Annotated in this window: 48 protein-coding genes (2 of these 48 cut by a window edge); 20 read left to right on the top strand and 28 right to left on the bottom strand. The window is 71.9% G+C overall.

Annotation, left to right across the window (positions count from 1 at the left end; all coding sequences use genetic code 11):
- The 3 genes in view from ACVHNB_RS28500 to ACVHNB_RS28510 are tightly spaced (at most 31 nt apart) and all read left to right on the top strand, a layout consistent with a single transcriptional unit that may run on beyond the window.
- Positions 1–381: the 3' portion of a hypothetical protein gene (locus ACVHNB_RS28500; protein ID WP_456226214.1), read on the top strand. The gene continues 927 nt to the left of window position 1, outside the view; 381 of the gene's 1,308 nt are visible here — the last part of the coding sequence; its start codon lies beyond the left edge, outside the window; its stop codon occupies positions 379–381.
- Positions 381–1,853 (top strand): nickel transporter, encoded by a 1,473-nt coding sequence (locus tag ACVHNB_RS28505; RefSeq protein ID WP_456226215.1) that lies wholly within the window; start codon positions 381–383, stop codon positions 1,851–1,853. The genes ACVHNB_RS28500 and ACVHNB_RS28505 overlap by 1 nt, the downstream gene beginning before the upstream one ends.
- Positions 1,854–1,884: 31 nt before the next feature.
- Positions 1,885–3,570 (top strand): serine/threonine-protein kinase, encoded by a 1,686-nt coding sequence (locus tag ACVHNB_RS28510; protein WP_456226216.1) that lies wholly within the window; start codon positions 1,885–1,887, stop codon positions 3,568–3,570.
- A 16-nt stretch (positions 3,571–3,586) separates the two neighbouring features.
- Here ACVHNB_RS28510 and ACVHNB_RS28515 read toward each other — a convergent pair whose 3' ends face one another.
- Positions 3,587–4,396 (bottom strand): SGNH/GDSL hydrolase family protein, encoded by an 810-nt coding sequence (locus ACVHNB_RS28515; RefSeq protein WP_428955680.1) that lies wholly within the window; start codon positions 4,394–4,396, stop codon positions 3,587–3,589.
- 288 nt (positions 4,397–4,684) lie between these two features.
- Here ACVHNB_RS28515 and ACVHNB_RS28520 point away from each other — a divergent pair, with 288 nt between their 5' ends.
- The 6 genes from ACVHNB_RS28520 to ACVHNB_RS28545 all read left to right on the top strand — a co-directional run bounded on the left by ACVHNB_RS28520 (position 4,685) and on the right by ACVHNB_RS28545 (position 13,535).
- On the top strand, positions 4,685–5,902 hold the full coding sequence (locus ACVHNB_RS28520) for a S8 family peptidase (RefSeq protein WP_428955679.1): 1,218 nt from the start codon (positions 4,685–4,687) through the stop codon (positions 5,900–5,902).
- 164 nt (positions 5,903–6,066) lie between these two features.
- Entirely contained in the window at positions 6,067–6,480 is a 414-nt protein-coding gene (locus ACVHNB_RS28525; protein ID WP_456226217.1) for a hypothetical protein, read from the top strand.
- A gap of 393 nt (positions 6,481–6,873) precedes the next feature.
- Positions 6,874–7,707: a glycosyltransferase family 2 protein gene (locus ACVHNB_RS28530; protein ID WP_456226218.1), complete on the top strand. Its 834-nt coding sequence runs from the start codon at positions 6,874–6,876 to the stop codon at positions 7,705–7,707.
- Positions 7,708–7,805: 98 nt separating this feature from the next.
- Entirely contained in the window at positions 7,806–8,786 is a 981-nt protein-coding gene (locus ACVHNB_RS28535) for a glycosyltransferase (RefSeq protein WP_456226219.1), read from the top strand.
- Positions 8,783–9,604, top strand: a complete 822-nt coding sequence (locus ACVHNB_RS28540) for a polysaccharide deacetylase family protein (RefSeq protein WP_456226220.1) — start codon at positions 8,783–8,785, stop codon at positions 9,602–9,604. Before ACVHNB_RS28535 ends, ACVHNB_RS28540 begins: the two co-directional genes overlap by 4 nt.
- Positions 9,597–13,535 carry a lipopolysaccharide biosynthesis protein gene (locus tag ACVHNB_RS28545; RefSeq protein WP_456226221.1) on the top strand — a complete coding sequence of 1,313 codons (3,939 nt, stop codon included), beginning with the start codon at positions 9,597–9,599 and terminating at the stop codon, positions 13,533–13,535. The genes ACVHNB_RS28540 and ACVHNB_RS28545 overlap by 8 nt, the downstream gene beginning before the upstream one ends.
- 59 nt (positions 13,536–13,594) lie before the next feature.
- On the opposite strand, the gene ACVHNB_RS28550 is transcribed toward ACVHNB_RS28545, so the two are convergent.
- A complete protein-coding gene (locus tag ACVHNB_RS28550) occupies positions 13,595–15,013 on the bottom strand; it encodes a GH39 family glycosyl hydrolase (RefSeq protein ID WP_456226222.1) in 1,419 nt (472 codons plus the stop codon).
- Between the two features lie 189 nt (positions 15,014–15,202).
- On the opposite strand from ACVHNB_RS28550, the gene ACVHNB_RS28555 reads away from it, so the two are divergent.
- The gene (locus tag ACVHNB_RS28555) at positions 15,203–16,312 is read left to right on the top strand and encodes a DUF5925 domain-containing protein (RefSeq protein WP_428955672.1); all 1,110 of its coding nucleotides are present in this window, start codon (positions 15,203–15,205) and stop codon (positions 16,310–16,312) included.
- Positions 16,313–16,326: 14 nt separating this feature from the next.
- Here ACVHNB_RS28555 and ACVHNB_RS28560 read toward each other — a convergent pair whose 3' ends face one another.
- Positions 16,327–16,692, bottom strand: a complete 366-nt coding sequence (locus ACVHNB_RS28560; RefSeq protein WP_428955671.1) for a GntR family transcriptional regulator — start codon at positions 16,690–16,692, stop codon at positions 16,327–16,329.
- A gap of 71 nt (positions 16,693–16,763) precedes the next feature.
- Here ACVHNB_RS28560 and ACVHNB_RS28565 point away from each other — a divergent pair, with 71 nt between their 5' ends.
- On the top strand, positions 16,764–17,699 hold the full coding sequence (locus tag ACVHNB_RS28565) for a GNAT family N-acetyltransferase (RefSeq protein WP_428955670.1): 936 nt from the start codon (positions 16,764–16,766) through the stop codon (positions 17,697–17,699).
- Positions 17,677–18,186, top strand: a complete 510-nt coding sequence (locus ACVHNB_RS28570) for a DUF402 domain-containing protein (RefSeq protein ID WP_456226223.1) — start codon at positions 17,677–17,679, stop codon at positions 18,184–18,186. Before ACVHNB_RS28565 ends, ACVHNB_RS28570 begins: the two co-directional genes overlap by 23 nt.
- Positions 18,187–18,201: 15 nt before the next feature.
- Here ACVHNB_RS28570 and ACVHNB_RS28575 read toward each other — a convergent pair whose 3' ends face one another.
- Positions 18,202–18,804, bottom strand: a complete 603-nt coding sequence (locus ACVHNB_RS28575; RefSeq protein ID WP_456226224.1) for a class I SAM-dependent methyltransferase — start codon at positions 18,802–18,804, stop codon at positions 18,202–18,204.
- Positions 18,805–18,912: 108 nt separating this feature from the next.
- On the opposite strand from ACVHNB_RS28575, the gene ACVHNB_RS28580 reads away from it, so the two are divergent.
- Entirely contained in the window at positions 18,913–19,053 is a 141-nt protein-coding gene (locus tag ACVHNB_RS28580; protein ID WP_428955667.1) for a hypothetical protein, read from the top strand.
- A 100-nt stretch (positions 19,054–19,153) separates the two neighbouring features.
- Here ACVHNB_RS28580 and cimA read toward each other — a convergent pair whose 3' ends face one another.
- The 5 genes from cimA to ACVHNB_RS28605 form a co-directional block, all read right to left on the bottom strand.
- Positions 19,154–20,797 carry a citramalate synthase gene (gene cimA, locus ACVHNB_RS28585; protein WP_428955666.1) on the bottom strand — a complete coding sequence of 548 codons (1,644 nt, stop codon included), beginning with the start codon at positions 20,795–20,797 and terminating at the stop codon, positions 19,154–19,156.
- A 104-nt stretch (positions 20,798–20,901) separates the two neighbouring features.
- Positions 20,902–21,564 (bottom strand): hypothetical protein, encoded by a 663-nt coding sequence (locus ACVHNB_RS28590; protein ID WP_428955665.1) that lies wholly within the window; start codon positions 21,562–21,564, stop codon positions 20,902–20,904.
- Between the two features lie 123 nt (positions 21,565–21,687).
- Positions 21,688–23,196 carry a tripartite tricarboxylate transporter permease gene (locus tag ACVHNB_RS28595; protein WP_428955664.1) on the bottom strand — a complete coding sequence of 503 codons (1,509 nt, stop codon included), beginning with the start codon at positions 23,194–23,196 and terminating at the stop codon, positions 21,688–21,690.
- 4 nt (positions 23,197–23,200) lie between these two features.
- Positions 23,201–23,731: a tripartite tricarboxylate transporter TctB family protein gene (locus ACVHNB_RS28600; RefSeq protein WP_428955663.1), complete on the bottom strand. Its 531-nt coding sequence runs from the start codon at positions 23,729–23,731 to the stop codon at positions 23,201–23,203.
- Positions 23,728–24,711, bottom strand: coding sequence for a Bug family tripartite tricarboxylate transporter substrate binding protein (locus ACVHNB_RS28605; protein ID WP_456226225.1), 984 nt, complete (start codon positions 24,709–24,711; stop codon positions 23,728–23,730). The genes ACVHNB_RS28600 and ACVHNB_RS28605 overlap by 4 nt, the downstream gene beginning before the upstream one ends.
- Before the next feature lie 139 nt (positions 24,712–24,850).
- Here ACVHNB_RS28605 and ACVHNB_RS28610 point away from each other — a divergent pair, with 139 nt between their 5' ends.
- The 3 genes from ACVHNB_RS28610 (at position 24,851) to ACVHNB_RS28620 (ending at position 28,219) form a co-directional block, all read left to right on the top strand.
- Entirely contained in the window at positions 24,851–25,540 is a 690-nt protein-coding gene (locus ACVHNB_RS28610; RefSeq protein WP_428955661.1) for a response regulator, read from the top strand.
- Positions 25,541–25,675: 135 nt separating this feature from the next.
- Entirely contained in the window at positions 25,676–27,049 is a 1,374-nt protein-coding gene (locus tag ACVHNB_RS28615) for an FG-GAP and VCBS repeat-containing protein (protein ID WP_456226226.1), read from the top strand.
- A gap of 165 nt (positions 27,050–27,214) precedes the next feature.
- Positions 27,215–28,219: a lytic polysaccharide monooxygenase auxiliary activity family 9 protein gene (locus ACVHNB_RS28620; RefSeq protein WP_428955659.1), complete on the top strand. Its 1,005-nt coding sequence runs from the start codon at positions 27,215–27,217 to the stop codon at positions 28,217–28,219.
- A 75-nt stretch (positions 28,220–28,294) separates the two neighbouring features.
- On the opposite strand, the gene ACVHNB_RS28625 is transcribed toward ACVHNB_RS28620, so the two are convergent.
- The 3 genes from ACVHNB_RS28625 to ACVHNB_RS28635 form a co-directional block, all read right to left on the bottom strand.
- Positions 28,295–29,158, bottom strand: a complete 864-nt coding sequence (locus ACVHNB_RS28625) for an esterase/lipase family protein (protein WP_428955658.1) — start codon at positions 29,156–29,158, stop codon at positions 28,295–28,297.
- A 235-nt stretch (positions 29,159–29,393) separates the two neighbouring features.
- A complete protein-coding gene (locus ACVHNB_RS28630; RefSeq protein WP_428955657.1) occupies positions 29,394–30,380 on the bottom strand; it encodes a DNA polymerase Y family protein in 987 nt (328 codons plus the stop codon).
- A gap of 5 nt (positions 30,381–30,385) precedes the next feature.
- On the bottom strand, positions 30,386–33,817 hold the full coding sequence (locus ACVHNB_RS28635; protein WP_428957713.1) for a DNA polymerase III subunit alpha: 3,432 nt from the start codon (positions 33,815–33,817) through the stop codon (positions 30,386–30,388).
- A 152-nt stretch (positions 33,818–33,969) separates the two neighbouring features.
- Between ACVHNB_RS28635 and ACVHNB_RS28640 the strand changes: the two genes are divergently transcribed.
- From ACVHNB_RS28640 to ACVHNB_RS28650, 3 genes are all read left to right on the top strand, one after another.
- Positions 33,970–34,992, top strand: coding sequence for a DUF3533 domain-containing protein (locus ACVHNB_RS28640; RefSeq protein ID WP_428955656.1), 1,023 nt, complete (start codon positions 33,970–33,972; stop codon positions 34,990–34,992).
- 83 nt (positions 34,993–35,075) lie between these two features.
- Complete coding sequence (locus tag ACVHNB_RS28645; RefSeq protein WP_428955655.1) at positions 35,076–35,729, top strand: acetate uptake transporter; 654 nt, start codon at positions 35,076–35,078, stop codon at positions 35,727–35,729.
- A complete protein-coding gene (locus ACVHNB_RS28650) occupies positions 35,726–36,877 on the top strand; it encodes an AAA family ATPase (protein WP_456226227.1) in 1,152 nt (383 codons plus the stop codon). Before ACVHNB_RS28645 ends, ACVHNB_RS28650 begins: the two co-directional genes overlap by 4 nt.
- Here the strand turns inward: ACVHNB_RS28650 and adhE are convergent, their stop codons facing one another.
- The 12 genes from adhE to ACVHNB_RS28710 all read right to left on the bottom strand — a co-directional run bounded on the left by adhE (position 36,878) and on the right by ACVHNB_RS28710 (position 51,938).
- Positions 36,878–39,493, bottom strand: coding sequence for a bifunctional acetaldehyde-CoA/alcohol dehydrogenase (gene adhE, locus ACVHNB_RS28655; protein WP_428955653.1), 2,616 nt, complete (start codon positions 39,491–39,493; stop codon positions 36,878–36,880).
- 251 nt (positions 39,494–39,744) lie between these two features.
- Entirely contained in the window at positions 39,745–40,827 is a 1,083-nt protein-coding gene (locus tag ACVHNB_RS28660) for a S1 family peptidase (RefSeq protein WP_428955652.1), read from the bottom strand.
- A 337-nt stretch (positions 40,828–41,164) separates the two neighbouring features.
- A complete protein-coding gene (locus ACVHNB_RS28665) occupies positions 41,165–42,019 on the bottom strand; it encodes a slipin family protein (RefSeq protein ID WP_428955651.1) in 855 nt (284 codons plus the stop codon).
- A gap of 183 nt (positions 42,020–42,202) precedes the next feature.
- Entirely contained in the window at positions 42,203–43,108 is a 906-nt protein-coding gene (locus ACVHNB_RS28670; RefSeq protein ID WP_428955650.1) for a S1 family peptidase, read from the bottom strand.
- Between the two features lie 252 nt (positions 43,109–43,360).
- Entirely contained in the window at positions 43,361–44,101 is a 741-nt protein-coding gene (locus tag ACVHNB_RS28675) for a DUF1684 domain-containing protein (protein ID WP_428955649.1), read from the bottom strand.
- Positions 44,098–45,411: an LLM class flavin-dependent oxidoreductase gene (locus tag ACVHNB_RS28680; protein ID WP_456226228.1), complete on the bottom strand. Its 1,314-nt coding sequence runs from the start codon at positions 45,409–45,411 to the stop codon at positions 44,098–44,100. Before ACVHNB_RS28680 ends, ACVHNB_RS28675 begins: the two co-directional genes overlap by 4 nt.
- A complete protein-coding gene (locus tag ACVHNB_RS28685; RefSeq protein WP_428955647.1) occupies positions 45,408–46,487 on the bottom strand; it encodes an LLM class flavin-dependent oxidoreductase in 1,080 nt (359 codons plus the stop codon). Before ACVHNB_RS28685 ends, ACVHNB_RS28680 begins: the two co-directional genes overlap by 4 nt.
- Before the next feature lie 40 nt (positions 46,488–46,527).
- Entirely contained in the window at positions 46,528–47,499 is a 972-nt protein-coding gene (locus tag ACVHNB_RS28690) for an ABC transporter substrate-binding protein (RefSeq protein ID WP_428955646.1), read from the bottom strand.
- Positions 47,500–47,588: 89 nt separating this feature from the next.
- Positions 47,589–48,359 carry an amino acid ABC transporter ATP-binding protein gene (locus ACVHNB_RS28695; protein ID WP_428955645.1) on the bottom strand — a complete coding sequence of 257 codons (771 nt, stop codon included), beginning with the start codon at positions 48,357–48,359 and terminating at the stop codon, positions 47,589–47,591.
- Entirely contained in the window at positions 48,356–49,261 is a 906-nt protein-coding gene (locus tag ACVHNB_RS28700; RefSeq protein ID WP_428955644.1) for an amino acid ABC transporter permease, read from the bottom strand. Before ACVHNB_RS28700 ends, ACVHNB_RS28695 begins: the two co-directional genes overlap by 4 nt.
- Positions 49,262–49,299: 38 nt before the next feature.
- Complete coding sequence (locus ACVHNB_RS28705) at positions 49,300–51,090, bottom strand: FAD/NAD(P)-binding protein (protein WP_428955643.1); 1,791 nt, start codon at positions 51,088–51,090, stop codon at positions 49,300–49,302.
- Positions 51,087–51,938, bottom strand: coding sequence for an amino acid ABC transporter permease (locus ACVHNB_RS28710; RefSeq protein ID WP_456226229.1), 852 nt, complete (start codon positions 51,936–51,938; stop codon positions 51,087–51,089). The genes ACVHNB_RS28705 and ACVHNB_RS28710 overlap by 4 nt, the downstream gene beginning before the upstream one ends.
- 515 nt (positions 51,939–52,453) lie before the next feature.
- Between ACVHNB_RS28710 and ACVHNB_RS28715 the strand changes: the two genes are divergently transcribed.
- Positions 52,454–53,395: an ABC transporter substrate-binding protein gene (locus ACVHNB_RS28715; protein WP_428955641.1), complete on the top strand. Its 942-nt coding sequence runs from the start codon at positions 52,454–52,456 to the stop codon at positions 53,393–53,395.
- Between the two features lie 155 nt (positions 53,396–53,550).
- On the opposite strand, the gene ACVHNB_RS28720 is transcribed toward ACVHNB_RS28715, so the two are convergent.
- The 4 genes in view from ACVHNB_RS28720 to ACVHNB_RS28735 are tightly spaced (each overlapping or abutting the next) and all read right to left on the bottom strand, a layout consistent with a single transcriptional unit that may run on beyond the window.
- Positions 53,551–54,144, bottom strand: a complete 594-nt coding sequence (locus ACVHNB_RS28720; protein ID WP_428955640.1) for a GTP-binding protein — start codon at positions 54,142–54,144, stop codon at positions 53,551–53,553.
- Entirely contained in the window at positions 54,128–54,484 is a 357-nt protein-coding gene (locus ACVHNB_RS28725) for a DUF742 domain-containing protein (RefSeq protein ID WP_456226230.1), read from the bottom strand. Before ACVHNB_RS28725 ends, ACVHNB_RS28720 begins: the two co-directional genes overlap by 17 nt.
- Positions 54,481–54,909: a roadblock/LC7 domain-containing protein gene (locus ACVHNB_RS28730; protein ID WP_428955638.1), complete on the bottom strand. Its 429-nt coding sequence runs from the start codon at positions 54,907–54,909 to the stop codon at positions 54,481–54,483. The genes ACVHNB_RS28725 and ACVHNB_RS28730 overlap by 4 nt, the downstream gene beginning before the upstream one ends.
- On the bottom strand, positions 54,906–56,661 hold the 3' portion of the coding sequence (locus ACVHNB_RS28735) for a nitrate- and nitrite sensing domain-containing protein (protein ID WP_456226231.1). It continues 527 nt past the right edge of the window; the window shows 1,756 of its 2,283 coding nt (coding positions 528–2,283); its start codon lies beyond the right edge, outside the window; it ends in the stop codon at positions 54,906–54,908. Before ACVHNB_RS28735 ends, ACVHNB_RS28730 begins: the two co-directional genes overlap by 4 nt.

The raw sequence follows: 56,661 nt of genomic DNA on the forward strand, positions 1-56,661 counted from the left end.
CTGGTGTCGGCGTGGACCGGGCTGGCCCGGGCCAACGGCGTGGACGTCGACCTCGACACGGCGCTCGCCGCGGCGGACCACGGGGACCGGGCCGCCGCGCTGCGGGCCGCGCGGGCCGAGTGGGACCGGCGGCACACCGTGCACACGGCGGACGCGCTGGCGTGGGCGCTGCATGTGAACGGGCGGGACGGCGAGGCCCTGCGCTACGCCCGCATCGCCACGCGGACCGGGTTCCGCGAGGCGTCCTTCTTCTACCACCGCGGCGTGGTCGCGCGCGGTGCGGAGCGGCGGGAGTGGCTGGGCCGTGCGGTGCGGCTGAACCCCGGGTTCTCGCCGGTGGGGGCCGTCGAGGCGCGTCGTCTGCTGCGGGGTGCGTCGTGATGTCGTCGCTCCCGCCTGGGGGCCGAAGGAGGCGTCCGCCGGGGTGGGCCGCCCTCACCCTCGTCGCCGCCCTCACCCTCCTCCTGCTGCTCCCCGCCGCCCCCGAGGCGCACGCCCACCCCCTCGGGAACTTCACCACCAATACGTACGACGGCCTCGTCACGGCCCCCGGCCGGCTCCGCGTCAGCCACGTCGAGGACCTCGCCGAGATCCCCGCGACGCAGACCGGACCGGCCATCGAGCGCTCGGGAACGGCGAGTTGGGCCCGGGAGCGGTGTCTGGCCGCGGTCCGGGACACCCGCCTCCGCGTCGACGGCAGCGGCACGCCCGTCGCGCTGCGCTCCAGCCGCGCCACGTACCGCCCCGGCCAGGCCGGCCTGCGCACCCTCCGCGTGGAGTGCGAGGCGACCGCCCCGCTGCCCCGGGACCGGGACGCCACGGCCGTCTCCTTCCGGGCGCCGCCGCGGCCGGGTCCCGGCTGGCACGAGATCACCGCCCGCGGCGACCGCACCACCCTCAGCCGCAGCGACGTCCCCCGCGTCTCCGTCTCGCAGCGCCTCACCCGCTACCCGCGGGACCTGCTGAACTCGCCGCCGCGGACCACCGCGGCCGCGCTGCGCGTCACCCCCGGTGGACCGGCACTGCGCGACGGCGGACCGGACGGGCCCGCGGCGACGAGCGTGCTGCCGCGCGGCGCCGACCGGTGGACGAGCGCGCTGACCGGGCTCGTCGCCCGGCACGACCTCACTCCGGGGTTCGCCGCGCTCGCGCTGGCCGCCGCCCTCGTGCTGGGCGCCCTGCACGCGCTGGCACCGGGCCACGGCAAGACCCTGATGGCGGCGACGGCGGCCGCCCGCGGCCGGGCCCGGCCGCGCGACGTCCTCCCGCTGGCCGCCTCGGTCACGGTGACGCACACCCTCGGCGTGGTCGCCCTCGGCGCCCTGGTCGTCGGCGGCTCGGCGGCGGCGCCGTCCGTCGTGGCCTGGCTCGGTGTGGCCAGCGGCGTCCTGGTGTCGGCGGCGGGCGTGACGCTCGTCCGCAGGGCCTGGCGCAACAGGAGCCGTCCGCACGGCCCTTCACACCCGCACGGTCACCACCATGACCATGATCACGGCCATGCGCACCACCACCCCTCGGGGCCCGGCCTGCGCGGCGCGCTCTTCCTCGGCTTCGCCGGTGGCCTCGTCCCCAGCCCGTCCGCCGTCGTCGTACTGGTCGGCGCCGCCGCGCTGGGGCAGGCCTGGTTCGGGCTGCTGCTCGTGGTCGCGTACGGGGCCGGGCTCGCGGTCACGCTGACCGCGGCCGGGTTCGTCGTCGTGCGGGCGGGGGCGTTCGCGGCCCGCAGGATCGCCGGGACCCGCACACGCACCCGTCGGGCGGCGCAGCGCCTCGTGCCCTTCGGCTCGGCGTGTGTCGTCCTCGCCCTCGGGTGCGGATTGGTCTTCAAGGGGGCTGCAACGGCGCTCGGTTGAGCTACTTTTGTTCAGACTTGTCTTGCCGCGAATGGGGGCACCCGTGGGTGAGCGTGTGGTCGCGGGGCGGTACCGGCTGTTCGACCCGCTCGGCGAGGGCGGGATGGGCACCGTGTGGCGGGCCCGCGACGAGGTGCTCGGGCGCGAGGTCGCCGTGAAGGAGGTGCGGGCCCCGCACGGGCTGCCGACGGCCGATGTCGAGCGGATGTACGCGCGGCTGGAACGGGAGGCGTGGGCCGCCGCCCGTGTCGCGCACCGGAACGTGGTGACGCTGTACGACGTCGCCACCGAGGACGGCCGGCCGTGGATCGTCATGGAGCTGGTGCGCGGGGTCTCGCTCGCCGACCAGCTCGACGCCGAGGGTCCCGTGTCCCCGCAGCGCGCCGCGCACATCGGCGCCGAGGTCCTGGCCGCGCTGCGCGCCGCGCACGACGCGGGCGTGCTGCACCGCGACGTGAAGCCCGGGAACGTCCTGCTGTCGAACGACGGCCGGATCGTGCTCACCGACTTCGGCATCGCCATGGTCGAGGGCACCCAGGCCCTGACCATGACCGGGGAGGTCATCGGATCGCCCGAGTTCCTCGCTCCGGAGCGGGCGTTGGGGCGTACCCCGGGCCCCGAGTCCGACCTGTGGTCCCTGGGGGTGCTGCTGTACGCGGCCGTGGAGGGGCATTCGCCGTTCCGGCAGGACACACCGCTGAGCACACTGCGGGCGGTCGTCGACGAGGAACTGCCGCCGCCGCGCCGGGCGGGGGCGCTCACGCCGGTCATCGAGGGCCTGCTGCGCAAGGATCCGGCCGAGCGGACCTCCGCGGCGGACGCGGAGCGCGACCTGCGGGTCATCGGCGCGGGCGGGACCCTGCGCGGGGGCCCGGTGCAGGCGTCGCCCACGGCGGGCATGCCGACGGTGACCTCGCTGCGGCGGCCGACGCTCCCGCCGCCCGGGCCGGTCGCGGCACCGCTCGGCGCCGGGGCGGCGACCACCGCGACGACGGACACCGCCGACACGGCTCAGCGCTCCGCGCGGCGCGCCTCGCTCGCCCTCATGTCCGGCATCGTGGTCCTGCTGCTCGCCATCGGCGGCCTCACGTACGCGCTGGTCAACCGGGACGACGGCGGCGGAGGGACCGGCGGGGGCACGTCGGACGGGGGCGGCAGCGGCGGCTCCGGCGGGGGCGGTTCGAGCGGCGGCGGGAGCTCCGGCGGCGGCTCGGGCGGCGGCAGCTCCGGTTCCGCCGACGGCAGCGGCGGCTCGGGTGGCGGCACCAGCGGTTCCGGCGGGAGCAGTTCGAGCGGGAGCGGCGCGAGCGGGGGCGGGCACACCACGACCCCGGCCCAGTCCGTGCGGGTCAGCGTCAGCGCGGTGCGGGACAGCTACTCCGGGGCGTGTCCGCCACCGGCGGCGCAGGCACCGGCGTTCGCGGCGACGATCACGGTGGGGCGCACTCCGGCCGTGGTCGAGTACCGGTGGGTCACGAAGAGCGGGGAGCCGTCGGAGCCGGGCTGGAAGACCTTGCGTCTCGGCTCGGGCGACGCGCGGAGCCGTACGGTCGACACCACGGAGACGGCGTACGAGGTGGGCGGGACGCTGCGCAACCAGATCGGCGTCGAGGTACGCAGCCCGGTCGCCGCCACCTCCAACTATGTTGCCTATTCCGTCACTTGTGAGGTGGTGACCCCGTCGACCGGAGCCACCACCGGTTCACCCGGTTACTAGGGCGCGCGCACGGATCTCAGGCAGCGGACGTGAGCACGGGCAGGTAGCCGCCCGACTGTCCCGCGGCGGTCGGGTGGTAGGACTCGCCGATGTTCGTCCAGTTCACGCTGTGCAGCCAGGAGCTGCCGGAGCAGATCTCGTGGCCGCTGAATTTGGCGGCCACGTCGCCGAAGGTGAAGCCGTGGTCGGCGGCGCGCTTGGCGGTGGTGGAGTTGAGCAGGTCGGCGGCCGAGTTGATCGCCGAGCGCTCCGCCTCGGACAGGCCCGCGATGCAGGACCCGCCGAGCTTGTAGAAGCGGGGGTAGCCGAGCACCACCACGTGGGCGGCCGGGGCCTTCGCGGTGATCGCCGAGTACACCTTGTCGAGGTTGCCGGGCAGGGTCGACGTGACGTACGAGCGCGCCTGGTTGACGCGGTTGATGCAGGTGGACTCGGACTGCAGGACACAGGTCGTCATGACGTCGGCGAAACCGGCGTCGTTGCCTCCGATGCTGATGGAGACGAGGCCGGTGCCGGAGCCGAGCGGGCCGAGCTGACCGGAGAGAACATCACCCGTACGAGCGCCCGAGCACGCGGTGAAGTTGAAGCTGGAGGGTGAGTGGGCCGCCGCCCACAGGGCCGGATACGCCTTGGTGGAGCGTTTGCAGTCGCCGCTGCCGCTGTCGTAACTGCCGGACCCGACCCCGGAGGAGTACGAGTCACCGAGGGCCACATAGCCGGTGGCGGCGGCACTTCCGGCCGCCTGCGCGGCCGTCGCCCCGGTGAGGGCGGCGGTCGCGGCGAAGAGGAACGAGGTCACGTATGCCGCAAGTCGGAAACGTCTCATGGAACCTCCCTTAGCAGGATTTCTGCCACAACTGTGGTAGCACGTCACACAGTTACCGGGAAGTACCTTTGACGGACATTCGTCGATCGTTCAATTGCAGGTACATGTCAGGGTTATGACATACCCTCAATTTCCTTGAGCTACGCCCGTAGACACCGGGAGTCTGCTGATCGGGCCGGGAACGGAACACCGCACTCCCACGGCCCGTGCGCGCCACCCAGCGCGCACCCCCCACTGACGTGCGCCGGTCGCCCGGCGCGCGCCGCCCATGAGGAGGACTCCCTCGTAATGGCACTCTCCAAAGCACTCGTGACTGCGGCCGCTTCCACCGCGGCGGCCGTCGGCCTGCTCGGCTCGCTGACCGCCCTGCCCGCCCAGGCCGCCGCCCCGGCCACGGGCAAGGTCCTCACGGCGGGCTCCGCCGAGGCGGTCAAGGGCAGCTACATCGTCACGCTTCGGAAGCCCGCGCAGAGCCCGGCCGGCGTCACGGCGGCCTCGGCCGACGGCAAGGACCTGATATCCGGGTACGGCGGCACGGTGAGGAAGACCTTCCGCACCGCCCTCAACGGCTACTCCGTCAGCGGTCTGTCGGCGGCCGAGGCCGGCAGACTCGCGGCCGACCCGGCCGTCGCCTCCGTCGAGCAGAACCAGCGCGTGCACGTGGACGCCACCCAGTCCGGCGCGCCCTGGGGCCTGGACCGCATCGACCAGAGCGCCCTGCCGCTGTCCGGCACGTACACCTACCCGGACTCGGCGGGCAGCGGCGTGACGGCGTACGTCATCGACACGGGCGTACGGATCACGCACTCCCAGATCAGCGGGCGCGCCTCGAACGGCTACGACGCCGTCGACGGGGACAACGTCGCCCAGGACGGCAACGGCCACGGCACCCATGTGGCCACCACCATCGCGGGCACCACCTACGGCGTCGCCAAGAAGGCGAAGATCGTGGCGGTGCGCGTGCTCGACAACAACGGATCGGGCACGACCGCGGGCGTCATCGCCGGCATCGACTGGGTCACCAAGAACCACAGCGGACCGTCCGTCGCCAATCTGTCGCTCGGCGGCGGCACCAGCACCACCCTCGACACGGCGGTGCGCAACTCCATCGCCAGTGGCGTCACGTACGCGATCGCGGCCGGCAACTCCGGTGCCAACGCGTCCACCTCGTCGCCCGCCCGCGTCACCGAGGCCATCACCGTCGGTGCCACGAGCAACACCGACGCGAAGGCCTCGTGGTCCAACTACGGCTCCGTGCTCGACCTGTTCGCGCCCGGCGTCTCGATCACCGCGGGCTGGAACACCAGCGACACCGCGACCAACACCATCTCCGGCACGTCGATGGCCACACCGCACGTCGCGGGCGCGGCCGCGGTCTATCTGGCGGGCCACACCAGTGCCACGCCCGCCCAGGTCGCCGCGGCGCTGGTGAACGGCGCCACCTCGGGCGTCGTCACCAGCCCGGGCTCCGGATCGCCGAACAAGCTGCTGAAGATCGTCCAGTAGTCGCGGCTGAGGATCCGTCAACTGAACTATGACGTAAGGGAGTTCCCCGGAGGCATCCGACGCCTTTGGGGAACTCCGCACATACCCGCCGCATCTTGACGCCGCCCCCGCCGCTGCGCGACATTGAAGCCCGGCATCCGGCGCGTCGGGGGGCAAAGTCGCCAATGCAGACCATAGGGATCAAGCAACCGTCGTCCGACGGTGCGGGGGAAGCACCGTCCGGCAGAGACGCGCTGCACCTGCTCGCGGGAGCGGGCGTCGTCGCGGGAGGCGCGGGCCTCGTCCTGGCGCTCTCGGGCGCGCAATCACCGCTGCGTGGACCGCTCGCGCTCTTCTTCCTGCTCGCCGCGCCCGGCGCCGCGTTCGCCGCGGCCCTGCGCGGCTTCGACCCATGGGCCCGATGTCTCGTTTCCGCCGCCGGCGCGATCGCCGTGGTGATGCTCGTGGCCCAGGGCATGCTCGCGACCCATCACTGGTCGGTCGACGGCGGGGTGATCGCCGTGGGGGCGTCGAGCGCCCTCGCCTTCCTCCTTCAATGGAGTTTCCGATTCCGTAAACGAATGGGCAAATTCCACTAGAGGGACAGCAGTTCAGGTAAAGGTCAAAACAACAAAAACGTGAGGCCTCGTTCCAGGTCTTGCCATACAGTCTCAATCATCAATACCGTCTTACATCCACCCGCATCGGTCCATCACGCAATGCGATCTAGGGGAGGGCTCAAGGTCGCGACGGTCCGGCGCGGGGCGCGGTAGGGGGGTGCCGTGCTCGGTGAGCCGCTCATCTCAGCTGTGTGGGTCGTCGAGTCGCGTGCCGCGCGACCGGTCCAACCAACCGGTGTGTTTTGCCAGCTCACCCGGCGTGCGCGGAGAGTCGTTCCGCCATGGCCGTAAGTGAGAACCCCCCTTTCGAACCGGACTTCCAGCCGGACCGCCCGGGGGCGGGCGGTCCACCGGACGAGAGGGACCAGACTCATGACCAGTTCCGTTGTGCGCCCGGAGATCCCTGACGGGACCGCTCCGTCGCCGTCGCGCATACCCGCCCAGTACCGGGCTATCTCCACGCACCTGGCCATCGCGCCACGGGTCAGCGTGGTCATTCCCGCCATGAACGAGGCGGAGAATCTTCCCTACGTTTTCAAGACACTGCCGGAATGGATCCACGAAGTCGTTCTCGTGGACGGGAATTCCACCGACGACACCGTCGAGGTCGCCCGCGATCTGTGGCCCGAGGTCGTCGTCGTGCCGCAGAGCGGGAAGGGCAAGGGGGATGCCCTGATCACCGGCTTCGAGGCCTGCTCCGGCGACATCATCGTGATGGTCGACGCGGACGGCTCCGCCGACGGCCAGGAGATCGTCTCCTATGTGTCGGCGCTGGTGTCCGGCGCCGACTTCGCCAAGGGCTCGCGGTTCGCCAACGGCGGCGGCACGGACGACATGACGCCGATCCGCAAGCTCGGCAACTGGGCGCTGTGCTCGGTCGTCAACGCCAAGTTCGGGGCGCGCTACACCGACCTGTGCTACGGGTACAACGCGTTCTGGCGGCACTGCCTCGACGAGATCGACCTCGACTGCACCGGGTTCGAGGTGGAGACCCTGATGAACATCCGGGTCGTCAAGGCGGGCCTGCGGGTCCAGGAGATCCCGAGCCACGAGTACCTCCGCATCCACGGCGCCAGCAATCTGCGCGCCGTGCGGGACGGGCTGCGCGTGCTGAAGGTGATCCTCAAGGAGCGGTCGAACCGCCGGGCCCTGCGCCGGCGCCCCGCTCCGGGTCAGCTCAACCTGGCCCGGGGGGAAGGGTCTTGACCGACAGTCATGGGACGAGGTCGCGGGGCGCCGCCCCGGACCCCGCTCCTCCCCCGCCGCGGAGGTCTGATCCGCCGACCGTCTCCGTCGTCATCTGTGTGTACACCGAGGACCGCTGGACCGACATCCTCGCCGCCGTCGACTCCGTCCGCGCCCAGTCGTACCCGGCGCTGGAGACCCTGCTCGTCGTCGATCACAACCAGGCGCTGCTCGACCGCCTCGTCAAGGAGTACAAGGAGACGGCAGGCGTCCGGGTGCTGGCGAACGCGGGGCCGCGCGGCCTGTCCGCCGGGCGCAACACCGGCATCGCCGTCTCGGCCGGGGAGATCGTCGCGTTCCTCGACGACGACGCGGTGGCCGAGCGGCACTGGCTGCGGCATTTCGCCGACGGGTACAGCGACCCGCGGGTCATGGCGGTCGGCGGGCGCACCGAGCCCATCTGGGCGTCGGGGCGCCGGCCGGTCTGGTTCCCCGAGGAGTTCGACTGGGTCGTGGGCTGCACCTACAAGGGGCTGCCGCGCGGCAAGGTCGAGGTGCGCAACGTGCTGGGCGGCAACGCGTCGTTCCGGCGCACCGCCTTCGACGCGGCGGGCGGCTTCGCCACGGGGATCGGCCGGGACGGCGACAAGCGCCCGCTGGGCTGCGAGGAGACGGAACTGTGCATCCGTCTCAGCCGGGCAAGACCGGACGCGGTGCTGCTGATCGACGACCGCGCCGTGATCCATCACCGGGTGCCGGCCGGGCGGGAGCGGTTCGCCTACTTCCGTACGCGGACCTACGCCGAGGGCCTGTCGAAGGCCCTGGTGGCCCGAAGTGTCGGCGCGGACAAGGGACTTGAGTCCGAGCGTGCGTACACCACACGGGTACTGCCGTCCGGTGTGGCCCGCGGGGTGCGCGACTTCGTGCTCGCCCGGCCGGGCGGCGCGGGACGGGCCGGGGCCATCGTGGCCGGAGTTGCGGCGGCGGCCGGTGGGTACGTTCTCGGGAGTTTTCGGGCGCGCAAGGGGGGCGCGAGCTTCTCCGTGGTGGAGATCGGCGGGGACGCCGAGGGGAGAGCGGAAGCGGAGGCGACGGCATGAGTGGGCGGCGGACGGCGGACGGGGCGCCCGTCCCGATCCTGATGTACCACGCGGTCGCCGACGAGCCGAGCCTCGCGACCCGCGGGCTCTCCGTCTCCCCCGGCCAGTTCGCCGAGCAGATGGAGATCCTGGCCGATCACCGGTGCACCCCGCTGACCACCGCCGACCTCGCCGCGATCTGGCGCGGCGGCGGCCGGGTGCTGCCCGACCGGCCCGTCCTGATCACTTTCGACGACGGGTACGAGGGCGTGCACCGCCACGCCCTGCCCGTCCTCGCCAAGCACGGCTTCGCGTCCACTCTGTTCGTCTCGACGGGATGGCTGCGCGGCACGTACGACACCGGCGGCGGGCTCGACACGATGCTCGACTGGGACCAGGTGCGGGCACTGGCCGCGCAGGGCACGGAGATCGGCGGCCACAGCCACACCCATCCGCAGCTTGACCAACTCGATGACGCGGAGCTGGAGTTCGAGCTACGGCGGTGCAAGGAGATCGTCGACGGGGAGCTGGGCGCGCCGCCCGTCTCCTTCGCGTACCCGTACGGTCACTCCGACCGCCGGGTGCGGCAGGCGGTGCGCGCCCGGGGCTTCGCCCAGTCGCTCGCCGTCGGCAACGGTCTCGCCCGCCGCCGTCAGGGCCCCTACGCCCTGGAGCGCGTCACCGTGCGCCGGTCCACCGGCCCCGCCGAGTTCGAGCGGCTGGTCGAGGGCCGCGCGATCGGCCGCACCTTCGCCAAGGACCGTGCCCTCACCAAGGGGTACGCCCTGGTCCGCAGAGCCCGACAGACCCGCCGGAAGGCAATCCGTACCCGTGTCTGACACGACGACCACCGCCGAGGCCGCGTCGGCCACGCCGACGAAAACCACGACCGAGCCGCAGGCACCGCCCGGTCGCAGACTCAGGCTGCCCGGCATGGGCCGCGGCAGGAAGGGCAACAAGGACGCCATGGGGCAGGGGGGCGGTAACCAGCTGTTCCGCAACGCCTATGCGCTGATGCTGAACACCGGCATCTCCGGCGTCCTGGGCGTCGGCTTCTGGCTGGCCGCCGCGCACTACTACTCGGCGGACTCGGTCGGCCAGGGCTCCGCCGCGATCGCGGCGATGAAGTTCCTCGCGGGCCTCACCGCCGTGACGCTGACCGGCGCGCTCGCCCGCTTCATCCCGATCGCCGGACGCGCCACGGGCAGATTCATCTTCCGTACGTACGCGGGCAGTTCGCTCGCCGTCGCGTGCGCGGCGCTGGTCTTCCTGCTCACCCTCGACATGTGGGGTCCGTCCTACCGGTTCCTGCACGGTCCGGTGAACGGGATCGGGTTCATCGCGGCCGTCATGGCCTGGTCGCTGCTCACGCTCCAGGACGGGGTGCTGACGGGGCTGCGCAGCGCGCTGTGGGTGCCCGTCGGCAACACCGTGTTCTCCACGGTGAAGCTGGGCCTGCTCGTGGCGTTCGCCGTGGCCGTACCGACGACCGGCGTGTTCGTGTCGTGGGTCGTCGCGATCGCGTTCTCCGTGGTGCCGCTGGGCTGGCTCGTCTTCCGGCGGCTCGTGCCCCGGCACATCAAGGCCACCGACGGCAAGGCCGATCCGCCGACGCTGCGCGAGATGGGGCGTTTCCTCGCGGGCGACTACACGGGCTCGCTGTTCTCGCTGGCCGTGGTCTATCTCGTGCCCGTGCTCATCGCCTCGCAGGTCAGCTCCGCCGACAACGCGTACTTCTACATCACCACCACGATCGGCGGCACGGTCAATCTGCTGGCGATCAACATGGGTGCGTCGCTGACCGTGGAGGGCTCGCACGACCCGGCGCAGCTCGCCGCGAACACCCGGGCCGCGCTGCGCCGGATGGCCCGCATCATGATCCCGATCTGCGTGCTGCTGTTCGTCCTCGCGCCGTACGTGCTGCACGTGTTCGGGCGGGACTACGCGGAGGCGGCGACGCCGCTGCTGCGCTGGTTCGCGGTCGGCGCGGCGCTGCGCGTGGTCATGGAGACGTACTTCGCGGTGCTGCGCGCGCAGAGCCGGACGTCCGGACTCGCCTGGCTGCAGGGCCTGTTGTGCGTGCTCGTGCTCGGTCTGACGCTGCTGCTCCTGCCCCGGATGGGGCTGACGGGGGCGGGCGTCGCGGAGATCTCGTCGCTGGCCGTGATCGTGGCGATCGCGGCGCCCCGGCTGTGGCGCGTCGTGCGCACCGCTCCCGCCCCGTCGCCGCTCGCCGACGACGCGGCGCCCGACGGCGACCTGGCCGATCTGGGCACCCCGAAGGTACCGGCGGGCCCGGCGGAGAAGCACGGCCCCAAGTGGGCCCTGCGGAACGCGATGGACTCGGACACCCTGCAACTCGCGGTGCAGCTCAACCTGGACCATCAGGAGCGCCGCCCGGACATCCGGCCGGGCCCGGTCACCCCGGCCCGCGGCACGCACCGGCCGACCTGGGCGGTCACGTCGCCGCTGCCGGAGCGCGCTACGGCGTCGCCGGACGAGCCCGCCTCGGCGTCACCGGCGTCACCGGCGTCGCAGGCGTCGAGCGGCGGGCACAGCGAGGGCGGGTCCGGGGGGCCGGGGGCGCGGGACACCGTGCATCTGTCGGCGGGCCGGGTCACCGAGGACCCCGGGCCGGACGAGGGTGTCGACGCGCCGTTCACCACGGAGAAACCGGCGGAGCCCGCGTCCGGTCTCCCCGCGGAGCCGGCCGAAGCCGTCGAACCGGCCGGACCGGGCCGCCGCGGCGCCCGGCTGACCCCGGCCGTCGCCGTCCTGGCGCTGCTGCTGGTCGCGGCGCTCGGCCTGTACTGGGGTCCGGTCCTCGGGATGAGCGACGCGGACCTGGACGAGATGGGCGGGCTCGGCCTGATCTCGGTCCTGTCCCCGGTGACGCTGCTCGGCGCCGCGCTGCTCATCGGCGTCTTCGCGTCCCTGCTCTGGCTCGAACGCCCGCACAAGCGGCTGTTGTTGCTGACGCTGCTCGCGACGGTCGTGTCGCTGCACGCGCTGCCCGCCGTCATCGAGACGGAGCCGCGGTTCGCGACGGCCTGGCAGCACCTGGGCTTCATGGACTACATCGACCGGACCGGCTCGGCGGTCCCCGACCTGGACGCCCGCTGGAGCTGGCCCGGCTTCTTCGCGGCGGCCGCGTTCCTGGCGAAGGCGTGCGGCGTCAGCGATCTCGGCGAGGTCATCCGCTGGTGGCCGCTGGCCATCCAACTCCTCTACCTGGCCCCGATGTTCCTGTTGCTGCGCTCGGTCCGGGCGAGCTGGCGGGCCAAGTGGAGCGGCCTGTGGATCTTCGTGCTGAGCGGCTGGGTGGGCCAGGACTACTTCTCACCGCAGGGCTTCACGTACCTCCTGTACCTGGTGTTCGTGGCCGTCCTGCTCGTGTGGTTCCGGGCGCCGCGCGTGCTGTGGACCAAGCGGCGGCCGGGCGAGACGGAGGTCGCGCCGACGGACCGCCGGCAGCGTGCGGTGCTGCTCGTCGTGCTCGTCGCCCTGTTCTCCGCGACGGTCCCGGCGCACCAGCTCACTCCGTTCGTGATGCTGGGCGTCCTCGCGGTGCTGGTCCTGGTGGGCCGCTGTGAACTGCGCGGTCTGCCCCTGCTGTTCGGCGTCATCGTCGTCGTCTGGCTCGGGTTCCTCGCGGAGCCGTACTGGTCGGGCCACTTCAACGATCTCTTCGGCGGTGTCGGCGGCGTGGGCGGCAATGTCTCGTCCTCCGTCTCCGGCCGGATCCAGGGCGGCAGTTCGACCCACAAGCTCGTCCTGTACACCCGGGTGCTCCTCGCCGGCGGTGTGATGGCGTTCGCCTGCTACGGCTGGTGGCGGCGGCGCGACTGGAAGTACCGCGAGCGGTCACTGGTCGTGCTGACCTTCGTCCCGTTCCTGGGCTTCGGCATGCAGTCGTACGGCGGCGAGATGGCACTGCGGGTCTTCATGTTCGCCCTGCCCGGCGCCGCGCTCCTGGCCGGCCTCGCGCTCTTCCCGCGCACCGGCGCGACCTCGAAGGAGCGCGACCGGGACCGGGTCAGTCTCGCCCCGCTGGCCGCGCTGATGGCGGGGCTGCTGCTGATGGGCGGCTTCCTGGTGGCCCGCTGGGGCAACGAGCCGTTCGAGCGGATCCGGCCCGGCGAGGTCGCGGCGATGGACTACGTCTACGCCCACGACAAGCCGACCGTACGGCTGCTGTGGATGAGCAACGACACCGTCGAGAACGTGACGCCGTCGCTGCCGTGGGGCGCCCGCGACATGGAGCGGGTCCAGTACGTGCCGACGCTGGCTCCCGTCGATCCGGTCCTGGTCGGCGGCCTGGTGAAGGCGCTCAAGAACGCCGGCCCGAACTCGTACCTGATGATCAACAAGAGCCAGGTCGTCTATCTGCAGCTGGACGTCGGCTACTCGAAGACGTGGCAGACCCGGCTCGTCCAGAACCTCGACGGGCGGCGGGAGCTGAAGAAGGTCTACGTCAACGAGGACGTGACCATGTACCAGCTGCGCACGGAGCCGTCCGGCGCGGTCGAGAAGGCCGACCCGGGCCCGGTCGGCCCCCAGATCACCTGGACGCCGTGGTCGGTGGTGGGCGGCCTCGCCGCGCTCGCCCTGATCGTGCTGCTGACGGCGCGCGAGGTGGTCCGGGTGGCGGCGCGTCCGAGTGTGCGTCGACTGCGCTGGCTGCAGAGCACGTTCTGGTTCTCGCTGCCGCTGCTCGCGGTGGTCCTGGCGTCGCTGATCCAGCGGTTCCTCACGATGGGCCTGCGGTAGGCCGGTCCGGCGGTGGGGCCGGACGCCTCACCGCCGCAGCGGTTGTGCGGCCGGACGCCTCACCGCCGCAGCCACTTCACCTCGTACCCCTGCATCTGGAACCGTCTGCCGTCGACCTTCGCGCTGATGGCCCGGTTCAGGGTGTTCACCACCAGGACGGCTTTGTCGTCGGCGAGGACCCGCACGTTGGGCCGGTCGTCGGCGGCGACCTTCACGCTCTCGTACCTCGTCCCCGGTCCGAACTCCTCGTTGAACCGCGACACCAGGTCGTACATGGGAAGCGGTCCGCCCCCGGAGGCGCGGTCCGTGGGCCGCCACATGCATCCGGCGCACGAACCGCCCTTCTCCGTCTCGGGGTTCCAGTAGAACCCGGAGACGGCGCCGCCCTTGGCCATGGCCATCAGGCCGGCCGCCTGGACGGCGACGCGGTGCGGCTCGCTCCAGCCCTTGCGGTCGTCGTTGCTGTCGGCGGGTTCCACGTAGTACTCGGCCCACCACAGCGGCAGGTTCCCGGTCTCCCGCTCGATCCACTTGCCGACCGCCGTGAACTTGTCGGTGGCCGCGAACTCGTCGGGCAGCATCTCGTCGTCGTTCGTGTAGCTGGAGCCGTCGACGACGACGAAGTCGGCGCCCGCCTTGTTCTTGTTCCAGTAGTCGAAGGCGTCGACGATCCGCCGGTCCATGCGCCCCCAGGCGCCCTTCGCGACGTCGGACGTGCCCTCGGTCTGCTTCGGGCTGAGGCTGTCCATCACCAGGTAGGGGCCGCCGACCTTGATGTCCTTGTCGACCTTCTTCAGCGCTCTGTGGACCAGGTTGTAGAGCTTGGTGTAGCCCTCGTAGTCCCAGCGGTCCTCGTCGTCGTTCCAGAAGCCCTTGAACTCGTTCCACACGATGAAGTGCCGTACGTCGGGGTAGCGCTTGGCGACCGTGGCCGCGAGGTTCGCGTAGTCCTGGAAGTGCTCGGGGTCGGGAGCCTTCTCCAGATTCGACTGGCTCCAGTTCGTGTGGTCGACGCCGGATCTGCCGCCCTTCATCCAGTCCGGCGCGCAGCACAACGTCATCACCGGAGTGCCGCCGGAGTTGCGGATGAAGGCCATCCGGCTGTCCAGCGCATCGAAGTCGTATCTCCCCTTCACCGGCTCGGGGTTGTCCGCTCCCCAGCCCATGATGGCCTCGTTCTGCGGCAGCGGCCGTTCACCGAGCAGCTTCTGGGCGCGCTCGGTGGCCGCGCCGGAGCCCTCGTCGGCGGAGTGCTCGGTGTGGGTGAAGCCCCATCCGACCGCGGGGCCCGTCGCGGAGGGCACGGCCGGCGTGCCGTACACCTTGTCGCCGTCGGGCGTGGTGCCCGCGATGCTGCCCTGGTTGTCAGGAAGGGTGCTGATCACCGTCAGCACCAGAGCCAGAGCGGCCGCCCCCACGCCGAGCAGAGCGGCGAGCCGCCACCGCCCTACCCCCGAATTCCACTCATGACGTCCCATCAAGGGCAAGGGTAACGAGACCAGTTGACGGAGGAACAGGCTCCGTTGCCACAGGATCGTCACAGGCCGCCCGCGGACGCCGCCCCCGGGTGCGATCGTCACGCCGGTGCGTGCGTCGTGCCGCGGTGCGCCTGTGACGCGCTGCGCAATTCCCGTGCGAGCGGGCCGTTCGTGCCGGATCATGGCGGCATGTCTGCGAACCCATTCGACGCGCTCCCGGTCAGGCTGGGCGTCGACGACAGCGACTCGCCCGCCGATGTCGTCGACGCGCTGTTCCTCGGCCGCTTCGCCACGGGCGAGCAGCCCCACTCGCACGCGGTGAACATCGACCGGGTCCGGTCCGGGGTCACGCTGCTCCCGCCGGACGCCCGCATCCTGCGCTCCGCGCGCGACGACGACCGCAGCGCGACGCTCGCCGAGGGCGACGGCTGGACCCTGCTGATCTCCCGGTGGAACCGCGGCGCGGACGTCACCGTGACGGCGACGACGCCCGAGCTCGCGGAGAAGGTCCTCGGGCAGGCGACGGACGGCGCGACCGACGAGCCGGAACCGCAGCCGGAGAACGTGACGATGGGGTTCTGGTACGTGTCACCGCGGCGCGGCCCGCACCGCACGACCCGGCAGATCTCGGCGGGCACGTGGGACGAGGTGCGGTCCAACTACACGCAGCCGGTCGCCGAGGCCATGGGCCGGCTGATGAAGACGCGGCCGGACGACATCGCGGGCCGGCTGCTGTTGCTGCACGGCCCGCCGGGCACGGGCAAGACGTCCGCGCTGCGCACGCTGGCCCGCTCCTGGCGCGACTGGTGCCAGGTCGACTGCGTGCTCGACCCCGAGCGGCTGTTCTCCGACGTCGGCTACCTGATGGACATCGCGATCGGCGAGGACGACGGGACGGCGAAGGGCCGCTGGCGGCTGCTGCTCCTGGAGGACTGCGACGAGCTGATCCGCGGCGAGGCGAAGCACACGGCGGGCCAGGCGCTCTCCCGGCTGCTGAACCTGACGGACGGCCTGCTCGGCCAGGGGCGCAACGTCCTGGTGGGCGTCACCACCAACGAGGACCTGGAGCGCCTGCACCCCGCCGTGGTCCGCCCCGGCCGCTGCCTGGCCCGCATCGAGGTGGGTTCGCTGACCCGCCGCGAGGCGCTGGACTGGCTGGGCGAGGACGTGCCCGGCCGGGAGGAGGCCGTCGGCCGCGACGGCGCGACCCTCGCCGAGCTGTACGCGCTGCGCCGGGGCGTCTCCCCGACGGCGGTGCCGGACCAGCGGGGCGGGGCGGACGCGGGACTGTACCTGTAGCCGCCGGACACGGCCTAGGAGTAGGCCGCGCGCACCGCGTCCCGGGCCGCGGCCAGTGCCGCCGCCTCGGACAGGCCGAGGCGGCGGGCCCGTTCGGCGTAGGCCTGCGCGGCGGCCGACGCCTCGCGCTCGGCGGCGTCCCCGGCGGCGGCGACGAACGTGCCGTTGCGCCCGCGCGTCTCGATCACCCCGTCCGCCTCCAGCGCCCGGTACGCCTTGGCCACGGTGTTCGCGGCGAGTCCCAGCTCCTCGGCGAGGCCGCGGACGGTGGGCAGCTTGTAGCCGACGGGCAGGGCACCGGCCCTGGCCTGCTCGGAGATCTGGGCCCGCACCTGCTCGTAGGGTGCGGCGCTGTCGTCAATGCGGATCTTCAGGGTCACGCGCCCGATTGTCCCGCAGCGCCGGAAAATGAGAGGCACCCGGGCGGGGACGGCGCGTAGCGTGCGACGCCATGACCGTGATCGTCCGCGCCCTGCGCCCCGACGACCCGGCGGACACCGGGGCCTTCGCCCGGATCCGCCGCGCCTGTCTGCCGTGCATGCTCGCCACTCCCGCCTCCGTCGCGCACGACGCGGCGCACACTCACCCCGGCGCCCGCTACCTTCAGCTGGTGGCGGTGGCCGACGACGGCGGGCCGATCGGGACGGCGCAGGTCGGTGTCGCGCACGACAGCCCGGAGCCGGGCCAGGGCTACGCCAACGTGTACGTGGACCCGCGGCACGAGGGCCGCGGCGCGGGCAGCCTGTTGCTGCGGACCGCGGAGGAGCACCTCGCTCGGCACGGTGCGACGCGGGTGTACTGCTGGTCCCTGGACGGCCCGCGGAACCTGGCGTGGGCGGCGGCCCGCGGTTACCGCAGGAGCCGCTCGGCGCACTTCCTCCGCCTCGATCTGACGGCGGACGCCCTGCCGCCCCTGCAACCCGCGCCGCCGGGCGTCGAGTTGCGTACGGCGGCGGACTTCGCGGCCGACCCGCGCCCGCTGTTCGCGCTGGACGCGGAGACGGTGGCGGACGAGCCGAGCGACCTCGGGGCCGAACCGGCCGACTACGAGGACTGGTTGACGCACACCTGGCGCCATCCTCTGTTCAGCCCCGGGCTGACGACGGTGGCGGTGGTGGACGGCCGCCCGGCCGCGTTCACGCTGGCCCGTACGGACGGCGAGGGCCGCTACGCGACCGGGATGACCGGCACGGCCCGCGCCTTCCGCGGCCGGGGCCTGGCCAAGCTCGCCAAGAACGACTCGCTGCACCGGGCTCGCGCGGCCGGCTGCGCGGTGGCGTACACGGGCAATGACGCGGGCAACGAGCCGATGCTCGCGATCAACCGATGGTTCGGCTACGAGATCGACGCGACGGAGGTTCGCCATGTCCGCACCCTCGACTCCTGATCCGGTTCCCGGGCCGGTGAAGGTGACGCTCGTCAAGGCGGGCCGCACGAAGATCGGTTATCCGGCGGAGCTGTTGTCGGACGACGGCACGCACATCGCCGTGCGCGCCGCCTGGGCGGGCGAGGGCGTACGGGACTTCGGCTTCGTGCGCTTCGAGCCGGGCGATGTGTTCACGGAGCACTACTGGCGCGACCGCTGGTACGCGGTCAAGGAGGTGCGGGCGGGCGACGGCACGGTGAAGGGCTGGTACTGCGACATCACCCGCCCCGCGGTCCGCGACGGCAGCGGTGACATCGTCTGCGAGGACCTGGATCTCGACCTGTGGGTGTCCGCCGACGGCACGCGGGTGATCCGGCTGGACGAGGACGAGTTCGCGGACAGCGGCCTCGCCGAGCGGGACCCGGCGGCCGCCGCCGCGGCGACGCGGGCCCTGGACGAGCTGGAACTCCTCGCGCAGGGCGAGGAGTTCACTGCGCTGCTGCGCTGAGCGGACCGTGGCCGGTCAGCGCACGGTGGCGACGACCGCGTACCGCTCGTCCGTCACCGGTGCGCCCCACAGGCGCGCGTCCGCCGACAGCGCCTCGTGCCGTACGTCGCCGGCCACGTCCCGCACCAGGCCGGTCAGCCGGGTCGCCGGGATCCCGGTCGGGTCCAGCCGCCCCCACACCCCCTCGACCAGTACGAGCCGTCCCCCGGGCCGCAGCAGCGTCGCCCAGTGGCGCAGGGCGGCCGCCGGGTCCGGCAGGGCCCACAGCACGTGCCGGGCGAGCACCACGTCGTACGAGCCCGTCGGCACCGGCGGTGACGCCGCGTCCCCGAGGAGGAACGCGGCGTCATGGCCGGCCAGCTTGCGGCGGGCCCGCTCCAGCATGTTCGGCGCGAAGTCCACGCCGGTCACGCGGTGTCCGCGCTCGGCCGCGAGGAGCGACAGCGTGCCGGTGCCGCAGCCCAGGTCGAGCACTTCGCCCGGTGCCTCGGGCAGCCAGTCCGCGAGGCGGGCGGCCCAGGCGGCACGGACCTCCGGGTCCCGCATGCCGTGGTCGGGTTCGTCGTCGAATGCGGCCGCCGCCGCATCCCATTCGGCGCTCGCCCGTGAGTACGTCATCCCCTCATCGTGACAACCGCCACTGACAATTGCGCTTCGATGAGCGACCCTCCGGGAACAGGTCTACAACGGCACCACGTTGGATTCCGTGTAGGTACAGGAGGCACGATGCGCCGAGTGACCATGCACAAGCCCACCGGAGCGAGCACCGTCACGCGCCGGCTGCGGGAAGAGGCGGCCGCCGAGCGCGTGCGGGAGCGCCCGGAGGTCCGTAAGGACGTGCGCAAGACGTGGTGGCCGGACGAGTAGGCGGGCGGGTCGCATGAGAGCCAGACGCTCGCGGTAGCGGATGCGGTCGCCGGGGCGCCGCTCGGGCGCTCCGCGGCCTCGTGTCCGTACCGCGGACGGATCAGCTGCCGGGCGAGGTGAACGCGGGCTCCGCGAGCTGCTCCGCCCCGGATTCCGTCACCGGCCCGGCGCTGTCGCGCAGCGTGTACCGGAACGCGTCCAGCAGTGCGTGCCACGAGGCGGTGACGAGGTTGTCGTCGACGCCGACGGTGCGCCAGCGCCGCCGGCCGTCGAAGAAGGTGGCCAGGACCCGGGCGGGGGCGGCGGTGCCGCGCTCGCCGGTGGGGATCCGCACCTGGTAGTCGGTGAGTTCCAGCCCGGCCAGTGCGGGGAAGAGCGTGTCGAGGGCCTGGTGCAGCGCGCGGTCCAGCGCGTTGACCGGTCCGCTGCCCTCGCCCACGGCCACGACCGGCTCGCCGCCGGGGATCCGCAGCCGTACGCGGGCCTCGGTCGCGGCGTCGGCGGAGCCCTGCTCGACGGTGACGCGCCAGTGGTCGACGGCGAACGGCTGTCCGGCGGCCGCCTCCCCGAACAGCACGTCGCGCAGCAGCAGTTCGAAGGAGGCGTCGGCGGATTCGAAGCTGTAGCCCTTGTTCTCCAGTTCCTTGACGCGCGCCGAGGCGCGGGCCACCGGCTCGGAACCGGCCGCCACCGTGTAGCCGAGCTCGCGGGCCTTCAGTTCGACGGACGAGCGGCCGCCCATGTCGGAGACGAGGGTGCGCATCCGGTTGCCCACGACGGCCGGGTCGATGTGCTGGTACAGATCCGGGTCCACCCGGAGCGCCGACGCGTGCAGGCCCGCCTTGTGGGTGAAGGCGGAGGACCCGACGTAGGGGTCGGCCGGCCGGCCCGGGTGGCCGGTGAGCTCACTGATCGCCCGAGCCGTGTCGGCCATCCCGGCGAGCCGCGTGGCCGGCATGGCCTCGATGCCCCGCTTGAGCACGAGGTCGGCGGCGACGGTGAACAGGTTCGCGTTGCCGCACCGTTCGCCGTATCCGTGGGCGGTGCCCTGCACATGGGTCGCGCCCGCGTCGACGGCGGCGAGGGTGTTGGCGACGGCGCAGCCGGTGTCGTCGTGGCAGTGGATGCCGAGCCGGGCGCCGGTCTGCTCCAGTGTGTCGGCCACGGCCGCGTGGATCTGGTCCGGCAGCGAGCCGCCGTTGGTGTCGCACAGCACGACGGCGTCGGCGCCGGCCTCCGCCGCCGCGCGCACGCATTCATGCGCGTAGGCGCGGTTCACGCGGTGGGCGTCGAAGTAGTGCTCGGCGTCGACGAACACCCGCCGGCCCGCGTGGACGAGGTGCCGCACGGTGCTGGAGATCATGGCCAGGTTCTCGGCGAGCGAGGTCCGCAGCGCCCGTTCCACGTGCCGGACATCCGTCTTGGCGACCAGGGTGATCACGGGCGCGCCCGAGGCGAGCAGGGCCTGTACCTGGGGGTCCGTGGCGGCCGCGCCGCCGGGGCGTCGCGTCGCCCCGAATGCGGCCAACTCCGCTGTTTCCAGGGTGAGTTCGGTGCGGGCACGGCGGAAGAACTCGGTGTCCTTGGGTACCGCGCCCGGCCATCCGCCCTCGATGAACCCGACGCCGAAGGCATCCAGGTGGCGCGCGACGGCCAGCTTGTCCTGCACCGTCAGCACCATTCCCTCCTGCTGGGTGCCGTCTCGCAGAGTGGTGTCGTAGAGCTCCACGCCTTGCACTGCCATCACCGTGACCCTCCTGGATAGCTCACTGGGGCGCCACGGTCCGGCAGAGTCCTCAAGAATCGCTTGACCGGTGCCTGTCGGCACCGGCGGAGCGTGTCCGGCGGCTATTTCAGGAGGGACATTTCCACGTCCACATAAAGGGATCCCCCATTGTCCTTTCTGTCTTTCTCCACCTTCAGCAACACATAGTCGTCTTCTGTCGTCTTGACGCAGACGTATTCCCCTGGGCGCAGATTCACCCTTCCCGGTCCCGCTTCCCCGCCGAGGCCCTCTTTGCATTGCCCGGGTGTCGGCGGATCGAGTCCCATGCCCTTGACCCGCGACGGGTGCGCCGTGTCGGACGATCCGGACAGCCTGTGCCCCGTGACCTCAATGTCCTTGAAATCGAGCGCATAGGGCGACCAGAGGGTGTCCACGTCGTAATTGTTGCTGTACAGCCCCACCGTTACGGGATCGCTCCAGGCTCCCGCCGTGAGAGTGGGCGACGAGGACGGAGGAGGCGCGTTGGCGTTTCCGTTGGCCTCCTGATCGGCACCCCCTTTCCCCTTCGGCTCGGAGGTCTGTTTGCCCGGAGGGTCCGGACGGTCGTCGCCGCTCTGCCAGAACGCCGCGATAAGGGCCGCCGCGACGGTGGCCGCCGCGCCGATCAGGGCCGTGACGACGACCCAGAGGGGGCGATGCGAAGGGTCGGACGGCGCAGGATGGTCATCAGGTGTCCCCGCGTCCGGAGGGTTCGGCGGTTCACCGCCCGGATCCTGCTGTGACACTGCGTCCTCCAGCGGCTTTCCACGGCGTGCTGCCGTCTTCGACCGTAGCGACACCGGCGGCGGGTGCGCTGCGGCCGAGAACCGACGATCCACACCATTTCGAGCCGCGGCGTACAGCGCCGCTCACGCCGTCCTGTCCGCGTCGCTCCTTCCGCCCCGCACCACCAGCTTCTTCACCAGCGGCCACGCCACGATGACGAGCACGACCGCGTACACGGTCACGGAGAAGGGCGTGTCGACGAGGCCGCCGACGCTGCCGTCGCTGATCTGGAGGGCGCGGCGCAGTTGTTGTTCGGCGTTCGGGCCGAGGATGACGCCGATGACGGCGGGCAGGACGGGCAGTCCGTAGCGGCGCATGCCGAAGCCGATGAGGCCGATGATCAGCAGGATGACGAGGTCGACGGCCTCGCCGCCGACGGCGTACGCGCCGACCGCCGCGAAGAAGAGGATGCCCGCGTAGAGGTAGGGGCGGGGGATGCGCAGGAGCTTCGCCCAGACCGGGGCCAGCGGCAGGTTCAGGGCCAGGAGCAGCACCATGCCGACGAAGAGGGACGCGATCAGGCCCCAGACCAGCTCCGGTTCGCGTTCGAACAGGAGGGGGCCCGGCTGGATGCCGTACTGCTGGAACGCGGCGAGCATGACGGCGGCGACGGCCGTGGTGGGCAGGCCGAGCGTCAGCATGGAGACGAGGGTGCCGGCCGCCGACGCCGAGGACGCCGACTCGGGTCCCGCGACGCCCTCGATGGCGCCCTTGCCCCACTCGTCCTTGTGCTTCGACAGGCGCTTCTCGGTGACGTAGGAGAGGAAGGTGGGGATCTCGGCGCCGCCCGCGGGGATCGCGCCGAACGGGAAACCGATGAGCGGGCCGCGCAGCCAGGACTTCCAGGTGCGCTTCACGTCGGAGCGGCCGAGCCAGGGGCGGCCGACGGGGATGGCCTCGCCGCTGGTGCGGCGCAGGTGCGCGGCGACCCACAGGGCCTCGCCGATCGCGAAGAGTCCGACGGCGACGATGACGACGTCGACGCCGTCGGCGAGCTGCAACGAGCCGAAGGTGAGGCGTTGTTGGCCGGTCATCTGGTCGAGGCCGACCAGGCCGATGGTGAGGCCGATGAGGAGCGAGGCGAGGCCGCGCACACGGGACGAGCCGAGGACGGACGTCACGGCGATGAACGCGAGGACCATGATGGCGAAGTAGTCGGGCGCGCCGATGTCGACGGCGAGCGAGGCCACCTTGGGCGCGAGCGCGACGAGCAGCACCGTGCCGATCATGCCGCCCGCGAAGTGCCCGATGGCGGCGGCCGCGAGGGCCTGCGCCCCGCGCCCGGACTTCGCCATCGGGTTGCCTTCCATGGCGGCGACGACGGCGGCGCTCTCCCCCGGGGTGTTGAGCAGGATGGAGGTCGTCGAGCCGCCGAACATGGCGCCGTAGTAGATGCCCGCGAACATGATGAACGCGCCGGTGGGTTCGAGTCCGTACGTCACCGGGAGCAGCAGCGCGACGGCCATGGCGGGGCCGATGCCGGGCAGCACGCCGATGGCCGTGCCGAGCAGGACGCCGACGGCGGCCCACAGGAGGTTGATCGGGGTGAGGGCCGTACCGAAGCCGTCCAGAAGGGAGTTGAAGGCATTCATGGCGTCACAGCACTCCCATCAGGGGGCCGCCCGGCAGCGGGACGCCGAGCAGGTTGTTGAAGACGACGAAGGTGAGCAGGGACAGGCCCGCGGCGATCAGGGGGTCGCGCCGCGGGTGGCGGCTGCCGAGCGCGTACGCGGCGCCCCAGAACAGCAGGGCGCCCGCGACCGGGAAGCCGAGCGGTTCGATGAGGACGGCTGTGGCGAGGAAGACGCCGGCGAGCAGCAGTACGGTGCGCCAGTCGGCGGGTTCGGAGAGGTCGATGTCCTCGCCGCCCTCGGCCTCGCCGCGGCCGCCGCGCAGCACGTCGACGGCGAGGAGCACCGCGACGACGAGCAGGCCGGTGCCGACCACGATCGGTACGGTTCTCGGTCCGACGGGTCCGCGCTGGGTCAGGTCGACGTCCATGGTGAGCGCGTCGGTGAGGACGAGCGCGCCGAGCGCCAGCAGCAGGACGCAGACGCCGAGTTCGGAGTGTTCGCGCAGCCAGGACGTCCGGGTCGTGGGGCGGTCCCGGTTTTCGGGGAGGGTCACAGTCCCAGCTCCTTCAGTACGGAGACCACGCGCTTGTCCTGGGCGTCGAGGAACGTCCCGAAGTCGTCGCCGACGAGGAACGCGTCGTCCCAGCCGTTCTTCTTCAGGGACTGCTTCCATTCGTCGGAGGCGTGCAACTTCCTTACGAGGTGGGTGAGTTTGTCGCGCTGGGTGCCGGAGAGGCCGGGCGGGGCGACGATGCCGCGCCAGTTGGTGAAGTCGACGTCGTAGCCGGACTCCTTGAGCGTGGGGCCGTCGAGGCCGGGGACGCGCTCGGGGCCGGTGACGGCGAGGAGGCGCAGTTCGCCGCTCTTGATCTGGTCGAGGTACTCGCCGACGCCGGAGACGCCGAAGGCGACCTTGTTGCCGAGGATGGAGGCGAGGAGTTCGCCGCCGCCGTCGAAGGGGATGTAGTTGACCTTCTTCGGCGCGATGCCGGCGGCGCGCGCCATCAGCATCGGGGCGAGGTGGTCGGGCCCGCCGGGCGAGGAGCCGCCGCCCACCGGGAGCTTGCCGGGGTTCTTCTTCCAGGCGTCGACGAGCTGCCCGATGTCCTTGTACGGGGAGTCCTTGGCGACCACGACGACGTCCGCCTCCTCGGTGAGGCGGGCGATGGGCGTGGTGTCGGCGAGGGTCGTCGGGGCGTGGTTGGAGCGGGCGGCGCCGACCACGCCGAGCCCCATGGACATCGCGAGCTTGCCGTTGCCGTGTTCGCCGACGAGCCGGGTCAGGCCGACGGTGCCGCCGGCGCCGGGCAGGTTGAACACCTCGATGGTGTGGGTGAGTCCGGCGTCCTCGGCGTTCTTCGCGGCGGTGCGCGCCGTGATGTCGTAACCGCCGCCGGGCGTGTTGGGGACCATGAGGCGCAGGCCGGGGATCTGGGTGCCGGTGTCGGCGCCGCTGCCCGTGGTGAGCAGCGGCGGCCCCACCAGGACGAGCAGCGCGGCCCCGAGCAGGGCGAGGGGTGTGCGCAGGCGCACGGGTGCCACCACCTGTCGAGATACGGAGGGTCAGGGGGTTGTGAGGTGGCCCACATGTTGCCTACGCGTTAACGAGCTGTCTCTCTTCCGCGCTTAAGGAACGTTGTGGTCCTTGTGGTCGCGCCCCTACCCTGCGCCAGTGACGAAAGTGCTGGTCGTGGACGACGACTTCATGGTCGCCAAGCTGCACAGTCGGTACGTGTCCGGCCTTGACGGATTCGTGGTGGCCGGGGTGGCGCACAGCGGCGCCGAGGCGTTGCGCGCGGCCGAGGCGGTACGTCCCGATCTGGTGCTCCTCGATGTGTATCTGCCGGACATGGACGGGATCGAGGTGCTGCGGGAGCTGCGGTCGGCGGAGGAGCGGGATCCTTCGCGTGCGCCGGTGGACGCGCTGTTCATCACGGCGGCGCGGGACGCGGAGGTCGTGCGGGCCGCGCTGCGGGCCGGGGCGCTGCACTACCTGATCAAGCCGTTCAACCAGGCGGCGCTGCAGGAGCAGTTGCGGCACGTGGCGGCGCTGCGGGCACGCCTCGACGACCTCGACGAGGCGCGGCAGGAGGACGTCGACCAGATCTTCGGTGCGCGTCCGCCGGGTTCCAGGGAACTCCCGAAGGGCCTCGCCGCGCACACGGCGGATCTCGTCGAGCGCACCCTGCGCGCGCACCCGGAGGGCCTGTCGGCCGCGGAGTGCGCCGAGCGGGCGGGCTCGCTGTCCCGGGTGAGCGCGCGGCGGTACCTGGAGTTCTTCGCGGGGACGGGGCGGGCGCGGGTGTCGCTCCGCTATGGGGGCACGGGGCGGCCGGAGCGCCGTTACCGGTGGGTGGCCTAGGGGCCGGCCGGCGGTTCAGGTCGCGTCCGGGTGGCCCGTGCTGTTCTGTGCCGGATCCCGCGCCCGCGGCCGGATCCGCCGGACAGGCCCCTGGGGCAGGTCGGCTCGGAGGGGGCTGGAGTGCGAGGAACGATCATGAGCGCCGCGGCGGCGCTGGCGGCCGTGCTGGTGGCGACGGTGTGCGTCGCCGACCGGCCGGCCGGTGGCGGCGGGGAGCGGCCGGTGTCCGGGGCCCAGCGGCCGCCGGCCGGAACGCCTTCGGCGCATCCCCGGCCCGGGGACCTGAACGGCGACGGCTACGACGACTTCGCCGTGGAGGCGGGCGACCGCTTGGTGGTGGTGTACGGGTCGGCGGACGGCCTGGATCCCCGGCTGCGTACGGTCGTCGCGACGCCGCCCTCGAAGTGGAGCGAACAGCGGCGGCTGCTGCGCGTCGACCTGGACCACGACGGCTTCACCGATCTGGTGCGGGCCCCGGAGATCAGCCGCCCGGCCGTCCTGTGGGGCGGGCCGCGCGGGCTGAGCGCCCCACGGCCGCTCACCGGTGCGTCCAGGAGCCCGGCGGCCACCGGCGACTTCGACGGGGACGGCAACGCAGATCTGTTCGTCCCGGGCGGGGCCGAGGGTCCGCAGGGCACGGTCTGGTACGGGCCCGTCGGGCGGGACGGCACCCCGGCCCGCCGCCAGGAACTGACCGACGGGCACGCCCGGGACTCGATCCCCGACCGGTTCCTCGCCGGCGACTTCGACGGCGACGGGGCGACCGATCTGGCCCTGTGGTTCGTCTGGACCGACCCGGAGATGGAGGGCGACGGCGACGTCTCCGTCCGGGGCGCGCACTATCTGCGCGGCGGCCCGCGCGGGCTCCGGCTCGTCGAGCGCCGCGAGCAGCCGGACATCGGCCTGGAGGGACAGCCCGGGGACGTGGACGGCGACGGCATCGACGACCTGTACTCGGCGAACTTCGGTGCGTACGAGGGGAAGTTGGGGGCGGGGTACTGGCTCAGCACCCGCTCGGGACCCGAGACCGGCGGGAAGGGAGGCGTGGGCACCGGCTCCCCGCCGGGGCTCGGGGACGCGCCCGACTACGGCGGCATGGGCGGCACGGCCCTCGGCGATGTGACCGGCGACGGCAGGGCGGATCTGGTCACCTCGGCGACCGGTGCCGACGACAACAACGGCGCGGTCTGGCTGATCCCGGATCTGCTCGGGGCGCGGGCCGCGGATATCCGGGCGGTGACCCTCGACAGTCCGGGCGTCCCGGGCAGCAACACGCCCTCCCCCGGCCGCGGTCCGACGCGCAACCGCATCACCGTCGAGGGCCCGCTGCTCGACACCGACGGCGACGGGCACCTGGACGTGGTGTTCAGCGCCTCGGGCTACGTGCGGCGGAACGGACGGGACCCGGACGCGTTCTGGGTACTGCGGGGCACCGACACGGGGATGCGGTACCAGCGGCATTTCACGTCCGAGGACCTCGACCGAGGCAGCGCGCAGCACGTTCTCTGATCACAGCCTGAGCCCGGCCTTAAGTGCGCCATAAAGATCGACTCAGGACGCCCACAGGGGCCGACCGGGGCTGTTTCCCGGGCTAACTTGCATGTCACCGGGGCCCGTTCACCTGACGGAACGGAGCTTCCCCCCACCCCTGTCGTCCCACCGAGGAGTTCCCCCATGCCCGCACGCCGCAAGGTCGCCGCTCTCGCCGCCACCGGCGTCGTCCCGCTCGCCCTGACCGCCCTGTCCGCCTCGCCCGCCGCGGCGCACGGCACGCTCGGCGACCCGGTCAGCCGGGTCGCGGCCTGCTACGCCGAGGGCGCCGAGAGCCCCACGTCGGCGGCGTGCAAGGCGGCGGTCGCGGCGGGCGGCTCGCAGGCCCTGTACGACTGGAACGGCATCCGGGACGGCGAGGCCGGCGGCAAGTCCGAGGAGCGCATCCCCGACGGCAAGCTGTGCTCGGCGAACTCCGACGAGTTCAAGGGCATGGACCTGGCCCGCGCCGACTGGCCGGCCACGAAGGTCTCGGCGGGCTCGTACACCTTCAAGTACAAGGTGACCGCCCCGCACAAGGGCACCTTCAAGCTCTACATGACGAAGCAGGGCTACGACGCGTCGAAGCCGCTGGCCTGGTCGGACCTGGACCTGCAGAACCCGGTGGCGACGAGCACCGACCCGGCGGCCGAGGGCGGCTTCTACACCTTCTCCGGCAAGCTTCCCGAGCGCACCGGCCGCCAGCTGATCTACGGCGTCTGGCAGCGTTCGGACAGCCCGGAGGCGTTCTACTCCTGCTCGGACGTGACGTACGGCGGCAGCTCGTCCGCGGGCGCGGCCCCGGCGGCGTCGGCGCCGTCCGACGAGCAGATCGAGCAGGACGCCGACAAGTCGACGATCGACCACAGCGGCATGGACATGGGCGACGGCTCCGCGACGCACGAGGGCCACGAGTCGGCGGCCCCGGCGGCGCAGGACGCCGGCACCCCCAACGCCCCCGAGGTCAACGGCGGCGGCAGCAAGGAGCTGGCGGGCCAGGACGCTTCGGAGAACCTCGCCGAGACCGGTGGTGACTCCACCACCCCGTACATCGCGATGGGCGGCGCGGCCGCGCTGGCGATCGGCGCGGCGGGCCTGTTCGCCTCGGTGCGGCGCCGCGCGGTGACGGGCGGCCGGCACGGCCGCTGATCCCGCACGCACGACCGGACCGCCGTCTCCCTGCCCTGCGGGAGGCGGCGGTCCTCAACTGCATCCGAGGGAATGTCAGTTGAAGCAGTCGGTCGGGGTGGCGTGCGCGGGGTCGAGGGCGTTGGCGACCTCGTGGTACGCGACGAGGTCGACGGTCCCGATGGTCACGTGCTCGGAGAGGTCGGCGGGGCACAGGTCCTGCACGACGACGTTGCGCACGTCGGGCCCGTCGAGGAACTGGGTCCGGTAGGGGGTGACGACCTCGTCGTACTTGGTGGCGATGACGGTGTAGTGGACGCCGGGCACGGTGTCGCCGCCCGCGTTGAGCTTCTTGACGAAGTCCGATCCGGCGATCTGGTCGGCGAGGGACGGTGTCGCGAGCGTCAGCAGCGGCTCGATGCCCGGGAAGTAGGGCAGGAGTTTGGTGAGTCCGCTCAGGGTGGTGCCGTGGTTGTCGGGCGCGATGCCGACGAGGGCGTTCACCTCGGCGGCGCCGCCGAGGAACTTCAGGTAGTAGCGCGGCATCATGCCGCCCTGTGAGTGCCCGACGAGGTCGACCTTGGCGACGCCGGTGGCGCCGCGCACCTTGTCGACGAAGGCGTCCAGCTGCTCGGCGGACTTGGCGATCGGACCGAGCCCGTTGAAGAGGGGGACGCCGGGCAACTGTCCGTAGTCCAAAGAGAAGACGCAGTACCCGCGCTTGACCAGGTACGGCGCGAGGACGAGCCAGTTGTCGACGGAGTTGCCGAACGTGCCGTGGACGAGGACGACGGGCCTCGGGTGCGCGGCCGACGGCTTGCAGGAGTAGTCGTTCCAGCCGCTGCTCGGCGCGGCGGCCGTGGCGTGGGCTGCGGTGAGGGGGGTCGCGGTGGCGGCGAACAGGGCGGCGGCGACGGTCACGGCGCGCAGTGCCCGCCTCCATCTGTTTCTGGGCAGCATCGTGAATCTCCTCGCGGCTCAAGGGAGTTGCACGGAGCTTGCCGTGCCCATGCCAAGTTACGCGTGAGTAGTAGAGGCGTGAAGTTACGCGTCGGTAAAAATTTCTAGCACGGATTGCGGGTGACAGTCCTGATGGGGTGTCACCAGAGGGGCCGGATGGGCGCGTCGGGCGCCAACGCCCGGCCGCACACCACCCGCAGAAGCGATCTTGGCCCGCGCCCCACGGCGAGCGGGCTCACGCGGCCAGCGAGGCCGGCACGATGACCCCGGCCCCGAACTTCGCCCGGGCCCGGTCGGCCACCGCCTCCAGCACCCGGGCCCGCTCGTCCACCGGGTCGAAGGTCAGCTGCCGGGCGGCCCCTTCGGCCGGCCCGAGCCCCTCCGCCCGCAGGGAGACGCCCCGCACCCTGGCCCGCTGCAGTCCCAGTGCCTCGTACATCCGGTACGCGGCCCCGGCCAGGGAGACGGAGTGGGCGGTCGGCTCGGGGAGCACCCGGCTGCGTACGGTCGAGGACCGGTCGGCGTAGCGCACCGTGAGGGTGAGCGAGCGGCACACCTGCTCCTCGTCGCGCATCCGGGCGCCCAGCTCGTCGGCCACGGCCAGCAGGGCGCGCCGGTGCCGGAACGGGTCCAGCTCGTCGCGCACGAAGGACCGTTCGGCGGCGAGTGAGCGCGCGGCCGCGTTCGGGGTGACCCGGGCCCGGTCGATGCCGCGCGCCTTGTCGTGCAGCTCGCGCCCGACGCGTGCCGTGGTGAGGCGCTGCAGGGTGGACAGCGGCGCGGCGGCGAGCCGGCCGACCGTGTCGAGCCCGTACTCGCACAGGGTCCGCGCGGTGGCGGCGCCGACCCCGGGGAGCGCGCCGACGGGCTGTCCGTCGAGGAACTCCGGTACGTCCCGCACCACTTCGGTCACGCCGGTCGCGGCCCCGCGCGCCGCCATCCGCGCGACCATCGGCCCGGGTCCGGCCCCGATCACGCACTCCACGCCGTACAGGGCGACGGCCCGCACCCGGATCACCGAGGCGATCCGGCGCGCGTCCCAGCCGAAGTAGCGCACGGCACCGCGCAGGTCGACCAGCGCGGAGTCCGGCGGCAGCGCCTCGACGACCGGGCTGAACTCGCCGAGCAGGGAGAGCAGTTGTGCCAGGTACGCCTCGTGGGCGGGCGGCAGCAGGAACCGCACGCACAGCACACCGCCCAGCTCGTCACGTTCATGTTCCACCGAACTCACCCCGCACTTCCCGGACTGCGATGCCACAACTTGCGCTGACTGCCCGGCACTCCGTCGCCGGCCGGTTTCAGGTCGGCCCACGGGTGCATCTCGTAACCGGTGGACAACCGGATCCGCCGCCCGTCCGCGCCGTCCGGCGCCGGGTCCTCCTCCGGTCCCGGCGCGGCCATCCGCCGCGCCACCTCGTCGAGCCCTTTCTCCCGGTACACCTCCGTCAACTCCGCGAGATTCCATGCCGCTTCCCCCACGACGCTCAGGCTGCGCGGCCCGCGCCGCTGCACGGTGCCGCGCACGAGCAGCAGCCACGAGTGGAAGACGGTGTGCGCGCAGGCGGCGTGCGCCTCGTCGAAGAACGCGAGGTCGACGAGGCCCGTACCGTCGTCGAGGGTGGTGAAGACGACCCGCTTCCCGGACCGGATCGGCGGGGTCTGCGTGGCCGCCTTGGCCCCGGCCACCAGCACGGTCCGGCCATGCTCGGCCTCCCGCAGCCGCCGCGCCGACACGACCCCGAGCTCCCGCAGGAACTGCTCGTAGTCGCCCATGAGATGCCGCGACGCGTCCATCCCGAGCACCCCGAGCTCGGCGCTGAGCCGTTCCGTGTCGCCGAGGTCGGGCAGCCCGGCCGGGGCCGTGTGCCGCCCGCCGGCCAGGGGCAGCTGCGCGCCGCGCGCGCCCCGCCCGGAGCGCTGCAGCTCCGCCAGGTGCAGTTGCAGATCACGGCGGTTGGCGCCGAACGCGTCGAGCGCGCCGACCTGTGCGAGCCGGGTGGCGAGCGGGCGGCTCGGCCGGGCCCGCTCCCAGAAGTCGAGCAGCGAGGCGTACGGCTGCCCCGCCTCGATCCGGGCGGCCTCCGCCTCACTGATCCCGTACACATCGGACAGGGCGAGCCGTACGCCCCATACGTCCCGTTCGTCATCAGACACCAGTTCGATACGGTGGGCGACCGCGGACCGGTTCACGTCCAGCGGGAGCACCGGTACCCCCCGCCGCCGCGCGTCGGCGAGCAGCAGCCGTTTCGGGTACATCCCGGGATCGTGCGTGAGCAGCCCGGCATAGAACGCCGCCGGGTGATGGGCCTTCAGCCACGCCGACTGGTAGGTGGGGACGGCGAAGGCCACGGCGTGCGCCTTGCAGAAGCCGTAACTGCCGAACGCCTCGACGATCTCCCAGGTCCGCGCGACGGTCTCGGCGTCGTAGCCGCGCGCCGTCGCGTGCTGTGCGAACCAGAACCGGATGCGCCCCTGCGACTCGGGGTCGGAGAGCCCTCTGCGCACCCGGTCGGCCTCGTCGCGCCCGCAGCCCGTCATGATGTCGACGATCTTGATGATCTGTTCGTGGAAGACGACGACGCCGTAGGTCTCCTTCAGCGCGTCCGCCAGGTCCGGGTGCGGGTAGCGGATCGGCGCGCGTCCGTGCCGCGCCTCGATGAAGGGCCGCACCATGTCGGCGGCGACGGGCCCGGGGCGGAACAGCGAGATGTCCACGACCAGGTCGTGGAAGGTGGCGGGCTGCAGCCGCCCCACCAGGTCCCGCTGGCCCGGCGACTCGATCTGGAAGCAGCCCAGCGTCTCGGCGGACTTGATGAGCCGGTACGTCTCCGGGTCGCCCGGCGGTACCGCGTCGAGGTCCACGGAGGTACCGGTCGCCCGCTCGATCTCGCCCGCGGCGTGCGCCATCGCCGACTGCATCCGCACACCGAGCACGTCCAGTTTGAGCAGCCCGAGGTCCTCCACGTCCTCCTTGTCGAACTGGGACATGGGGAAGCCCTCGCCGCTGGTCGGCACGACCGGGGTGCGGGCGAGCAGCGAGGCGTCGGAGAGCAGTACCCCGCACGGATGCATGGCGACGCCGCGCGGCAGCGCGTCGAGCGCCTCGACCAGGTCCCACAGGCGGGTCTTGTCACCGAACTCCCCGGCGATCTCCTTGAGTTCGGGCAGTTCCGCCATGGCCGAGCGGGCGTCGCGCGCCCGGATGTGCGGGAACGCCTTGGCGATCCGGTCGATGTCGGCGGGGTCCATGGACAGGGCCGCGCCGACGTCGCGTATCGCGTGGCGCACCCGGTAGGTCTCCGGCATCGCGACGGTGGCGACGCGCTCGGCGCCGAACCGGTCGAGGATCGCGCGGTAGACCTCCAGGCGGCGCGCGGACTCGACGTCGATGTCGATGTCGGGCAGGACGGAGCGCCGCTTGGACAGGAAGCGCTCCATGAGCAGGCCGTGCTCGACGGGGTCGGCGTTGGCGATGCCGAGCAGGTAGTTGACGAGGGATCCGGCGCCGGATCCCCGGGCCGCGACCCGGATGCCCATGTCCTTCACGTCGTCGACGACCTGAGCGACCGTCAGGAAGTAGGAGGCGAAGTCGTAGTGGGCGATGATGTCCAGCTCGCGGTGCAGCCGCTCCCAGTGGGCACGGTCGTCCGCGTGGCCGAGGCGGACCATGCCGGCCGTCGCGCGCGAGGCGAGGACGCGCTGCGCGGTGCGCCGCCCGGCGCCGACGAGGTGCGGTTCGGGGAAGCGCACGGAGCCGATGCCCAGGTCGTCCTCGGGGTCGACGCGGCAGGCGGCGGCCGTGTCCCGGGTCTGTTCGAGCAGCCGGTGGGCGGTGTCGCGGCGGAACCCGGCCGCCTCCACGACCCGCTCGGCCTCGCGCAGCATGGCGTCGGTGTCCTTCAGCCAGCGTTCGCCGCTGTCGAGTTCCTTGGTCGGGTCGACGGGCACGAGGCGGCGCGCGGCGTCCAGCACGTCGGCGACGGGGCCCGCGCCCGGGTCGGCGTACCGGACGTCGTTGGTCAGGACGGGGCGCACGCCCTGCTCGGCGGCGAAGCCCACGGTGCGGGCGGCGAGGCGCAGCGAGCCGGGCCCGGTGCCCTTCCTGCCGTGGTGGACGGCTTCGAGGCGCAGGGCGTCGCCGTGGATCTCGCGCCAGGGCGCGAGCAGCACGGCCGCCTTGTCGGGGCGTCCGGCGGCGAGCGCGCGGCCCACGTCGGAGGCGGGCCCGAGCAGCACGGTGAGGCCCTCGCCGTGGTTCTCCTCCCACGGCAGCCGTACGTCCTGGGAGCCGTCGGCGTGCGCGGCGGTGATCATGCGGCAGAGTTCGGCCCAGCCGCGCGCCCCGTCCCGGGCGAGGAAGGTGACCCGGGGGGTCGACTCGTCGATGAAGGCGCCGCCGCGCACCGGTGGCCTGCGCCGGCCGCCGTCCCGTCGAAGGACCGGCGTGCCGACCGCGAGCTCCGCGCCGAACAGCGGGCGCACCCCGTGCTTGGCGCACGCCTTGGCGAACCGGACGCTGCCGGCGACGGTGTCCCGGTCGGTGAGGGCGAGGGCGTCCATGCCCCGCTCGGCGGCGCGCTCGGCCAGCCGCTCCGGGTGGGTGGCGCCGTAGCGCACGGAGAACCCGGACACGGTGTGCAGATGCGTGAAGCCCGGCACACGCACCTCCAGCACACCTCGAGCCAATCGGATCTCACCTCCCCCACCTCCACCATAGACCAACTTTCGAACGCGTGTACGACAGTGAGCGAGGGGCACCCGTTCGGCCCACCCCGACTGCATGACAGGGACCGCCACCGGACCGTGGGGGCATGAAGTTCGCCGACGAGTTCAAGAACGCCGTCACTCCCCGAGCCGCGCTCCTCGTCATCGGCGTGCTCGCCCTCCAGCTGCTGTTCATCGCCTCGTACGTGGGGGCGCTGCACAACCCGAAACCGAAGGACGTGCCGTTCGGCGTCGTCGCCCCGGTGCCCGCGGTCGCGCAGCAGACCGAGCAGCAGCTGTCGAAACTGCCGGGCTCCCCGCTGGACCCGCGGGTGGTCACCGACGAGAAGACGGCGCGGCAGCAGATCATGGACCGCACGATCGACGGCGCCCTGGTCGTCGACCCGCGGGGCACCAAGGACACCCTGCTCGTCGCGTCCGGCGGCGGCACCGTGCTGGCCAGCGCGCTGGAGACGCTCGCCACCAAGGTCGACGGCGCCGAGCAGCGGACCGTCCGGACCGTCGACGTGGCGCCCGCGTCCGCGCAGGACTTCGACGGGCTCTCGGCGTTCTATCTCGTCGTCGGCTGGTGCGTCGGCGGATACCTGTGCGCCTCGATCATGTCGATCAGCGCCGGGTCCAGGCCCGCGAGCCCGCAGCGCGCGGCGATCCGGCTCGGCGCCATGGCGCTCGTCGCGATCGTCGGCGGCATCGGCGGCTCGCTCATCATCGGCGACTCGATCCTGGGCGCGCTGCCCGGCTCCTTCTGGGCGCTGGCCGGGCTCGGCGCGCTGGTCACCTTCGCGGTCGGCGCGATCACGCTCGCCCTGGAGGAGCTGACCGGCATCGTCGGCATCGGCCTGGCCGTGCTGCTGATCGTCGTCGCGGGCAACCCGAGCGCGGGCGGCGCGTTCCCGCTGCCGATGCTGCCGCCGTTCTGGCAGGCGATCGGGCCCTGGCTGCCGCCGGGCGCGGGCACCTGGGTGGCGCGCTCCATCGCGTACTTCCAGGGCAACGACGTCACGAAGTCGCTGCTGGTCCTCTCCGCGTGGGCGGTGGTCGGTGTGGCGGTGACGCTGCTGGTGTCGGGCCTGCGCGACAGACGACGCAGGGTGAGTACGGCTCCCTAGGGGCGCGGGGAACCGCGCGACCGGCCAGCGACACCCCGCACCCGCGCATCCGGACAGACCAGGCAGACGAGAGGGCGCCCCCGTTGAACTTCCCGCACCGCTCAGGACCGGCGGCCCAGGCCGTCTCCGTCAAGCGCATGGAGCCGACCGCGCAGGCCCAGCTCGGCCCGCTCGGGCTGACCGGCTTCATCGTCGTCACGATGATCGCCACCGGAATCGACGCGGGCATCTTCCCCGAGAAGCTGGCCGCCGCCGACGTCCCGGTGGTCGGCTTCTTCATCGGCGGCCTCGCGCAGCTGCTCGCCGGGCTCTTCCAGGCCCAGCGCGGCGACACCTGGCACGCCACGGTCTTCGGCGGCTTCGGCCTGTTCTGGATGGCGAAGGCGCTCATGCTGCTGTGGGTGCTCCCCTCCCTCGATCCCTCGCTGCGCGGCGACGCGATGGGCCTGTTCACGCTGCCCTGGGTGTTCGTCGTCTTCGTGCTGTGGCTGGCGAGCTGGCGCATCCATCTGGTGCTGTTGCTGACGTTCAGCTGTGTGCTCGTCGTGTTCGTCGCGATGACCTGCAACGGCTTCACGGGCCTGGTCGGCTGGAACCGGGTCGCGGGCTGGTTCGGGCTCGGCGCGACGCTGGGGGCGCTGTATCTGCTCGCCGGGCAGGTCATGGCGTCGACGTGGGGGCGGCCCGTACTGCCGATGGGCCGGTTCCTGGCCCCGCCCGACCCCACCGAGTCGTGATCACCACTCTCGCCGTCGAGAACTACCGCTCCCTGCGGCGGCTGATCGTCCCGCTGGACCGGCTGAACGTGATCACCGGCGCCAACGGCACCGGGAAGTCCAGCCTGTACCGGGCGCTGCGGCTGCTCGCCGCGTCGGCACGCGGCGGCGCGGTCGCGGCGCTCGCGCAGGAGGGCGGTCTGCCGTCGGTGCTGTGGGCCGGCGAGCGCGACGCGGGCCCGGTCGGCCTCCGGCTCGGTTTCGCGGGCGACGAGTTCGGCTACGCGGTCGACTTCGGACTGCCCCAGTCCAGCGGCTCCCGGCCCGGCGGCGGGCAGTCCATGTTCCGGCTCGACCCGGAGATCAAGCGCGAGTGCACCTGGGCGGGCCCGGTGCTCCGCCCCGCCGCCCTGCTCTGCGACCGCGCGGGCCCCGCCGTACGCACCCGGACCGCCGACGGCGGCTGGCACCGCACGCAGGGCCTGCGCCCGTACGACAGCATGCTCAGTGAGATCGCCGACCCGCAGCTGGCCCCCGACCTGCTGCGGCTGCGGGAACTGATCCGGTCCTGGCGGTTCTACGACCATGTGCGCACCGACGCCGACGCCCCGGCCCGTGCCGCCCGCATCGGCACCCGGACCCCGGTCCTCGCGTCCGACGGCGCGGACCTGGCGGCCGCCCTCCAGACGATCCGCGAGACCGGCGACGACGAGGCGCTGGACGAGGCCGTCGCGGACGCGTTCCCCGGCAGCCGGGTGCGGGTCGTGGACGGTACGGGCGGCCGGTTCGAGATCCAGCTCACGCAGCGCGGCCTGAAGCGTCCGCTGGGCCCGGCCGAGCTCTCCGACGGCACCCTGCGCTATCTGCTGTGGGCGGCCGCGCTGCTCACCCCGCGCCCGCCCGGGCTGCTGGTCCTCAACGAGCCGGAGACCAGCCTGCATCCCGAACTCCTCGCCCCGCTGGCCCACTTGGTCCTCGCAGCGGCCAAGGACTCCCAGGTCGTCGTGGTCACGCACGCCCGGCCGCTGGCCGACGCGCTAGCACGCGAAGCGCCCCGCCACCGTGTCGACCTGAACTCCGTGGAACTGCTCAAGGAGTCCGGCCGGACGACGGTGGCGGGGCGTGAGGGACTGCTGGACGAACCGCTCTGGTACTGGCCCAAGCGGTGATCAGCCCTGCGGGGCACCCTCCGGGTTCCCGTAGTACGCCTGCCGCATCAGCTGCTTCATGTCGTCGATCATCGGCATCCGCGGGTTGGCGGGCGCGCACTGGTCGGCGTAGGCGTTCATGGCCTGCTGCGGCAGGGCCTCGATGAACGCGGCCTCCTCGACGCCCTCCGCCTGGAAGGAGGCCGGGATGCCGCAGCGGTCGCGGAGTTCCTCGACGGCCCGGGCGTACGACTCCACGCCCTCGGCCGGGGTCGCGGCCGGCAGGCCCAGCATCCTCGCGATCTCCTGGAGCCGCTCGGGCGCCCGGTAGGTCTCGGCCTTCGGCCACGGGGTGGCCTTGTGGGAGACGGTGCCGTTGTGCCGGATGACGTGCGGCAGGAGCAGCGCGTTGGTGCGGCCGTGGGCGACGTGGAAGGTGTTGCCCAGGGTGTGCGCCATGGCGTGCACCAGACCGAGGAAGGCGTTGGCGAAGGCCATGCCCGCGATGGTCGACGCGTTGTGCATCTTCTCGCGCGCCTCGGGGTTCTTCGCGCCGTCCGTCACGCACGCTTCCAGGTTCTCGAAGATGAGCTTGATGGCCTGGAGGCACTGGCCGTCGGTGAAGTCGTTGGCGTAGACGGAGACGTACGCCTCGGTGGCGTGGGTCAACGCGTCGAAGCCGGAGTCGGCGGTGACGGTCGGCGGCAGGTTCATCGGCAGCATCGGGTCGACGATGGCGACGTTCGGGGTGAGCGCGTAGTCCGCGAGGGGGTACTTCTGGGCGGCGGCCGGGTCGGAGATGACGGCGAACGGCGTGACCTCGGAGCCGGTGCCCGAGGTGGTCGGGACGGCGACGAGCTTGGCCTTCTGGCCCAGCTGCGGGAACGTGTAGGCCCGCTTGCGGATGTCGAAGAACTTCTCCTTGGTGTCCGCGAACTCGATCTCCGGGTGCTCGTACATCAGCCACATGATCTTCGCGGCGTCCATCGGGGAGCCGCCGCCGAGCGCGACGATCGTGTCGGGGCGGAAGTCCCGCATCGCGGCGGCACCGGCCTGCACGGTGGCCAGCTCCGGGTTGGGCTCGACGGTGTCGATGACCTGCAGAGTGACCGGCTCCTGGCGGGAGTTGAGGATGTCGGTGACCTTCTGGACGAAGCCGATCCGTCCCATGGTCCTGTCGGTGACGATCGTGACCCGGCTGACGCCGTCCATCTCGCCGAGGTACTTGATGGCGTTGCGCTCGAAGTAGATCTTCGGCGGGATCTTGTACCACTGCATGTTGGTGTTGCGCCGCCCGATCCGCTTGATGTTGAGGAGGTTGACCGCCGAGACGTTGTTGGACACCGAGTTGTGGCCGTAGGAGCCGCAGCCCAGGGTCAGCGACGGGAGGAAGGCGTTGTAGACGTCGCCGATGCCGCCGAAGGTGGAGGGCGAGTTGACGATGACACGGACCGCCTTGACGCGCCGGCCGAACTCCTCGGCGAGGGCCTCGTCCTCGGTGTGGATGGCGGCGGAGTGCCCGAGCCCGTTGAACTCGACCATCTGCGCGGCGAGTTCGAGGCCGTGCTCGGTGTCGCGCGCCTTCAGGGCGGCCAGGATCGGGGAGAGCTTCTCGCGGGTGAGGGGCTCGCCGGGGCCGACCTCGGCGCACTCGGCGACGAGGACCGCGGTGCCGGCGGGCACTTCGAAGCCGGCCTGCTCGGCGATCCACTCCGGCGACCTGCCGACGACCGCCGCGTTGAGCTTGGCGCCCGCGCAGTCGGTCCCGTAGGCGGTCGTGCCGAAGACGAACTCCTCCAGCTTGGTCTTCTCGGCGGCCGTCAGGATGTGGGCGTTCAGCCGCTTCAGCTCGGCGATGCCGTCCTCGTAGATCTCCTGGTCGAAGATCACGGCCTGTTCGGAGGCGCAGATCATGCCGTTGTCGAAGGCCTTGGAGAGGACGATGTCGTGGACGGCGCGCTGCAGTTTGGCGTCCTTGGCGACGTAGGCGGGGACGTTGCCCGCGCCGACGCCGAGGGCGGGCTTGCCGCAGGAGTAGGCGGCCTTGACCATGGCGTTGCCGCCGGTGGCGAGGATGGTGGAGACGCCCGGGTGGTTCATGAGGAGGCCGGTGGCCTCCATCGAGGGCTGCTCGATCCACTGCACGCAGTTCTCCGGGGCTCCGGCCTCGACCGCGGCGTCACGGACGATGCGGGCGGCCTCGGCGGAGCACTGCTGGGCGCTGGGGTGGAAGGCGAAGACGATCGGGTTGCGGGTCTTCAGGGCGATCAGCGCCTTGAAGATCGTCGTCGAGGTGGGGTTGGTGACGGGGGTCATCGCGCAGATGACGCCGACCGGCTCGGCGATCTCGGTGATGCCGTTGATCTCGTCGCGGGCGACGACACCGGCCGTCTTCAGGCCGCGCATCGAGTTCACGACGTGCTCGCACGCGAAGAGGTTCTTGACCGCCTTGTCCTCGAACAGACCGCGCCCGGTCTCCTCGACGGCGGCCTTCGCCAGGTCCCCGTGGTGGGAGAGCGCCGCGAGCGACGCCTTCTTGACGATGTGATCCACCTGCTCCTGGTCGAACGTCTCGAACCGGGCGAGCGCCGCCCGCGCCGCTGCGACCAGTTCGTCGACCTTGCCCTCGGTTTCCACGGCAGGCTCCCTTTTTCGCGCCCTTTTCGCTGATGGTTCAATTCCACACCTCAGCGCTTCGCCTGTGGGGCCGAAAAGGGCCTGACCAGGCAGGCACAAGGTCCCTTCAAGATCACGGCACGCCCTCTCGAACCCTCCCCCACCTGCGGCGATTCACAGGGACCAAAGCCCCTTGCGAGCTTGTGAAAACTTTCACAAGAATTTCCGCGAAAAAGGGCACCCCGTGGATACGGGGTGCCCTCAGACGTGGATCAGCCGATTTCGGCGCCGAACGTGGAGAGCGCTTCCGGCACCGGCTGGAAGAACGTCTCGCCGCCCGACGTGCAGTCGCCGCTGCCGCCGGAGGTGAGGCCGAGCGCCGTGTCGCCGGCGAAGAGCGAGCCGCCGCTGTCACCGGGCTCGGCGCAGACGTCGGTCTGGATGAGACCGTTGACGATGTCGCCGTTGCCGTAGTTGACCGTGGCGTCCAGGCCGGTCACCGTGCCGTCGTGGACCTGGGTGGTGGACCCGGAGCGGGTCACCTGCTGGCCGACGGTCGCGTCACCGGCCTTGGTGATCTGCTGCGAGGAGCCGTTGTAGAGGTTGACCTCGCTCGGGTGCGCGACGTCCGCGGTGTACTTCACGAGACCGAAGTCGTTGTCCGGGAAGCTGGACTGCTCGTTCGTGCCGATCTCCTGGCCGCTGGAGTCGGACCAGGTGGAGATCGCCTCGGTGCAGTGTCCCGCCGTGATGAAGTACGGCTCGCCGCCCTTGACCACGTTGAAGCCGAGGGAGCAGCGGCCACCGCCGCCGCTGATGGCGTCGCCGCCCGCGACGAAGGGCTTGAACTCGCCCTGGGTGCGCTTGAGTTCGGCCTTGGCGCCGAGGCCGTCGACGACCTTGCTCAGCTTGTCCCAGGACGCGCCCTTGACCGTACGGTCGGCGGTGACGACCACCTTGTTGGTGGCCGGGTCGGTGGCCCAGGACGTGCCGGGGATGGTGGCATCCTTCTTCAGCGTCGTGCGGGCGCTCTTGAGCGCGGAGAGCGAGTTCTCCACGACTCTGGCCTTCGCGCCGGCCGCCTCGACCGCCTGTGCGGCGTCCGCGTTCAGGACGTTGACCACGAGGTGCTTGGCGCGGGCGTCGTAGTAGCTGCCCGCCGAGTCCGCGCCGAGGTCCTTCGTCAGGGTCGAGGCGAGATTTCCGGCCTTCGCGACGGAGAGGGTCCGCGGCGCGACATCCGGCGTATCCGTACTGGCGTTCGCAGTCTGGAAGGTGATGCCCGCGGCGACCAGGGCGGTGATTCCCGCTCCGACCACGGCGGCGCGCCGCTTGGGTATGCGTCGGTGCTTCAACTCACGTCCTCCTGTGGGGGGTTAGGAACAGGCCCGATGTGGGGGTGGGCCGGATCCGTGAGGCTGACGCGCCCACTATCCCGAGCGTCACAGGGGGCACACAAGGTCGACTTCAGGACGCGCGTACGACAACCCCCGGGCGCCCCTGCCCGCCGGACAGCCACCGCTGCACCGCACGTCGATCCCCTTTGCAAACACCCTGTGCACAGGGGAACCTCCAGGGGGTGAGGACTAGTCCTGTCCGGTAATCGCCCCTTGCCAAAGGCGCGGAACTGCGCCGCCGCAGGCTCCGTCCAGGGGCACGGGACGAGGGAGACACCGGCGTACGCGGGTGTTCCTACGGTGCGTCTCTCTTCTCGGGCCGGGGCTCCTTGTCCAGGTCGAGCTCCGTCAACTGCTGGACGGCCGCCTCGGCGGCGCGCCCCGCGTCGCCGGGAGCGGCCCGCTCCAGGAAGCGCAGCAGCTCCACCGGGAAGGGCAGCACCAGCGTCGAGTTCTTCTCTGCGGCGACCGCCACCACGGTCTGGAGCAGCCGGAGTTGCAGCGCGGCGGGCTGATCGGACATGACCCCGGCGGCCTCGGCGAGCTTCTTCGACGCCTGCAGTTCGGCGTCTGCGTTGATGACGCGGGCCCGCCGTTCCCGGTCGGCCTCCGCCTGCCGGGCCATCGACCGCTTCATGGTCTCCGGCAGCGACACGTCCTTGATCTCGACGCGGTCGATCTGCACGCCCCAGCCGATGGCCGGACTGTCGATCATCAGCTCCAGGCCCTGGTTGAGCTTCTCGCGGTTGGAGAGCAGGTCGTCGAGGTCGCTCTTGCCGATGATCGACCGCAGCGAGGTCTGCGCCATCTGCGAGACGGCGAACCGGTAGTCCTCCACCTGCACCACGGCCTCGGCGGCGTCGACGACCTTGAAGTAGATGACGGCGTCCACCCGCACGGTGACGTTGTCCCGCGTGATGCCGTCCTGCGCGGGCACCGGCATCGTCACGATCTGCATGTTGACCTTGTGGAGCCGGTCCACCAGCGGCACGATCATCGTGAACCCCGGCCCGCGCACGGCCGGCCGGAGTCTGCCGAGCCGGAACACCACACCGCGCTCGTACTGCCGGACCACTCTGGCCGCGGCCATCCCGTACACCGCTCCGGCACAGACGACGGCCACTCCCGCGGCCACGAGCTCCTCGACCATCTCACGGCCCCCCAGGGTCCGAAGTGGGCGCAACCGGCCTCTGCTTCGACCGTAACCCCGCCGGGGGCCGGGGCGGGAGAGCCGGGTGACGGGAGAAGCCCCCGCCGGACGGATCGGCCGGCGGGGGCTTCCTGCTGCTGGCTGCGGTTCAGTGACGTACGTGACGGCTCACGGACGGCGGGGTCAGTAGACGTGCACCCCGTACGCGCTGAGCGCCTCGGTGACCGGCTGGAAGAAGGTCGTGCCGCCGGACGTGCAGTTGCCGCTGCCGCCGGAGGTCAGGCCGTACGCGGTGTTGCCGCCGTACAGCGGGCCGCCGGAGTCGCCGGGCTCGGCACAGACCGTGGTCTGGATGAGGCCGGAGACGATGTCGCCGCCGCCGTAGTTGACGGTGGCGTTCAGGGCGGTGACCCGGCCGCTGTGGATGCCGGTGGTGGAGCCGCGCCGGGTGACCGTGGTGCCCACGGACGGCGTGGCGGCGCGCGTGATGTCCACGCTGCCGACGGTGCCGGACTTGGTCACCGAGCTGTTGGTGTACTTCACGAGGCCGTAGTCGTTGCCGGGGAAGCTGGACCCGGAGGTGGTGCCCAGGGTCGTCGTGTGCCCCGAGTTGGACCACCAGGTACCCGCACCGTCGGTGCAGTGACCGGCCGTCAGGAAGTAGTAGTTCCCGCTGTTGTCCTGGACGTTGAAGCCGAGCGAGCAGCGCCAGCTACTCGCATAGATGGCGTCGCCGCCGGAGATCAGCTTCTTGAAGGTGCCCGCCGTGCGCTCGATCTTGAGCGCGCCCGCGGTGGCGCCGGCCTCCTTCTGGATGCGGCTGATCTCGGCCTGCGAGACCGAGTCGTCGACGGTGACGACGACCTGCTTGGTCTTCGCGTCGACGGCCCACGCGGTACCGGCGATGTCGGCGCTGCGCACCGCGTCGCTGGTCTGCGTGAGTTCGGCGGCGCTGAAGGCCTGGGGCGCTTCGGCGGCGTGGGCCGAGGGGACGGCGAAAGCTGCCGCGGCAAGGAAGCCGGAACCTGCGGCGATCAGCCTGGTCCGTCTCGCTATGCCGGAGCGGGGGGTGGTGCGCTTGATCCTCACTGCTCGTTCCTCCCGAGGGGAAGTCGGGGGCCCGCGTGGGGTCGGGGCCCGTGAGGCGCAGCCAGGATGACGGCGGAATCCGGATTCCGGACACGCCGTGCTCCTGACAAGCGCTGTTCGGGAGTATTCAGAGGGTCAACTGATCGGCACAAGAGTGCCTTTCGGACTTCCGCCAGATCTCCGCATCCACGACGGCATGCCCCGACGGCTTCCCACGTACGTTCCGTACGCCGCCGGGGCTGGGCTCCTGTGTCAGACGGCGACGGGCCCCGTCAGGTTCCGTTCGCCCGCCTCGACGCCCACGGAAAGCGTGTTGCCCGGGGGCGGGAACGGGCAGATGAAGTGGTCCGCGAAGGCGCAGTTGGGGAGCACCGCGCGGTTCAGGTCGACGGTGGTGCGGCCCTGTGCGTCGGGCGCCGGCGGATACAGGAAGCGGAACCGGAAGGTGGTGCTTCCGCCGGTGGTGTCGGCGAACACGGCCCACAGCCGGCCGTCGCCCTGCCGCGCCACCTTCAGCACGTGTTCCCGCCCCTCCAGCGTGAAGGCCAGCTCCCCGGCGAGGCCGAGTCCGCGCTCGACCCCGTCGGCGTTCTCGACACGGACCTCCCGTGCTGTGTCGTACGGGGTGAAGCGGCCCTCGACCGACCAGCGCGGGTCGTAGGGGCTGGTGTCGATGCCGGTGAAGGCGGTGCGGGCGGGCGCGGCCGGGTCGAAATCCCGTACCGCCCACAGGCCTTCGCGCGCGATGACGACGAGCCTGCGCTCACCGAGCGCCACGACGTCATCGGCGGCGAGCCGCGTCTGCTGTCCGTCCAGGGTGTGCACGACCGCGTCGCCGTCCACGCGCCACTGGCCGGGGATGGCCGGAAGTCGGCCCTCCGGATGATCCTCGAGCCAGTGGGTGCCGACGAGCGAGAGGGGCCCGTGGGGCGCGGAGACGGCGGCGATCCTCTCTTCGTGCCACTGCTTCCAGAGGTCGGCGGCGTCACTCATGCCGTGGTCCTTTCGTGGTGCGGTGCGGGTGTGGGCAGTCCCAGGTGGGAGCGGAGCGTGCTGCCCTCGTATTCCGTGCGGAACGCGCCACGTTCCTGGAGCAGCGGAACGACCTTGTCGACGAAGTCGTCGAGCCCGCCGGGCGTCAGATGCGGGACGAGGATGAAGCCGTCGGCGGCGTCGCCCTGCACGAACGCGTCCAACTCGGCGGCGACGGCGTCGGGCGTCCCGATGAACGACTGGCGGGTGGTCGTCTCGATGACGGTCTGCCGGATGGACAGGCCCTTGGCGCGGGACAGCTCCCGCCACTTCTCGGCGACGGCGAGCACGTCGCCGCGGTGCGTACGCCCCTGGGACAGGCCGGAGCCGACGACCGGGTCGATGTCGGGCAGCGGTCCGTCCGGGTCGTACGAGGAGAGGTCGACGCCCCAGATCTGTTCCAGGGCGAGGATCGCGTTCTGCGGGGAGACCTGCTGCCGGCGGATCTCGGCGGCCTTCTCCTGCGCCTCGGCGGCGGTGTCGCCGAGCACGAACGTGACGCCCGGCATGATCTTGAGGTCGTCCGCCCGGCGCCCGTACTGCGCGAGCCGCGCCTTCACGTCGGCGTAGAAGACCCGTCCCGCCTCCAGGGTGCCGTGCCGGGTGAAGATGACGTCGGCGGCGGACGCGGCGAACTCGCGGCCCTCGTCGGAGTCGCCCGCCTGGATGACGACGGGGTGTACCTGGGGCGGGCGCGGGACGGTGAAGTTCCCTTCGACGGTGAAGTGCTGTCCGTCGTACCGGAACGGACGCTCGGTGCCCGCGTCCCACAACTCCCGTGCCACGGCGACGAATTCGGCGGCCCGGGTGTAGCGGTCGGCCCGGTCGAGGTAGCCGCCGCGGCGGAAGTTCTCGCCGGTGAACGCGTCGGAGGAGGTCACCACGTTCCAGGCGGCGCGGCCCGCGCTGAGGTGGTCGAGGGAGGCGAAGCGGCGGGCGGTCTCGTACGGCTCGTTGAAGGTGGCGTTGACGGTGGCGGCGAGCCCGAGCCGGTCGGTGACGGCGGCGAGGGCGTTGAGGACGGTGAGGGACTCGGGCCGGCCGACCACGTCCAGGTCGTGGATGCGTCCCTTGTGCTCGCGCAGCCGCAGCCCTTCCGCGAGGAAGAAGAAGTCGAACAGGCCGCGTTCCGCGGTGCGGGCGAGGTGTTCGAAGGACGCGAAGTCGATCTGGGACTTCGACCGGGGGTCGGCCCAGACGGTGGTGTTGTTGACGCCCGGGAAGTGGGCGGCGAGGTGGATCTGCCGGCGTGCGGACTGGGTGGAGGTCATGACGGGTCCCCCGCGAGGGCTGCGAACTGGTTGACGGGCCGGGCGAGCCCCAGGTGCTCCCTGAGCGTGCTGCCCGGGTAGAACGTGCGGAACAGGGCACGGTGCTGGAGCAGTGGCACGGTGCCGTTGACCAGGCGCTCCAGGTCACGGCGGGGATCGAGCGGCGTCAGGTGGAAGCCGTCGACGGCGCCCGAGCGGTGCCAGTCGGTGATGAGTTCGGCGAGGTCGACGGGCCCGCCGCGGTACAGCGGGCCGTCCTCGGTGGGCAGCGGGCCGCCGCCGTGGCCGGGCTGGGCGGCGTGCTCGCCGCTGCCGAGGTCGATCCGCAGGGCGGCGAGGACGCGCAGGCCGTCGGGGTCGCGGCCGTGCTCGGCGGCGCGGCGGCGCAGCCCGGAGCGGGCGGCGGCGAGCTGCGCGGGTTCGGCGACGCCGACGAGGGCGACGTCGGCGTGCCGGGCCGCGACGTCGTACGCGTACGGCTGGGTGGCGTCGACCACGACGACGGGGTTGCCCTGCGGCGGGCGTGGCACGATGGACGGGCCGCGCACGGAGAACGTCCGCCCTTCGAAGTCGGCGTGGTGGAGCTTGCCGCGGTCGACGAACCGTCCGGTGGCGACGTCCCGGATCTCGGCGTCGTCCTCCCAGCTGTCCCACAACTTCCGTGCGGCGTCGACGACTTCACCGGCCTCGCGCCAGAGGTCGGCGGGGGCGGCGGCGTCCCTGCGCCCGAAGAGGCGGGCTTCCTCGTCGCTCGTCGAGACGTCGGGCCGCCAGCCGGCCCGGCCGCGGCTCACCCAGTCGAGCGTGGCGACGGCGGCCTGCACGTGGAAGGGCTCGGTGTGGGTGGTGGTGACGGTCGGCACGAGCCCGATGCGCGAGGTGTGCGGGGCGATCCTGGACAGCACGGAGAGGCCGTCCAGGCCCGGCGCGGCGAAGGTGTCGTGGAGCGTGACGAAGTCGAGGGCGCCGTGCTCGGCGAGCCGGGCCAGCTGGAGGTAGGGCTCGGCGTCATGGGTGCCGGGCAGGTCGACGGCCGCGGCGAGGTGCAGCAGACCCCGGCCGGGTTGGCTGGTCATGGGTGAGTAACCTTTCGGCAGGACAGACGAGTTGAGGGCCCTACGGCTTGGGCAGACCCTTGGGGTTGATCTCGGACTTCGGCACGGCCTCGCTCGACAGGCCCCAGCGCTTGAGCACGCGCGCGTACGAGCCGTCCTCGATCACGTGGTTCAGCGCGGCGGCGTACGCGTCGACGAGCCCGCTGTCCTTCTTCGTGGTCGCCGCGATCTTGCCCTGCACCAGGTCGCCGCCGCCGGAGATGGTGCCGATGATCTGCGACTGCCCGGCGGACGCCACGTGGTAGGCGGCGGACGGGTTCGGGCCGAGGTAGGCGTCGATGCGGCCGGACTGGAGCGCCAGATAGTAGTCCGTGTCCTTCTGGAAGTACTTGATGGTGACGGGCTTCAGGCCCGCCTTCTCGTCCTGCTTGCTCCAGTCGACGAGGATCTTCTCCTGGTTGGTGCCGGAGGACACGGCGATGGTCTTGCCCGCGACGTCCTTGGGCCCCTTGACCCGCCAGCTCGTGACCTTCTTCGCCTCGAAGGCGATGTTGTCGAGCCGGTACGTCGCGAAGTCGTACTTCTCCTTGCGCTCCTCGGTCACCGTCACGTTCGAGAAGACCGCGTCGAACTTGCCGCTGTCGAGGCCGACGAACAGGTTCTCCCAACTCACCTGCTCCGGCTGGAGCTTGAGGCCGAGCGTGTCGGCGACGAGCGTGGCGATGTCCAGCTCGGAGCCGATCCGGGTCTTGTCGTCGGTGGCGAAGAAGCCGAGCGGTGGCGAGGCGTCGGCGCTGCCGCCGAGCCGCAGCGTGCCGCGCTCGCGGATCGCCTCGGGCACCAGGGCGGCGATCTTGTCGACCTTCTTGCCGCGGATGCGGTTCTGGTCGGGGCCGATGTTGATGTTCCCGACCTTCTTCGTGCCGGCGCCGCCGGTGGTCGTGGCGGCGTCGCTGTCACCTCCGCAGGCGGCGAGCAGCGGGGCGACGGCGAGCGCGGCGACGGAGGCGGCGAGGGTACGACGGGACAGCATGGGAGTACTCCTGAGGTGCTCGGTGTGCGGGCGGGGTGACGGGGGGGACGAGGGGGGAACCAGGGGGGACGAGAGGGGACGAGGGGAGCTCAGAGGACCTTCGACAGGAACGCCTTGGTGCGCTCCTCGCGCGGGGCGTCCAGTACGTCGCCGGGGGCGCCCTGCTCGACGATGCGGCCCTCGTCCATGAAGACGACGGTGTCGGCGACCTCGCGGGCGAAGCCGATCTCGTGGGTGACGACGATCATCGTGGTGCCCTGGTGCGCCAGGTCCTTGATGACGTCGAGGACCTCGCCGACCAGTTCGGGGTCGAGCGCGGACGTCGGCTCGTCGAACAGCAGCAGCTTCGGCTCCAGGGCGAGCGCACGGGCGATGGCGACGCGCTGCTGCTGGCCGCCGGAGAGCTGGCGGGGGTAGGTGTCGGCCTTGTCGCCGAGCCCGACCCGGTCGAGGAGCCGGCGGGCGCTCTCGACGGCCTCGGCCCGGGGCCGCTTGAGCGCGGCGACCGGGGCCTCGATGACGTTCTCCAGGACCGTCAGGTGCGGGAAGAGGTTGAAGTTCTGGAAGACGAAGCCGATGTGGGTGCGCTGCTTGAGGATCTCGCGTTCGCGCAGCTCGTACAGCTTGTCGCCGGACCTGCGGTAGCCGACGAGGGCTCCGTCGACGCTGATCCAGCCGCTGTCGACCTTCTCCAGGTGGTTGATGGTGCGCAGCAGCGTCGACTTGCCGGAGCCGGACGGGCCGAGCACGACGGTGACCTCGCCGGTGCGCACCTCCAGGTCGATGCCGCGCAGCACCTCCAGCGGTCCGAAGCTCTTGTGGACGGCCTTGATGTCGACCATGGCGGGGGCGGCGCTCATCGGGTCGTGCCTTTCGCGAAGTGGCGCTCCACGTAGTACTGGAGTACGGAGAGCGCGCTGGTCAGGAGGATGTACCAGGCGGTGGCGACCATGAGGAGGGGCACCACGCGGCCGTTGCGGCCGTAGATGACCTGCACCTGGTAGAAGAGTTCGCCGATCGCCATGACGGAGACGATCGAGGTGCCCTTGAAGAGGGAGATGACCTCGTTGGCGGCGTTCGGCAGGATCGAGCGCATCGCCTGCGGCAGCACGATGCGGCGGATCTGCCGAAGGCGCGGGATGCCGAGCGCGGCCGCGGCCTCCAACTGGCCGCTGTCCACGGCGAGTACGCCGCCGCGCACGATCTCCGCGGCGTACGCGGCCTGGTGCAGGGCGAGCCCGAGGACGGCGGCGCTCATCGCTCCGACGAGCCCCATCGTGTCGAAGGAGAAGAAGCCGGGCCCGAAGGGGATGCCGAACTGCAGCTCCTTGTAGAGGTAGGCCAGGTTGAACCAGAACAGCAGCTGCACGATCAGCGGGATCGAGCGGAACGCCCAGATGTAGCCGAAGGCCACCGCCTTCAGGAACCGGCTCTGCGACAGCCGCATGAAGGCGATGACGATGCCGAGCGCGAAGCCGAGGGCCGTGCCGTAGAAGGTGAGCTGAAGGGTCGTCCAGACGGCCTTGAGGATGACGTCCGCGGTGAAGAACTCGCCGAACACCTCCCATTCCCAGCCGGAGTTGGTGACCAGGCCGTGGACGAACTGGGCGAGCAGCACCGCGGTCGCGGCGATGGCGACCCAGCGCCACGGGTGGCGTACGGGGACGACTTTCAGCTGGGCGTGATCGGCGGCGGGCGGTGCGGTGGCGGCTGCATCGACTGTGGCGCCTTTGTTGACGGGTGGGTCACTGGTCAGGGACATAGGGGTACCTCATGAGGGAGTCGAGGGAAGGGCGCTGCTCAGGCCGCGGTGGCGCGACAGGACAGGTCGCGCAGGAACGCGAGGACCGCGCGCGCGGTGGCGTCGTTCTGCCGCAGCGACGGGCTGTTCGTCCGGGGCCGGGTGAAGGCCCCGGCGCCGCGCGCGTTGGTGTGCGGGCCGAGCGCGAAGCGTCGCGGGTGGGCGCTGCCGTCGCGGTGCAGGACGCGTCCGTCGTCCGGGTGGACGGCGAGCAGGCCGGCGGCGGTGGACAGGGCGCCCTCCTCGTACAGCTCGCGCAGCAGGCGGTCGCGGGTGCGGGCGAGGGTGGGCTCCGGCAGGCGGGCCTCGACCAGCGCGCGGGCCTCGACGACGGCGCCCGGCACGGTAGCGCCGGTGGCGCGGAAGACCCCGTCCTCGGCGCTGACCCGCATGTCGGCGCCGAGGAACTTCACGACGCCCGCGCGGGACAGCGCGAGCAGCTGCCGCAGCCGCGGTCCGGGCGGCCCGGACGCCAGGTAGCTGAAGTAGCCGTGCCACCAGGTGCCGATGTCGCCGAGCCGGACGAGCTGTCCGTACACGGAGAGCAGCCCGAGGAAGACGGCGAGGTCGGGGCTGTGCGCGGGGTCGTGGCGGCGCTCCAGATCAGCGGTGATGTACCCGCGCAGCCCTTCCTGGAGTTCCTCGTGCGAGGTGTACCGGATGCCGTCGAGGGGGTGGTCGAGGGCGGTGAGGTCGAGCCGGTCGGCGGGGTCGGGCACGGCGGACGCGACGAGGGCCCGCAGGTCGGCGCCGAGCGGTGCGGCGGCGGCGTACTTCTCCTCGAAGTCGGCCCAGGCGACGGTGGTGCGCTCGGGGTGCGCGGTGAACAGGCGGTGGTAGTGCGCGTAGCCGAGTTCCTTGTCGATGAGCGGCCACACGTCGGCCCGGAAGTCGAACCCGCCTTCCCTGCCCAGGAGTTCGTCGATCTGCCGCGGTCCGAGGAAGCGGGGCAGCGGCGGCCGCTCCCCCGCCGCCGCGTCCCAGTCGTAGCCGATCTTCGAGTGGTACGGGACGCCGCGCCGCGATCCGACGTGCAGCACGGGCTCGCGCCCCGACGGGATGTACCGGTCCCCCTCGTACCGTCCGCCGCGCCCTTCCGTGAGGAGCACCATCAGGTCGACGAAGGCGAGTCCGAAGCCGCGGACGAGGACGTCCTGGCCGGGGGCGAGCGCGCTCAGGTCCGTGTCCGCGGTGAAGTCCGGCGGCAGGTGGACGAGCCCGTGCAGCTCCGCGTAGGCACTCAACTCGCGCTGTTCCTGGTCCAGTTCGGCGTCGAGGTGACCCTGGGCGAGGATCACGGCATCGCCGAGCAGCGGCCTCGGGCGGTCCTCCAGCCACACCTGCTGGCGTCCGTGGCGCGGCCCGCTGACCCGCAGCGCGCGCCGCGCGTGGTGGTGGACGACGACACCGGCGGGCAGGTCCGCGACGGCCTTCTCGTAGACCCAGCGCAGATAGCGGCCCTGGCTTCGCCGGTCGGCGAAGGTGCGCCCGTCGATCCCGGCCCACTCGTGCAGCGCGGGTCCGGGCAGCACGGGCCCCTCGGCCTCCACGGTGTCGTCGGTGAACAGGGTGACGTCCTGGGCCTGCGAGTTCATCCACAGCAGCGGCGACTGCTCGCGCCGCCAGATGCGTCCGCCGCCCGGCGGGTACGGGTCGACGAGATGGATGTCGAGCTCCAACGGCCCCTGCTCGTCACCAGTGTTGGCGGCGATGCGTTCGAGGATGCCGGTCCCCCGCGGCCCGGCGCCCACGATCACCAGGGACTGCCGCCCGGGGCGCCCGGAGCTCATCGGGTGGTCCCGCGGGCGTAGTGCCGCTCGATGTAGTACTGGCCGACGCTGAGCAGCGAGGTGACGACGATGTACCAGATGGTGGCGACCAGGAGCAGCGGGATGACCTGGTACGTGCGGTGGTACACGAGCTGCACCGAGTACAGCAGGTCCTGTACGGCGATGACGCTGACGATGGAGGTGCCCTTGAGGGTGCCGATCAGCATGTTCCCGGCCGGCGGCACGATGGCGCGCATGGCCTGCGGGAGGACGATCCGGCGCCAGCGCCGCAGCCGGCTGAGCCCGAGCGCCTGGGCGGCCTCGATCTGGCCGCGCTCGACGGAGAGGATCCCGCCGCGCACGACCTCGGCGGCGTACGCGGCCTCGTGCAGGGTCAGTCCGATGATGGCGACGGTGACGGGGCCGAACAGGTCGACGGTCTTCGCGCCGAGGACCGTCGGGTACAGGGCGCCGATGTTGAACCAGAACAGCAGCTGCACCAGGATCGGCATCGACCGGAACAGCCACACATAGCCCCAACTCACGGCGCGGAGAACGGGGTTGGCGGAAAGCCGCATGACGGCGAGCAGCGTGCCGAGGGCGAAGCCGAGCGCCATGACGAGGGCCGTCAGCCACAGCGTGAGCCCGAGTCCGCGCAGCACGGACGTCGAGGTGAAGTACTCCGCGACGACGCCCCATTGGAACGCCTCGTTGCGGAGCACCGAGTTCACGGCGAGGCCGAGCAGGACGAGGACGAGGCCCGCGGCGATCCACTGGCCGGCCCGGCGCTGCGGGACGATGCGCGGCACGGCGGCGTCGGCGGGCGGGGCGGCCGAGGGCGGGACTTTGGCGAGGGTGTCTGAGGACATGGGAAGGCTCCGTGAGGCTGGAAGTCCAGCACGGCCTTGCCTTCACACCTGTTGTTCGCGCGTTGTGCGCGGTAGTTCGGCACCGGAGCCCCTCAGCAGCGGTACCGCCACTGAGAGTACGGGGCGGTTCGCGTGCCCTGTCAAGGGTGTCCAGAGTGTGAGCCGTACGTCTCAAGTGAGTTGACGCGGAAACGGATGCCTGTTCCACTTGGCCCATGCATCCGCAGCAGTGGCTGGTCACGCGCTCCCACATCGACTTCGGTCGAGTGTGGTCCGCGTCTTGTTGATGCCCTTCTGACGCCTTCTGCGCGCGTCACCTCTCTTGTTTTTCCCCGCTTCACTTCCCCGCGTCCCGGTGCGCGCTGTCCCGCGTACCCGTCCGCGCCTTCACCCTGCTGCCCCCTCCCCTCGCCGTACCCGCGTTTCTGCGTACCTGCGTTTCTCCGTACCTGTGCGCCTGGTCGCACCGCTGCACCCTGCGTTCTTGTCGTCACCGAAGGGCAGAACCCCACGCCATGCGCACCACATCCCTGACTTCCGCGTTCGCGCTGATCACCGTCGCCGCCCTGGGTCTGACCGCCTGCGGCTCCGGGGACGGGACGGGCGCCGCGGCGCCCGCCGCCGCCAAGAACGCCAAGATCCCCACGACGGACGTGGTGTCCGCCGTCGCCAAGGACCCCGCGGCGGCGAAGCTGCTGCCCGCGGACGTCCGCGAGAGCGGCAGCCTCAAGATCGCGGTGAGTGTCGGCGGCAGCCCGCCCAACTCCACGTATCTGCCCGACGGAAAGACGATCGTCGGCCAGGACATCGACTTCGCGAACGCGGTCGCCAAGGTGCTCGGGATCACGCTGGACCAGCAGGTCGCGAGCTTCGAGGCGATCCTGCCGGCCCTGGACAGCGGCAAGTACGACCTCGGCACCGGGAACTTCGGAGTCACCGACGAGCGCCGCAGGACGATCGACTTCGTCACCTACATCAACGACGGCCAGGGCTTCGCCGTCCGCAAGGACAGCGACCTGAAGAAGGTCACCGACCTCAAGCAGCTGTGCGGGCTGAACGTGGCGACGGGCGCGGGCACGACCTTCGAGGCCACGCTGGAGGAGAACAAGGGGGCCTGCAAGGCGGCGGGCAAGAAGGCGTACGACGTCAAGACGTACTCCGAGCCGAGCGCCATCTGGTCCTCGCTCCAGCAGGGCCGCTCCGACGTGGTGATGAGCACGATCAACGGCCTGCGGTACGCGGTGGCGCAGCAGGAGGGCCTGAAGTTCCTCAACGAGTTCCACCGCCTGGACGTCGGCTTCGCCTTCAAGAAGGGCACGCCCCTGGCCCCCGCGTTCCGGGCAGCGGTGAACGAGCTGATCAAGAACGGGACGTACGCGAAGATCCTGAAGAAGTGGGGCACGGCCCCGTCGGCGATCGACACGTCCCGGATCTCGCCGCCCGAGATCAAGGACTAGGGCCTGCCGGTCGGGGCGGGTCCTTCGGGTGCGGGTTGGGTGGGGGCCGCAGTTCCCCGCGGGCCTGAGACGGCGCACGCAGTGCGCGTCTCAGGGGCGCGGGGAACTGCGCGAGAAGCTCCACCGGACCCGCAGCCGCCCACCCTCAAGAACCCCTACGGCGATCCGACGAGCCGCCGCGACCGCGTCCGCACCCCGATGACCTGATCCATCAGGGCCCCGAGCACATCCCGCACCGAGCCGCGCGCCCGCGCGTCGCACTCGACGACCGGCACCTCGTCCCCGATCCCCAGCGCCTCCCGGATCTCGCCGAGGTCGAACCGCTCCGCCCCGTCGAACCGGTTCACGGCGAGCACGAACGGCGCCCCTTGCGTCTCGAAGTAGTCGAGCGCGGGGAAGCACTCCTCGATGCGCCGGGTGTCGACCAGCACGACGGTGCCGAGGGCGCCCTCCACCAGGTCGTCCCAGAGGAACGAGAACCGGTCCTGCCCGGGGGTGCCGAACAGATACAGCGCCAGCGTCGGATCGAGCGTGATCCGCCCGAAGTCGAGCGCGACGGTCGTGGTCGTCTTGCCCTCCACCCCGTCCAGCGAGTCGACGCCCACCGAGACCTGCGTGATCGCGGCCTCCGTGTCCAGCGGTTCGATCTCCGAGACCGCCCCGATGAAGGTGGTCTTGCCGACCCCGAGCCCGCCGCTGACCACGATCTTGACGGCCAGCGGCGCGAGGCGTTCAGAGCGCCCTGACATGGTCCCTGATCCTTTCGAGCGTGTGGAGCGACAGCTCCACGGGTTGCGAGCACGACAGCCGGCCGCCGACCACGAGGTCGGCGACGAGCACCTTGGCGACACCGAGCGGCACCCCCACCGCCTCCGCGATCTGCGCGACGTTGGTGGGCTCCTGACACAGCGTCACGATGCGCTGGTGCTCGAGCGCGAGCGGCGCGGCCCCCTCCGCCGCGTCGAGCGCGACGACGAGGGTCTCCAGGCGCAGATCGGCCTGCGCGGGCAGCGCGCGGCCGCCGGTGATGATGAACGGGCGGACGAACTGGGCGTCCGCCGTGTCCTCCGCCTCCGATGGTCCACTCATCGCGGCAGCGTCTCCCGCAGATCGGCGATGAGCGCCGGGGTGAGCAGATCGCCCGCGCGCTCGGCGAGCACGGCCATCTCGTAGCCCACGAGGCCGAGTTCACCGCTGCTGTCGGCGAGCACGCCGAGGCAGGAGCCGTCCCGGATCGCGGAGACGAGCAGGAACCCGCGCCCCATCTCGATCATGATGAGCTTGACGCCGTCGAAGCTGTACCGCTTGGACGCGCTGCGCGCGAGACTCGACAGGCCCGACACGATGGCGGACAGATGATCCGCCTCGGTGCGCCCCAGTCCGTCCGAGACCGCGATGAGCAGCCCGTCGGAGGAGACGGCGACGGCGTCGCGCACCCCGTCGGTGCTGCGCACGAAGTTGGCGAGCAGCCAGTTGAAGGTCTGCGAGTCGCCCCGCGTGTCGACGGTGGTCACTTGTCGTCCTGCCCCTCGGTGCTCTTGTCCGTGCCGTTGTCGGCGGCGGCCCGTTCCTTCTCCACGCTGATGGCGCCGCGCATATGGGCGCTGCGCAGACCCGCGAGCATCCCGGACACACCCTCGGGGGTGCGTTCGACGGCGGGTCCTTCGGGCGCGGGCCGCCGGGGCGCGTCGGACTCGTGCACGGCCTTCGAGATGGCGCTCCGCTGCGGGCGCTTGACCAGCCCGTTGCGGGTGCGGGCGGCGGACGAGCCGGACGCGGGCCGCCCCTTGGGCTCGGCCGCGGCGGCGGCCAGCGGCTCCTGCTCCTTGCGCGGGGCGGGCAGCCTGGCGGGCTCCTCGGCTGCGGCCCTGGTCCCGGCCGGCGCCGCTGCCGCGACGGCCGGCTCGGTGAGCAGCGCGGCCGGGACGAGCACGCGGGCGACGACGCCGGCGGCGGGCGCCTCCCCGAGCCGTACCTCGATGCCGCACTTGCGGGCGAGCGCGCCCACCACGAAGTGACCGAGGAACTTGGTGGGTTCGGCCATGAAGCTGGCGGTGCCGGACAGTCGTACGTTGGCCTCGGCGAGGGCCTGGGTGTCCATGCCGAGCCCGTGGTCGACGATGGCGATGAGGTACCCGGCGCTGGTGCGGCGCCCCTCGACCTCCACATCGGAGTCCGGCGGCGAGAAGCTGAGCGCGTTCTCCACCAACTCGGCGAGCAGGTGGGCGAGTTCGGCGACGACGGCGCCGCTGACGTGCGCGGGCTCGACCCGTCGCAGCGTGACGCGGCGGTACTCCTCGACCTCGGACAGCGAGGCCCGCAGCACATCGGTCACGGACAGGGGGGTCGACCAGGTGCGCGGGCTGGACTCACCGGCCAGCACGAGGAGCGACTCGGCGTTGCGGCGCATACGGGTGGCCAGGTGGTCGAGTTCGAAGAGGTTGGCGAGGGTGTCCGGGTCGGCGTCCTCGTGCTCCAGCTTGTTGATGAAGCCGATCTGGCGGCGCACCAGGTTCTGGTTGCGGCGGCCGAGGCTGACCAGCGACTCGGTGGCGTTCCTGCGCAGCACGGCCTGCTCGGTGGCGAGGTCGAACGCGGCGCGCTGCACCCGGTCGAAAGCCTCGGCCACGTCCCGGACCTCGGCCCCGGCGCGGCGGTCGAGGGCGAGCGGCGCGGGCGGCGCGGGCGCCTCTCCGGCAGCGGCCTGCACCGCGGCGACGGCCTGCGGAAGGCGCGCTCCGGCGACCTCGCGGGCCTCCTCGGCGAGCCCGCTGAGCGGTGCGGAGACGGAGCGTACGCAGTCGTAGGCGAGGGCGCCGAGCGCGGCGATCACGGCGAGCGCCAGCAGCAGGAACAGCAGGAGGTCGCGCTGAGCGGCGCTCTCCAGTTCCGCGGCGCGGTTCTCGACGTCGGCGCCGATGGAGATCTGCACGTCCCGCAGGCCGTTGATGGTCGACGTCATCGTGTCCCACCAGGCCATGGGCGGCACGTCGCGGGAGGCGAGCCGGCCGGCGCCGCGCACGGCGGTCGACTCGTAGCCGAGGGCCCGTTCGGCGTCGGGCGTGGCGAGGGCGTCGGCCAGACGGCGCCGCTGCGCGTCGCTCGCGGTGCGCGGGAACGTGTCGAGCGAGGCGAGCCGGCCCGAGCGGATCTCCATGAAGCGGCTGTAGTCGTCGCCGCGGAAGCGGCCGCCGGCTCGCACGGAGCCGAGCACGATGGCCCGCTCCTCTCCCATGAACTCCTTGGCGTTGCCGAGGACCTGAAGG

Source organism: Streptomyces sp. YJ-C3, assembly GCF_053891275.1.

What these genes read in the sequence shown, in the direction of transcription:
- ACVHNB_RS28505 (WP_456226215.1), top strand. Translation starts at nt 381, where the DNA reads ATGTCGTCGCTCCCGCCTGGGGGCCGAAGGAGGCGTCCGCCGGGGTGG.
- ACVHNB_RS28510 (WP_456226216.1), top strand. Translation starts at nt 1,885, where the DNA reads ATGGGGGCACCCGTGGGTGAGCGTGTGGTCGCGGGGCGGTACCGGCTG.
- ACVHNB_RS28515 (WP_428955680.1), bottom strand. Translation starts at nt 4,396, where the DNA reads ATGAGACGTTTCCGACTTGCGGCATACGTGACCTCGTTCCTCTTCGCC.
- ACVHNB_RS28520 (WP_428955679.1), top strand. Translation starts at nt 4,685, where the DNA reads ATGGCACTCTCCAAAGCACTCGTGACTGCGGCCGCTTCCACCGCGGCG.
- ACVHNB_RS28525 (WP_456226217.1), top strand. Translation starts at nt 6,067, where the DNA reads ATGCAGACCATAGGGATCAAGCAACCGTCGTCCGACGGTGCGGGGGAA.
- ACVHNB_RS28530 (WP_456226218.1), top strand. Translation starts at nt 6,874, where the DNA reads ATGACCAGTTCCGTTGTGCGCCCGGAGATCCCTGACGGGACCGCTCCG.
- ACVHNB_RS28540 (WP_456226220.1), top strand. Translation starts at nt 8,783, where the DNA reads ATGAGTGGGCGGCGGACGGCGGACGGGGCGCCCGTCCCGATCCTGATG.
- ACVHNB_RS28550 (WP_456226222.1), bottom strand. Translation starts at nt 15,013, where the DNA reads ATGGGACGTCATGAGTGGAATTCGGGGGTAGGGCGGTGGCGGCTCGCC.
- ACVHNB_RS28555 (WP_428955672.1), top strand. Translation starts at nt 15,203, where the DNA reads ATGTCTGCGAACCCATTCGACGCGCTCCCGGTCAGGCTGGGCGTCGAC.
- ACVHNB_RS28565 (WP_428955670.1), top strand. Translation starts at nt 16,764, where the DNA reads ATGACCGTGATCGTCCGCGCCCTGCGCCCCGACGACCCGGCGGACACC.
- ACVHNB_RS28570 (WP_456226223.1), top strand. Translation starts at nt 17,677, where the DNA reads ATGTCCGCACCCTCGACTCCTGATCCGGTTCCCGGGCCGGTGAAGGTG.
- ACVHNB_RS28575 (WP_456226224.1), bottom strand. Translation starts at nt 18,804, where the DNA reads ATGACGTACTCACGGGCGAGCGCCGAATGGGATGCGGCGGCGGCCGCA.
- ACVHNB_RS28580 (WP_428955667.1), top strand. Translation starts at nt 18,913, where the DNA reads ATGCGCCGAGTGACCATGCACAAGCCCACCGGAGCGAGCACCGTCACG.
- cimA (WP_428955666.1), bottom strand. Translation starts at nt 20,797, where the DNA reads ATGGCAGTGCAAGGCGTGGAGCTCTACGACACCACTCTGCGAGACGGC.
- ACVHNB_RS28595 (WP_428955664.1), bottom strand. Translation starts at nt 23,196, where the DNA reads ATGAATGCCTTCAACTCCCTTCTGGACGGCTTCGGTACGGCCCTCACC.
- ACVHNB_RS28615 (WP_456226226.1), top strand. Translation starts at nt 25,676, where the DNA reads ATGAGCGCCGCGGCGGCGCTGGCGGCCGTGCTGGTGGCGACGGTGTGC.
- ACVHNB_RS28620 (WP_428955659.1), top strand. Translation starts at nt 27,215, where the DNA reads ATGCCCGCACGCCGCAAGGTCGCCGCTCTCGCCGCCACCGGCGTCGTC.
- ACVHNB_RS28625 (WP_428955658.1), bottom strand. Translation starts at nt 29,158, where the DNA reads ATGCTGCCCAGAAACAGATGGAGGCGGGCACTGCGCGCCGTGACCGTC.
- ACVHNB_RS28640 (WP_428955656.1), top strand. Translation starts at nt 33,970, where the DNA reads ATGAAGTTCGCCGACGAGTTCAAGAACGCCGTCACTCCCCGAGCCGCG.
- ACVHNB_RS28665 (WP_428955651.1), bottom strand. Translation starts at nt 42,019, where the DNA reads ATGGTCGAGGAGCTCGTGGCCGCGGGAGTGGCCGTCGTCTGTGCCGGA.
- ACVHNB_RS28675 (WP_428955649.1), bottom strand. Translation starts at nt 44,101, where the DNA reads ATGAGTGACGCCGCCGACCTCTGGAAGCAGTGGCACGAAGAGAGGATC.
- ACVHNB_RS28680 (WP_456226228.1), bottom strand. Translation starts at nt 45,411, where the DNA reads ATGACCTCCACCCAGTCCGCACGCCGGCAGATCCACCTCGCCGCCCAC.
- ACVHNB_RS28685 (WP_428955647.1), bottom strand. Translation starts at nt 46,487, where the DNA reads ATGACCAGCCAACCCGGCCGGGGTCTGCTGCACCTCGCCGCGGCCGTC.
- ACVHNB_RS28690 (WP_428955646.1), bottom strand. Translation starts at nt 47,499, where the DNA reads ATGCTGTCCCGTCGTACCCTCGCCGCCTCCGTCGCCGCGCTCGCCGTC.
- ACVHNB_RS28695 (WP_428955645.1), bottom strand. Translation starts at nt 48,359, where the DNA reads ATGAGCGCCGCCCCCGCCATGGTCGACATCAAGGCCGTCCACAAGAGC.
- ACVHNB_RS28700 (WP_428955644.1), bottom strand. Translation starts at nt 49,261, where the DNA reads ATGTCCCTGACCAGTGACCCACCCGTCAACAAAGGCGCCACAGTCGAT.
- ACVHNB_RS28705 (WP_428955643.1), bottom strand. Translation starts at nt 51,090, where the DNA reads ATGAGCTCCGGGCGCCCCGGGCGGCAGTCCCTGGTGATCGTGGGCGCC.
- ACVHNB_RS28710 (WP_456226229.1), bottom strand. Translation starts at nt 51,938, where the DNA reads ATGTCCTCAGACACCCTCGCCAAAGTCCCGCCCTCGGCCGCCCCGCCC.
- ACVHNB_RS28715 (WP_428955641.1), top strand. Translation starts at nt 52,454, where the DNA reads ATGCGCACCACATCCCTGACTTCCGCGTTCGCGCTGATCACCGTCGCC.
- ACVHNB_RS28720 (WP_428955640.1), bottom strand. Translation starts at nt 54,144, where the DNA reads ATGTCAGGGCGCTCTGAACGCCTCGCGCCGCTGGCCGTCAAGATCGTG.
- ACVHNB_RS28725 (WP_456226230.1), bottom strand. Translation starts at nt 54,484, where the DNA reads ATGAGTGGACCATCGGAGGCGGAGGACACGGCGGACGCCCAGTTCGTC.